Source organism: Streptomyces sp. A0958 (genome assembly GCF_004795035.1).
GTDB lineage: Bacteria > Actinomycetota > Actinomycetes > Streptomycetales > Streptomycetaceae > Streptomyces.
The window spans coordinates 1-57204 of the sequence record NZ_SSBK01000032.1; the positions used below are offsets into that span (position 1 = coordinate 1).

The window sequence follows — 57204 nt, forward strand, 5'->3', positions numbered from 1 at the left end:
AGCTCCGACAGCAGACCGTCGACATCCTCACGATCCAACGTCAGGTCATCGGCGAAATGCCGGTCACCGGTCGCGTCGGGCACGTACTTCACACAGACAACGATCCTCAAGCTCACGCCGGCTCTCCTACTGCATCGTCATTTCCGGGCTGCCTTGTTGCACGCAGCATAGGCGCCTGATGGGGCGATTTCCGGTCGGGGCGACCGACGCTCCGACCGTAATATTACTCGCCAGTACACCCAGCGGGTGCCCAATGAGCAAGCGCTTTGCACTGTGATCTGCCCAACGCACGGCGTCCGGGAACCAGCCGGGTGCCCTCAGTCTCGCAGAGCCGTGAATCTGCCCTGGTGATAGACGAGCGGGCGGCCGCCGCCCGCCGGGTCGCCTTCGACGACCTGCGCGATCACGATGCGGTGGTCTCCGGCCGGAACCCGGGCCACGACCCGGCAGACCAGCCATGCCAGCACGCCGTCGAGCAGCGGAACGCCTTCCGGGCCGCTGCGCCAAAAGGTGGACGGGCCGAAGCGGTCGGCGCCGCTGCGGGCGAAGGTGGCGGCCAGCTCCTGCTGGTGCTCGCCGAGTATGTGCACACCGACGTGCTCGGCCTCGGCGATGACCGGCCAACTGGAGGACGAGGTGGCGACGCCGAAGGAGACGAGGGGCGGCTCGGCCGCCACGGAGTTCAGCGAGGTGGCGGTGAAGCCGACGGGCCGGTCGCCGGCCGCGGTGATCACGGCGACCCCGGCGGCGTGCTGCCGGAACACCGAGCGCAGGAGATCCGGGGATGCCGTGCGGGGCTCACCGAGCCCGGGTGATGCCGTCATGGGGAGGTCCTTCTGCGCGTCAGGGGTGCGGGGCCGCGGATGTTCAGGCATCCGGACAGCACGCGCCGGCGGTACGGACGAGATCGATGTGCGCCCGGCCTTGGAGCAGGAGTTCTGACGGCATAGCGTCAGACTGACGATGCACGGTCGGCGCAGTCAAGGGCGTCCTACGAGGTGGGAGAAGCATCACGGCCCGTCACATCGCCTGCCCAAGTGCCGCGACGACATCGACGGTGCGGGGCCGGCCGACGGCCCGGCGGACGATCCGGCCCCCGGCGTCGAGGACCAGCACGGTCGGGGTGCGGCTGATGCCCAGGTCGCGTACGAGAGTGAGATGCGCCTCTGCGTCGATCTCCACATGGGCGACCCCTTCGATCATCCCCGCCACCTCGGCGAGGGTGCGGCGGGTGGCCCGGCAAGGCTGGCAGAAGGCGGTGGAGAACTGGACGAGAGTGGCCCGCTCCCCCAGTTCCGCGCCGAGTTGGGCCGCGTCCAGCCTGTCCGCATGCGCCTGCCCGTCCACCTTCGGCCTCCCATCAGAGCTCTACGCAGAGCATCAGCACCTCCGGCCGCCCGGACATTCCCCGGCCGCGCCACGTGACGAGAATCTCGCGCCCCGGACCCGCCGAGACTGGCCACCGCGTCGCGCATGGGGCACGATCGGGCCAATGCCGAAAACCTACGGCTGCGTAACTTCCGCCGGGAGAACCCTCCGCAGGCGCTGAAGAAAGGGTCTTCCCCAGATGGCAGAACTCGTCTATCGGCCGGTCATCGGCGCCGCTCGCACGTTGTTCAAGGCGCTCGACCTGAAGATCGACACTCAGGGTTCGGAGCACATCCCGAAGACCGGCGGCGCCGTTCTGGTCAGCAACCACATCAGTTATCTGGACTTCATCTTCAGCGGACTCGCGGCGCTCCCGCAGAAGCGGCTGGTCCGCTTCATGGCCAAGGAATCCGTTTTCCGGCACAAGGTCTCCGGACCGCTGATGCGCGGCATGAAGCACATTCCCGTCGACCGCAAGCAGGGCGAGGACGCGTACGCGCACGCGCTGGCCTCGCTGCGTTCCGGGGAGATCGTCGGGGTGTTCCCCGAAGCGACGATCTCGGAGTCCTTCACGCTGAAGAGCTTCAAGTCGGGCGCGGCGCGCCTGGCGCAGGAGGCGGGGGTGCCGCTGGTGCCGATGGCGCTGTGGGGCACGCAGCGGCTGTGGACCAAGGGCCGGCCGCGCAACTTCAAGCGCAACCACATCCCGGTGACCATCCGCGTGGGTGAGCCCGTGGAGGCCCCCACCGACCAGTACGCGGGCGCGATCACGCGTCGGCTGCGCGAGCGCGTGCAGGAGCTCTTGGAGGCGGCCCAGCGGGCCTATCCGGTGCGTCCGAAGGACGCGAGTGACACGTGGTGGGTGCCCTCGCACCTGGGCGGTACGGCTCCGACACCGGCCGAGGTGCGCGAGCGCGGCTGACTGCGCGGGGCCGCGGCCCCGCGCCGAAACGTCACTCCGGGGTGCGGACGGCCGTCCGCACCCCGGAGTCGCGCTCTGCCGCCCCTACGCGGCCGCCATCTCCTCCTTGAGCGCGAGGAGGAAGCCGTCGACGTCCTCCTCGGTGGTGTCGAAGGCACACATCCAGCGCACGTCACCGGCCTGCTCGTCCCAGAAGTAGAAGCGGAAGCGCTTCTGCAGCCGCTCGGTCACGGCGTGCGGCAGCCGTGCGAAGACGGCGTTGGCCTGGACCGGGTAAAGGATCTCCACGCCGTCCACCGCGCGTACGCCCTCGGCGAGCCGCCGGGCCATCGCGTTGGCGTGCCGGGCGTTGCGCAGCCACAGATCACCGGCGAGCAGCGCCTCCAGCTGTACGGAGACGAAGCGCATCTTGGAGGCGAGCTGCATCGACAGCTTGCGCAGGTGCTTCATGGCGCGGACGGCGTCGGGGTTCAGGACGACGACGGCCTCGCCGAAGATCGCCCCGTTCTTCGTGCCGCCGAAGGAGAGGACGTCGACGCCGACGGTGTTGGTGAACGTGCGCATCGGCACGTCCAGCGAGGCCGACGCGTTGGCTATGCGGGCCCCGTCGAGGTGGACCTTCATGCCGTGCCCGTGGGCGTGTTCGCAGATGGCGCGGATCTCGTCGGGTGTGTAGACCGTGCCGAGCTCGGTGTTCTGCGTGATCGAGACGACCTGCGGCATGGCCCGGTGCTCGTCGTCCCAGCCGTACGCCTGCCGGTCGATGAGCTCCGGCGTGAGCTTGCCGTCCTCGGTGGGGACGGTCAGCAGCTTGAGGCCGCCGACCCGCTCGGGCGCGCCGCCCTCGTCGACGTTGATGTGGGCGGATTCGGCGCAGATGACCGCACCCCAGCGGTCGGTCATGGCCTGGAGCGACACCACGTTGGCGCCGGTTCCGTTGAAGACCGCGAATGCCTCCGCGGTGGGGCCGAAGTGGCTGTGCATCACGCGCTGGAGGTGGCCCGTGTAGTCGTCCTCGCCGTAGGCGACCTGGTGACCGCCGTTGGCGAGGGCCAGTGCCGCCAGGATCTCCGGGTGCGTTCCCGCGTAGTTGTCACTGGCGAAACCGCGTACCCGCGGGTCGTGATGGCGACGCGCGTCGGTCTTTACGGTTGCGGGGTCAGCCACAGGCGCTTTCCGTTCACTTCCGGGGCGGGCCGGTCCCAGACGCCGGCGATGGCATCGGCCAGTTCCTTGACGTCGGTGAAGCCCGCGAACTTCGCATTCGGGCGCTCGGCGCGCATCGCGTCGTGCACCAGTGCCTTCACGACCAGGATCGCAGCCGCGCTGCGGGGACCGTCCTCGCCCCCCGCCTTGCGGAAGGCGTCGGCGAGCGCGAGGGTCCAGGCCTCGGCCGCCGCCTTGGAGGCGGCGTACGCGGCGTTGCCCGCGGTGGGCTTACCGGCCCCCGCCGCGCTGGTCAGCAGATAGCGGCCGCGGTCGCTGCGCAGCAGCCCGTCGTGGAAGGCGAGCGAGGTGTTCTGGACCGTGCGGATCAGCAGCTTCTCCAGCAGCGTCCAGTCGGCGGGGTCGGTCTCCGCGAAGCTCGCGCTGCCGCGCCAGCCGCCCACGAGGTGGACCAGCCCGTCGACCCGGCCGAACTCCTTCTCCGTCTTGGCCGCCCACTCGCGGGTGGCGGCGAGGTCCAGCAGATCCACGGTGTCGCCGGTGACGGTGGCCCCGCCGTGGGCGTAGCGGGCCGCGTCGACGGCCTCGGCGAGCTTGGTGGGGTGCGAGTCCGCGGCGACGACGACCGCGCCCGCCTCGGCGAGCCTGAGCAGTGTGGCCCGGCCGGCCGGTCCGGCCGCTCCCGCGACGGCGACCACGGCTCCTTCGAGCGCACCGCTTCCGTCGCCCCCGGTTGTTCCGTTCATGGCCACCGCCTCCTCACGACGTGCGCTCACGCGGCCGCCTTCCCTGCGTCCGCGGCGGTGATCCCCTTGGTGGAGGCGATCACGTTCTTCAGCTTCTTGGAGAGCGCCTCATAGAACATGCTCAGGGGAAACTCGTCGGGAAGCACGTCGTCGACGAGTTTCCGGGGCGGCTGGGAGAGGTCCAGCGCGTCCGGGCCCTTGGCCCAGCGGGAGCCGGGGTGCGGGGCGAGGTAGGTGGAGACGAGGTCGTAGGCGGCGAACCAGTGGACGAGCTTGGGGCGGTCGATGCCGTCCCGGTAGAGCTTCTCGATCTCGGCGCAGAGCTGGTTGGTGACCTGCGGGGCCCGCTCCCAGTCGATCTTGAGCGTGTTGTCGGTCCAGCGCACGACGTCGTGCTTGTGGAGGTAGGCGAAGAGGAGCTGGCCGCCGAGGCCGTCGTAGTTGCGTACGCGCTCGCCGGTGACCGGGAAGCGGAACATCCGGTCGAACAGCACGGCGTACTGCACGTCGCGGCCCTGGGCGAAGCCGTCGGCCTCCAGCTTCACGGCCTCCTTGAAGGCGGTGAGGTCGCAGCGCAGCTCTTCGAGGCCGTACATCCAGAACGGCTGGCGCTGCTTGATCATGAAGGGGTCGAACGGCAGGTCGCCGTGGCTGTGGGTGCGGTCGTGGACCATGTCCCAGAGCACGAAAGCCTGCTCGCAGCGCTGCTGGTCGTCGATCATGTCGCGGATGTCGTCGGGCAGCTCGACGCCGAGGAGGTCGACGGAGGCCTCGGTGACGCGGCGGAAGCGGGCGGCCTCGCGGTCGCAGAAGATGCCGCCCCAGCTGAAGCGCTCGGGGGCCTCGCGCACGGCGATGGTCTCCGGGAAGAGCACCGCGGAGTTGGTGTCGTAACCGGAGGTGAAGTCCTCGAAGGTGATGCCGCAGAACAGCGGGTTGTCGTAGCGGGTGGCCTCCAGGTCGGCGAGCCACTCGGGCCAGACCATCCGCAGCACGACCGCTTCGAGGTTGCGGTCGGGGTTGCCGTTCTGGGTGTACATGGCGAAGACGACCAGGTGCTGGAGTCCGTCGGCGCGGTCCTTGGCCGGCTGGAAGGCCAGCAGGGAGTCCAGGAAGTCGGGGACGCCGAAGCCGTCGGCCACCCAGCGGCGCAGGTCGGCGACGAGGGCGCGGTGGTAGGCGGCGTCGTGCGGGAGGAGCGGGGAAAGCTCCTCGACCGCGGCGGTCACCCGGGCCACGGCGTCCTCGGCGAGCGCCGGCGTGGGCGCGCCCTCGGCCTCGAAGTCGATGGAGCCGTCCTTCGACTGCCAGGGGCGGATCTCCTCCACGGCGTTCTTGAGCGCGGGCCAGGCCGGGTGCTCAACCACCCGCGGCGCGGCAGCTATGCCGCCGGATGCGGCTTCGTGCACAAGAATTTCCGTCATAACACTTCCTCTACGGGAGAACCTCGCGTCCGACAACCGTATCCGCGCAGGGCTCATCGGGACAAGTGGCGTCGTGGAAATCGTCCTGCCGACCCCCATGGTCACCGATGTTTTTCCTGCCGCACGGCACTACGGCAGCCTCTTCGGCGGGTGCGCGGCCCTGCGGGGACGGCCTGCGCCCCTCCCCCGTACGGCGTGCGCGGGACATTAGGCTGCCGATTGCGGTCATAGCGCCGTGCCGTGCGGGTATGAGCAGAGCGCGGGAAAAGAGCGTCGACGGAAGCGAGCGTGCCTTGTCTTTTCTCACCATCGGTCATCGCGGGGCGGCGGGTGTCGAACCGGAGAACACCCTGCGCTCGTTCGTCCGCGCCGAGGAAGCCGGCATGGACCTGATCGAGCTGGACCTGCATCTGAGCAAGGACGGCGCGCTGGCCGTCATGCACGACGCCGAGGTGGACCGGACGACTGACGGCAAGGGCCCGATCGCGGAGAAGACCCTCGCCGAGCTGCGCGCGCTGGACGCGGGCCAGGGCGAACGGGTGCCGGTCTTCGAAGAGGTCCTGGACGCCGTGCGCTCCCCGATCCAGGCGGAGATCAAGGACGTGGCCGCCGCCCGCACGCTGGCCCGGGTGATGCGGGAACGCGATCTCGTCGGCCGGGTCGAGGTGATCTCGTTCCACGACGAGGCCATCGCCGAGATCGCGCAGCTGGTCCCGGGTGTGCGGACGGCCCTCGTGGCCAGCCGGTGGGGCGACGACGTGGTGGACCGCGCGAAGGCGGTGGGGGCCACCCGGCTGGTGCTGAACATCCGGCGCATCACCCTGGAGCTGGTGGAGAAGGCCCACGCCGAGGGGCTGACGGTGGTGGGCTGGGTGGTCAACACGCAGGACCACCTGCGGCTGGCCCGCGGGCTCGGGCTCGACGGCGCGACCACCGACTACCCCGAGATCCGCCGCGCGGGCCGCTTCACCGCGTAGCGCCCCGGCCTGACACGTCAGGCCTCCCGCGGCAGGCCTCCTGCGTCAGACCTCCTGCGGCAGCTCCTTGATGAGCAGCTCGAAGACGAGGTCGTCGCGCTGCGGTATGCCGAAGCGCTCGTTGCCGTACGGGAACGGGGTCAGCTTGCCCGTGCGGCGGTAGCCGCGGCGCTCGTACCAGGCGATGAGCTCCTCGCGCACGGAGATCACCGTCATGTGCATCTCGCGCGCACCCCAGCTCTCCCGGACGGTGCGCTCGGCCTCGGCGATGATCAGCTTGCCGAGGCCGGCGCCCTGGAGCGCGGGGCGTACCGCGAACATCCCGAAGTAGGCGGCCTCACCACGGTGTTCGAGCTGACAGCAGGCGACCAGGACACCGTCGCGCTCCACCACGAGCAGCCGGCTGCCCGGGCCCTCCACCACCTCGCGCACCCCCTGCGGGTCGGTGCGCCTGCCCTGGAGGATGTCCGCCTCGGTGGTCCAGCCGGCGCGGCTGCTGTCACCGCGGTACGCCGACTCGATCAGCTCCACGAGCGCGGTGACGTCCGCTTCGGTCGCGTCGCGGAAGGTCAGCTCTCCCGATTCCCGGGGCGGGGCGGTGTCCATGGCGGGGCTTCTCCGGTTTCTCTGCGGGGGCGGTGCCGCAGAAGCGTAACTCCCGGTGCCGCGTCCGGGCTCCGGACGGTTTTACGGGGCGTGCTGCGGCGGCGCGAGGGGCGCGCGCACCAGGCGCATCGCGAAAACACTCCCGCCGCGCGCTCCCCCAGTACCCCAGTGCGCCGCGTACGGGCCACCGGCCCCGGGCATCGAGTAGTCGACGGCGATGTCGTTTCGCCCGGGGGGAGGGCCGCTGTGCACGGACCGGCGATGTCCGGATGGCTGCTGATGGCGTTGTGCGCGGTGACGGGCGCGTACTGCGCGCTGCGGACCCGTACGGGTAGTGAGGAGGAGCGCAGGACCGCGCGCGCGGAGGCTCTGATGGGCTTCGGCATGGCCGCGATGGCGATACCGGCCGCCGCGGTCGCCCCGCCCACCTGGGGATGGGCCGTGTACGCCGTGCTGTTCGGTGTCGCGGCCCTGCGCGCCCTGTGGTTCTCCCGGCGCAGCGGCCATCACCTGCACCATCTGGTCGGCTCCTCGGCGATGGTCTACATGGCCGTGGTGATGGCCCGGGCGGGCGGCTCGGGGCACGGGGCCCACGGCGCCCACGTCATGGGCTCGCACAGCATGGCCGCGGCAGGCGGCGTACCGCTGCTGACCGGCCTGCTCCTCGTCTACTACGCCGTGTACGTGCTGCGCTCGGGCGCGCGGCTCATACCGGTGGCCGCCACGGCCTCCGGGGGCGGCGGGCCCGCGCCGGCGGGGTGGGGGGCGCGGCCGGAGCTCGCGCTGGCCTGCCGGCTGACCATGGGCATAGCCATGTTCGCGATGCTGCTCACCCTGTGAGACGTGGGCCGCGGACGTCCGTGGTGTGCGTCACTTGGCGCGCACAGCCATACCCGTGTGTGGCGCACCCCTCATAGGCTGGCGCCATGTGGGTCTCCCTAGCGCTGCTGCTGCTCGGTGCACTGGCCGCCGTCGTGACCCCGCGCCTGATGGCGCGGGCCGAGTGGCCCGAGCGCGAGCCCGTGGTGGCGCTGTGGGTCTGGCAGTGCGTGGTGGCCGCGGTGCTGCTGTCGTTCGGGCTGGCCATGACGTTCAGCGCCGCCGCGGCGTGGCAGGCGGTGCGCGGCCATGTCTTCGCGCCCGCGCCGCACGCCGTCGTCGAGGCGTACGCACTCGCGGACTACGGCCCGTGGTCGGCCGTGATGGCGGTGCTGCTGGCCCTCGGCGGGGTGTGGACGGCGGCCATGCTGGCCCGGGAGATCCACCGGGCGCACCTGCGGCGCAGGCAGCGGCGGGCCGAACTCCTGGTGCGCGCCCCGCTGATGCCCGGCGAGGAGCCCGGCAGCGGGCGCCTGGTGGTCCTTGAGGGCGAGCGCCCCGATGCCTGGTGGCTGCCGGGGGCCGCGCCCCAACTCGTCATCACCACGGCGGCGCTGGGGCGGCTGAAGGGGCGGCAGCTCGACGCGGTCCTGGCCCATGAGCAGGGCCACGCGCAGGCGCGGCACGACTGGCTGCTCAACTGCTCGGGGGCGCTGGCCTCGGGGTTCCCGCAGGTTCCGGTGTTCGCGGCGTTCCGCGGCGAGATGCACCGGCTGGTCGAGCTGGCGGCCGACGATGTGGCGTCGCGGCGCTTCGGCCGGCTGACGATCGCCCTCGCCCTGGTCGAACTCAACGAGGACCGGGGCGTTTTCGGTCCCTGCCCAACCGCGGACGCGGAGCTGCCGCTGCGGGTGAACCGGCTGCTGGCCCCGGCGGGGCGGCTCACGGCCGCCCGACGGCTGCGGCTGACCGCCGCCGCGGCGCTCGTTCCCGTGGTGCCGTTGCTGGTCGCCTTCGTCCCGGGGCTCAGCGCGCTGAGCTGAGGGGGCTGCGGCGGGCTGCGACAGCGTCCCGGTGACCGGCGCCGGGTGCGGCGGCGTCCCGGTGACCGGCGCCGGGTGCGGCGGCGTCCCGGTGACCGGCGCCGGGTGCGACAGCGTCCCGGTGACCGGCGCCGGGTGCGGCGGCGTCCCGGTGACCGGCGCCGGGTCCGGTGTCCGGTGCTCCGGGTGCGTTCCCCGATGGGCTGAACCGTCTGCCGTCCGGGGCTCTGGAATGGCCGGAGGTGGTGGGCTCCGCGAGGATCGTGCCATGCACGTGTCCCCGTACTCCCCCGCGGACCGCGCCCGCGCCTCTTCGCCGCTCCCGCGCGCGGGGACCGTGTGCGCGGTGCTCGCGGGGGCGGTGACGGCCCTGGTCGCCGCCCGGTGGCAGCCGCTGACGGACCTCGACCGCTCGATCGCGCACGCGCTGCACCGGCGGGCGGTGGCCGAGCCCGGCCTCGTCCACGTCAACCGGCTGCTGACGGACTGGCTGTGGGACCCGTGGACGATGCGCGCCCTGATCGCCGTCGCGGTGGTGGCTCTGTGGTGGCGCGGCGCCCGGCCGCTCGCGGTCTGGGTCGCGGCGGCGACCGTGGTCTCCGCTCTCCTTCAGCAGGGGATCAAGGCCGCCGTCGACCGGGACCGGCCCCGGTGGCCCGATCCGGTGGACTCCGCCTCGTACGCGGCGTACCCCTCCGGGCACGCGATGACGGCGACGGTGGGCTGCGGTCTGCTGCTGTGGCTGCTGCGCCGGTCGGGCGCCCGGCGCCGGCTGTGGCGGGCCGCCCTGGGCGCGGCTGCCGTCTCGGTGGCCGGGGTCGGTCTCACCCGGCTGTATCTGGGTGTGCACTGGCCGTCCGACGTGCTGGGCGGATGGCTCCTGGGGGCGGCGCCGGCGGCCTTCGCGGCCTGCGGCTACGAGCGGTACGCGGCCCGCGGCCGGACCGGCCGGGCGGCCTGAACAGGCGCCCTTGCCCGCCCCCAGACCGTGGGCGAGGATCGGTGCCATGCCGATCAAGGGTGCGCTCTTCGACTTCTCCGGGACGCTGTTCCGGATCGAATCCGTCCGTTCCTGGCTCGCCGGAGCCCTCGAAGAGCAGGGGGTGAGCGTGGGCGAGGCGGACTTCGAGCGGTATGCGACGGAGCTGGAGGCGTTCGGCGCGCTGCCGGGCGGCCCCGGTCCGCAGCGGATGCCCGAGGAGCTGGTGGACGGCTGGGCGCACCGCGACGAGAGCGCGCAGCTGCACCGCGCGGTGTACACCGGCCTGGCCCGCCAGGTCCCCCTGCCCGACCCGGGGCTGTACGACGTCCTGTACGACCGCCATCTGTCGCCGGACGCCTGGCGTCCGTACCCGGACGCGGCGGAGGTGCTGGCCGGGCTGCGTGCGGCGGGGGTGCGAATCGGGGTCGTCAGCAACATCGGCTGGGACCTGCGGCCGGTGTTCCGGGCGCACGGCCTGGACCCGTACGTGGACGCGTACGTCCTCTCCTTCGAGCACGGCGTCCAGAAGCCGGACGCACATCTCTTCCACACGGCCTGCACACTTCTGGGGCAGCACCCGACGGATGTGGTGATGGTCGGCGACGACCGTGTGGCCGACGGCGGGGCGGCCGCGCTGGGCTGTGAAGTGCGATTCGTGCGGCACGCGCCGGTGGATGAGCGGCCGGACGGACTGCGGGAGCTCGGACTGGCCGCGATGGTTGCCTGACAGAGATGTGAGAGATGTCCCTGACGCGCAATGGGTCGGATTGTCACATCGGGGCCTTAGCCTGGTAGGTATGTCCCCGACTTCGTGCCCGTCCGACTCCGTACGCTCCGCCGCAGTGGTGAATGAAGACATTCGCGACCTGTGGCGGCGTTCGGGCGGCCACCTGTCTCCGGAGGACGAGGAGGAGTACCAGCGTCTGCTGGTCGAGTGGGCCGCCGTCACCAAGCACAACTCCAGGTCCGCCGCCTGAGGCGTGCCGGCTCCGGCGATCCCCTGCGTCGCCGGAACCGGGCACGGCACTCCGGCCGGCGCGGGCCGCGTATGGGCCCCGTGGGCCGTCCGCGGGCGGTGGCGGGCCGGGCGGGGGCTACAGCATGTCCCGTCGCGGCTGATCGGTCAATGAATTACCGGGCCGGGTGCGCGCGGAGCGCCGAGGGCGGGAACCGGCGGGCCCGGTCAGCCCTCGCCGAGGCGGCCGGCCTGGAGCGCCGCCGCTTCGAGGATGCCGGCGAGCAGCCCGGGGAACAGCGCTTCGAGGTCGTCGCGCCTGAGCCCGTTCATCTTGGCGGTGCCCCGGTAGGTCTGCCGGACGATGCCGCTCTCGCGGAGCACCCGGAAGTGGTGCGTGGTGGTGGACTTGGTGACCGGCAGGACGAAGCAGGAGCAGGTGAGCTCGTCCTCGGCCGCCGCCAGTTCCCGGACGACGGACAGCCGCACCGGGTCGGACAGGGCGTGCAGGACCGCTTCGAGCCGGATCTCCTCGCGCGCGGGGTGGGCCAGGGTGCGCGCGCCCGCTGCCGGGGCCGTGGTGCTCGCAGGGGTCACGGTGGCTCTCCGTATCGTCGCTCCGTCCGGGGCTCCCATACTACGAGGCTCATCGTAATTCGATGTATAGGACGGGAGCTGTCCTGAAGGCCGCTTAGCGTGGCGTGGTGGCCGGGCAGAGGGCCCGGTGCCGACAGGAGGCGCAGCACGATGACGGACACGGCCGACACCCCGGAGAACGCGCGGCCCTTCGCGTGCGCCGCGAGCTTCGAAGCGTGGCTGGAGGAGCACCACGCCGACCGGCCGGGCCTCTGGCTGAAGGTGGCCAAGCGGAATTCGGGCGTGCCCTCGGTGACGGCCGACGAGTACACCGACGCCGTCCTCTGCTACGGCTGGATCACCGGGCAGCGCAAGTCCTGCGACGAGGTGTACTACCTCCAGCGGATCACACCCCGCCGGCCGCGCGGTGTCTGGTCGCTGGTCAACGTGGAGAAGGTGGAGGCGCTCATCGCGGCCGGGCGCATGCGCGAGCCGGGCCTGGCCGAGGTCGAGGCGGCGCGCGCGGACGGGCGGTGGGAGGCGGCGTACCCCTCGCAGAGCCTGGCCACCGTCCCCGCCGATCTCGCCGGCGCGCTGGCGGCGGACGAGGCGGCGGGGGGCTTCTTCGAACGGCTCGGCAGGTCCGACCGCTACCTGGTGCTCCTGCGCCTCATGACGGCGTCGACGCCCGAGGTCAGGCAGGCTCGCCTGCGCAGGGCGGTGGCCGCCATGGCCGGGGGCCGCAAGGTCACCTGACGGGCCCCGCCGGGCCGGGACCGGGCGCCGGAACCGTCAGGTGCGGGAAGCGGAACTCGGTGCGGCTGCGGAACTCCTCGTCCGGGCGCAGGACCGTGCTGGGGTGGTCCGGGCGGTTGGGCGAGTCGGGCAGGTGCTGGGTCTCCAGGCAGACGGCGCTGTGCCGGTCGTGGCGGCCGCCGTCGGGGGTGGCGAGGGTGCCGTCCAGTTGGTTGGCGGTGTAGACCTGGATGCCGGGTTCGGTGGTCCACACCTCCATGACCCGTCCGGCGCCGGGGGCGGTGAGGCGGGCGGCGCGGCGCAGGCCGGCAGGGGTGTGCGGGCCGTGGAGGACCCAGCAGTGGTCGAAGCCGCCCGCCCGGTCCAGCTGCTCGTGCGGGAGCTTGACGCGTTCCGCGAGGGTCTGCGGTGCGGTCAGGTCGAACGGGGTGGCGCGGACGGGCGCGGCGGCGCCTTCGGGGATGCCGTCCTCGTCGACGGGCAGGTAGCGTTCCGCGTCCACCTGGAGGGTGTGGCCGAGGATGTCCCCCCGGTCGGCGAGGTCGAAGTAGGCGTGGTTGGTGAGGTTGACGACGGTGGTGCGGTCGGTGGTCGCCGCGTAGTCGAGCGCGAGGGTGCCGGCCGCGTCGAGGGTGTACGTGACGGTGACGTCCAGCGCGCCGGGGAACCCCATGTCGCCGTCGGGGCTGTGCAGGGTGAGCCGCAGGGTGGCGGTCTCGTCGGTGGAGTCGCCGGCGGCCTGCCAGACGCGGGTGTGGAATCCGTCGGGGCCGCCGTGCAGGGCGTGGCCCCGGTCGGTGGCGGGAACCCGGTACTCCCTGCCGTCGAGGGTGAACCTGCCGTGCGCGATGCGGTTGGCGTAGCGGCCGACGAGAGCGCCGATGAAGGGGTTCTCGCCCGTGTAGTCGTCGAGGGCGGGCAGCGAGCGCACGACCGATGCCGGGGTGCCTGCGGTGTCGGGCACGGTGAGACCGTGCAGGATGCCGCCGTAGGTGAGGATCTCGGCCCGGACTCCGGTCCCGGAGTCGAGCGTCCAGACGTCGACGTCCGTGGGCCCGTGGGCGCCGAACGGTTTGCGGTTCACGGTGGGGCGAGGCATCAAAGATCCTTGGGGCGATCGGACGGCCGGGGTGGCCGGACGGGCGGACCGGGACGTGTGCGCCGGACTCCCCAGGGGTGGCGGGGAGTCCGGGCCGTGTCTACGGTGCGGCCCGGTCGGCGGCGGGCCGGGGAACGGTGGATTCGCGGACGACGAGCCGGTAGCCGGGCCGGGGCCGCCGGGGTTCGCTCACCTGGTCACCGGATAGGCGCTCGACGAGGCTGTCGACGGCGAGCCGGGCGATGGCCTCCTTGTCGGGTGCCACGGTGGTCAGGGTGGTGGCCCCGTAGAGGCTCTCCTCGATGTCGTCGAAACCGACGACGGCGACGTCCTCGGGGATGCGCAGGCCCCGTTCGGAGAGGGTGCGCATCGCGCCGATGGCGATGAGGTCGTTGTACGCGAACACGGCGTCGGGCCGCTCCCCCCGGTCCAGGAGCGCGGCCATCGCGGAGGCACCGTCCTCGCGGCCGTATCCGTCGGTGACGACGACGAGCGACTCGTCGGGTTCGATGCCGGCGGCGGCCAGCTCCTCGCGCCAGCCGCGCAGCCGCAGGTGGGCGGGCTGGCGTTCGCGGCCGGTGCGGGAGCCGAGGAAGGCGATCCGGCGGTGGCCGAGTTCGACGAGGTGGCCTACGGCCTCGCGGGCCGCCGCGACGTTGTCGATCGCGATGTGGTCGTACGGGGCCTCGTACTCGCGCTCGCCCAGCAGGACCAGGGGCGCGGTGTCGGCGCGCGCCATCAGGTCCTCGGTCTCCAGGTGGATCGGGCTGAGGATGAGCCCGTCGATGACGTGGGACCGGAATCCCTGGCTGACCAGGAGTTCCTTCTCGCGCAGTCCGCCGGTGTGGTCGACCAGCACGGTGTAGTCGTGCCGGGCGGCGGCGTCGACGACCGCGCCGGCCAGCTCCGCGAAGTACGGGTTGCCGAACTCGGGGACGGCGAGCGCGATGATCCCGGTGCGGCCCTTGCGCAGGTGGCGGGCGGTGAGGTTCGGCCGGTAGCCGAGCTCGTCGATGGCCTGCTGCACCTTGGCCCGCATCTTCGGTGTGACGTGCTGATAGTTGTTCACCACGTTGGACACGGTCTTGATGGACACGCCCGCCCGTTGCGCAACGTCCTTGAGGCTGACGCCCACGGCACTCCCTGAATCGACTTGTCGCGCGCTGAGGCGCGGTGGCCCGGCTGGTGCCGGTTCGGCTCGAATGGCTCGAATGGTGCCGGGGCAGCGGCGGCCCCGGCACCGGTTCAGGTGGTTCTGCGGCTGCGCGCCAGATAGCGCTGGGCCACGACGACAACGATAAGGAACCCGCCACTGACGACCGACTGGTACGAGGAGTTCAGCGTGCCGATCTGGTTGATCAGGTTCTGGATGACCTGGAGCAGCAGGACGCCCCAGAGCGTGCCGCTGATCGAGCCGGCGCCGCCGATGAGGAGGGTGCCGCCGATGACGACGGCGGAGATCGCGTCGAGTTCCATGCCCACGCCGAGGATGGTGACCCCGGAGGAGAGCCGGGCCGCGTTGAGCGCACCGGCGAGTCCGGCCAGCAGTCCGCTGAGCGTGTAGACGAGCATCTTGGTACGGGCGACGGGCAGCCCCATCAGCGTGGCCGCGTCGCTGCTGCCGCCGACGGCGAAGATCGTCTGCCCGAACGAGGTGCGTTGCAGGAGGAGTCCGCCGGCGCCGAAGAGCACGAGGGCGACCAGGATCGGGTAGCCGAAGCCCCAGATGCTGCCCTGGCCCAGTTCGGCGAAGGCGGAGTCCTTGGGCACCAGGTAGGTGGTGGCGCCCTCGTCGGTGATGGCGAGGAGCAGGCCGCGCGCCCCGAGCAGGGTGGCGAGGGTGACGATGAACGGCGCCATGCCGGCGCGCGCCACGAGGAATCCGTTGAGCAGGCCGATCGCGCCGCACACCACGAGCGGGACCAGCAGGGCGGGCAGGAAGCCCCATTGGGAGGCCCAGGCGGCGAGCACCCCGCCGAGTGCGAAGACGGAACCGACGGACAGGTCGATGCCGCCGGTGATGATGACCATGGTCATCCCGAGCGCGACCACGGCCAGGAACGAGGCCTGGACGGTCACCCCGCGGGCGTTGTCCAGGGTGTGGAACGACGGGTAGATGAAGGACGCGACGACCACGACGGTGAGCAGGACGACCAGCACGCCCTGGCGTTGCAGGAGTTCGGCGATCCGCCGGCCGGTCGCGGCCGGCGCTCCGGCCGTGCCGGCGGGCTTGCCGCCGCCCGTCGCGGGGGTCTTGCGCGGTGCCGGTGCGGAGGCCACCGGGGCAGGTGAGGTTTCGTTCATCGGGACCGACGCTCCCGGGCGACGTAGACGGCGGCGATGATGATGGCCGCCTGGGCGATCTGTGCGGTGGAGTCGGGCAGGTCGTGCTTGATGAGGGTGGCGCGCAGCAGCTGCATCAGCAGGGCGCCGGCGACGGTGCCGAGGACCCGGATGGAGCCGCCGTTGAGCGGGGTGCCGCCCACCACGACCGCCGTGATGGCGGAGAGTTCCATGAGCGTGCCGAGCGAGGAGGGGTCGCTGGCGGTGAGCCTGGCGGTGGCCAGGATGCCCGCCAGGGCGGCCAGCACCCCGCAGAGCATGTACACGCCGATGAGCACCCGCCGTACGGGGAGCCCCGCCAGGGCGGCGGCGGACCGGTTGCCGCCGATGGCGACGACCTGGCGTCCGAAGGTGGTACGGGTGACGACGAAGGCCACGGCGCCGGCGAGGACGCCGGCGATGAGGACGACCAGCGGGATGCCGAGGAAGGAGCCGGTGCCCAGGGACAGCAGGTCGGGGTTGACGATCTGCTTGAGCTGGCTGTCCGCCATGACCAGGGCGAGGCCGCGGCCGCCGACGAACAGGGCGAGGGTGGCGACGATCGGCTGGAGGCCGACGAGTGAGACCAGAGTGCCGTTGACCGCTCCGACGAGGGCGCCGGCCAGCAGCGCCATGACTAGGGCGGGCACCAGCCCGTAGCCGAGGTAGAGCGGCAGCAGCGCGGCGGCCAGCGCCATGGTCGAGCCGACGGAGAGGTCGACGCCCTCGGTGCCGATGACGAGCGCCATGCCGAGGGCGACGATGACGATGGGGGCGACCTGGACGAGCTGGGTGCGGAGGTTGTCCACGGTCATGAAGTGCTCGGTGAACAGGGCGTTGAAGATCAGGACGACCGCGACGGCGAGGTAGACGCCGTACTCCTGGTACCAGGCGGGGTCGCGCAACCGGGCCAGCGGCCGGGCTGCGGGGGTGGAGACTGCTGCCTGGGTCATCGGGGGTCCTCCTTGGCGGCCGGCGCCTTGTCCGCGGGGGCCGGTGAATGGTCGGCGAGCACTTCGAGCAGATGGCTCTCGGCCACCTCGTCGCCCGCCAGTTCGCCCGCGACCCCGCCGCCGCGCAGGACGACGATGCGGTCGGCGCCCTCGATCAGTTCCTCGATGTCGGAGGAGATGAGCAGGACGGCAAGGCCCTCGCGGGCGAGGTCGTCGATGAGGCTCTGGACCTCGGCCTTGGCGCCGACGTCGATGCCGCGGGTGGGTTCGTCCAGCAGCAGGACCTTGGGTTCCAGGCAGAGCCAGCGGGCCAGCAGGACCTTCTGCTGGTTGCCGCCGGAGAGTTCGCCGACCTTCTGCTCGGGGCTCGCCGCCTTGATCCGCAGCCGCTTCATGAAGACGTCCACGATGCGGTCCTGCTTGGCGCGGGAGACGATGCCGGCGCGGGAGAGGCGGGGCATCGCGGCCAGCACGATGTTCTCGCGGACCGAGAGGCCGGGGACGATGCCTTCGGCCTTGCGGTCCTCGGGCAGCAGGCTGATGCCGGAGCGGATGGCGGCCGCGGAGGTGAGCCGGCGCAGGGTACGTCCGCCGATGCTCACCTCGCCGGAGTCCAGGCCCAGTGCGCCGGACAGGGCCTTCGCGGTCTCGCTGCGCCCCGAGCCGAGGAGTCCGCCGAGGCCCAGGACCTCACCCGCGTACAACTCCAGGGATATGTCGTGCAGTTGGTGGTCGCGGGAGAGGCCGGTGGCGGTGAGCACGGGGGTGCGGGCCACCTCGTGGCCCTCGGGGTCGAAGTGGGTGAGCCCTTCGCGGCGGACCTCGGCCATGTCTCGGCCGAGCATCATCGAGACGAGCTGCATCCGGTCGAGGTCGGCGAGGTCGCCGGTGTGGATGTGGTGGCCGTCGCGCAGGACGGTGACGCGGTCGCAGATCCGGTAGAGCTCGTCCATGCGGTGGCTGACGTAGAGCACGGCGATACCGCGTCCGCGCAGGTCCTCGATGACCCGGAAGAGGGTCTCTACCTCGCGCGGCTCCAGCGAGGAGGTGGGTTCGTCCATGATGACGACCTGGGCGTTGACGGAGACAGCACGGGCCAGCGCGACCATCTGCTGGGTGCCGATGCCCAGGGTGTGCAGGGGGCGCCTGGGGTCGACGCGGACCCCGAAGCCGTCGAGGAGTTCGGTGGTCTCGCGGTGCATCCGGGCGAAGTCGATCAGGCCGAGCCGGTTCTTGGGCTCGCGGCCGAGGAAGATGTTGCGCGCCACGCTCATCAGCGGGACGAGGTTCACCTCCTGGTAGATCGTGGAGATCCCGGCCTGCTGGGCCTCGAACGGCCGGGCGAAGGCGATCTGTTGGCCGGCCAGCCTCAGTTCGCCCTCGTCGGGCCGGTAGACGCCGGTCAGCACCTTGATGAGGGTGGACTTCCCGGCTCCGTTCTCCCCCACCAGGGCGTGGGTCTCGCCGGCGCGCAGGGAGAAGGAGACGCCGTCGAGGGCGACGACGCCCGGGAACCGCTTGCTCACCGAGCGGGCCTCCAGGACGGCCGGCGCCGGGTCGGCTTCCTGCACGGCGGCGGGCGCGCTGGTCTCCTTCACGTCGGCGGCCGGCTCCGGCGGCTGCGGTACTGCTTCGGGTGGTGCCATGGCTGGTCTTGGCCTTCCGCTCTTCCAAGGGGGTGGGCCCGGTGGCCGCCGTGACGGGTGGGAGCGTCACGGCGGCGGGTGGACCGACGGGGCCGGTACGCGGCCGGCGGGCCGGCGCCCGGTGGTGCCGGGGCCGGTACGCGGCCGGCGGGCCGGCGCCCGGTGGTGCCGGGGCGTGTCCGGGACACGCCCTTACGGGCAGGTGGGGCCGGGTCGGATCAGAACGCGCCGCCGAGCGATTCCTTGGCGTTGGCCTCGTCGTAGGCGCGGTCGGTGATGATGACGTCCTCCGGGATCTCCTCGCCGCCGTAGAACTTCTGGGCGGTCGCGAAGGCCAGCGGGCCGAAGCGCGGGTTGGACTCGATGACGGCGTTGTAGTCGCCGTTGACGATGGCCTGGACGGCGTTGCGGGTGCCGTCGACGGAGACGACCTTGACGTCCTTGCCGGGCTTCTTGCCGGCGGCCTTCAGCGCGGTGACGGCGCCGAGGCCCATCTCGTCGTTCTCCGCGTAGACGGCGGTGATGTCGGGCTTGGACTGGATGAGCTGCTCCATGACCTGCTGGCCCTTGTCGCGGGCGAACTCACCGGTCTGCTGGGCGACGATCTCCATGTCGGGGGCCTTGGCCTTGAGCTGGTCGACGAAGCCCTTGGTGCGGTCGGTGGTGACGTTGTTGCCCGACGATCCGAGGAGGATGGCGACCTTGCCCTTGCCGCCGGTCGACTTGATCATCGCGTCCGCGGCGCGCTTGCCCTGCTCCACGAAGTCGGAGCCCAGGAAGGCCACGTAGTCCTTGCAGGCGGTGGAGTTGAGCTTGCGGTCGATGGTGAGGACCGGGACCTTCTTGGCGGCGGCGGCCTTCAGCGCCGGCTCCAGACCGTCCGAGTTCAGCGGGGCGACGATGAGGAACTGCGCGCCCTGGGACAGCATGTCCTGGATGTCGCTGATCTGCTTGGACAGCTGCGACTGGGCGTTGGTGGTGAGCAGCTTCTTGACGCCGACCTTCTTGGCCTCGTCCTTGATGGACTGGGTCTCGGCGATACGGAACGGGTTGGCCTCCTTCTCCGACTGGGAGAAGCCGACCACCGCGTCCTTCAGGTCGAGCTTCGGCGCCCCGTACGCCTGCAGCGAGCAGCCGGAACCGGACGACGACTCGGGGGTCTCGGCCGCCTGGGCGCCCTGGCTGCTGTCGGCGTTCGCGGAGTCCGAGGTCTCCGACTTGGAGCAGCCGGAGGCGGCCAGCGTGGCGGTGGCGGCGAGGAGGCAGGCCACGGCGAGGGTACGGGATCGGCGCTGGATCATCATGCGCGGGAGCTCCTTGGCGGGACGGGAGGACGGCACGCCGAGGGGCGTGCGGTCGGTCATGGCTGGACGATGCATCGGCCGCTGCGCGGCGGCTGATGTCACTGCACTCACGGCCCCGCTAGGAGACGGCTCCTAGCTGCACAAACGGCGGTCGTGAGAGCCTGCGCGGCCTCTCGGCGGCTCGGTTTACAACGTTATATAGGCGGTGCGGCACGGGCGGCAAGAGCGTGGTCGATGCGTTTCCAAAATGTGTCGGAGCCACCTGGCCCGCGCGGACCACCCCGGCCCACGGGTTGCTGCCGGACCCCTGGACAGCCGCTTGGCGGCGTGCTGTCATACCGCCGGAACCCCATTTTCCAACGTTGCAGAGAAAGTGCCGCCGCGCCCTCCCCGGATCGCGACGGCGCGCTTCGTCGTGCGCGCAGCCGGTCCGGACCGCTGCGCCGTGGCGGCCCTCCTTGTCTGATGCGCCTTCCTTGAGCCGGAGCCCATGTCCGGCAGAGCAGGAGCCCTCCCCCCATGCCCCTTAACCGCAGACAGCTCATGACCGGCGCTCTGGCCACCGTCGCCGCCACCACGGCGGCCGGCCGCTGGTCCTCCACCGCGACCGCCTCCGCGCACCGGGTGCGACCGGCCCACGGCGGCCACTACTCCCCCAACGCCGCTCCCCTGCACCCGACCGCCTTCCTGAGGCTCCCGCCCGGCCGGGTCACCGCGCGCGGCTGGCTCGCCGGACAGCTGAAGCTCCAGCTCGACGGGTTGTGCGGCCGCTACGAGGAGTTCTCGCACTTCCTGGACTTCACGGCCACCGGCTGGGTCCGCCCCGAACTCGGCGGCTGGGAGGAGGTCCCGTACTGGCTGCGCGGCTACACCGACCTGGCGATCGTCACCGGCGACGCGCAGGCCCTGGCGGCGGTGCGCCGCTGGTTCGACGCGATCCTCGCCACCCAGCAGTCCGACGGGTTCTTCGGCCCGGAGTCGCTGCGTACGTCGCTGAACGGCGGCCCGGACTTCTGGCCGTTCCTGCCGCTGGTGCAGGCCCTGCGCTCCTGGCAGGAGTACTCCGGCGACACCCGGGTCATCCCCTTCCTGAGCCGGTTCTTCCGCTACATGAACACCCAGGGCCCCGGCGCCTTCAACACCAGCTGGATCGCCCTGCGCTGGGGTGACGGCCTGGACAGCGTGTTCTGGCTGTTCAACCGCACCGGCGACACCTTCCTGCTGGACCTCGCCGACAAGATCCACGCCTACGGTGCCGACTGGGGCGACAACCTGGTCAACCCGCACAACGTGAACATCGCGCAGGGCTTCCGCGAGCCCGCCCAGTACGCGCTGCGCAGCGGTTCGGCCCAGGACACCCGCGACACGTACGGGACGTACGGCAGGGCCATGGACCAGTACGGCCAGTTCCCCGGCGGCGGCTTCGCCGGGGACGAGAACGCGCGGCCCGGGCACGGCGACCCCCGACAGGGCTTCGAGACCTGCGGCATCGTCGAGTTCATGGCCAGCCACCAGCTGCTGACCCGGATCACGGGCGACCCGCTGTGGGCCGACCGCTGCGAGGAACTGGCCTTCAACTCGCTGCCCGCCTCGCTCGACCCCTCGGGCAGGGCGGTCCACTACATCACCAGCGCCAACAGCGTCGACCTGGACAACGTGCCCAAGTCGGAGCGCCAGTACCAGAACGGTTTCGCCATGCAGGCGTTCCTGCCCGGCGTCGACCAGTACCGCTGCTGCCCGCACAACTACGGCATGGGCTGGCCGTACTTCACCGAGGAGCTGTGGCTCGCCACCCCCGACGGGGGTCTCGCCACCGCGATGTACGCCGCCTGCGAGGTGACCGCGAAGGTCGCCGACAGCACCGAGGTCACCTTCACCGAGGAGACCGGCTACCCCTTCACCGACACGGTCACCCTGACCCTGAAGGCGCCGAAGCGGCTGGGCTTCCCGCTGGTGCTGCGCGTCCCCGCCTGGTGCGACGCCCCGGAGATCGTGGTGAACGGCCGGGGCGTGGACGCGCCGGCCGGCCCGGCCTTCAGCCGGATCGACCGCACGTGGGCCGACGGCGACCGGGTCACCCTGCGCTTCCCGCAGCGGACCACCGTCCGCACCTGGGAGCACAACCGCGGCTCCGTCAGCGTGGACCGCGGCCCGCTCACGTACTCCCTGCGCATCGGGGAGACGTACGAGCGCATCGGCGGCACCAATCAGTTCCCGGAGTACGCGGTCCACGCCACCGGCCCGTGGAACTACGGGCTCGTCCTGGACGCGGAGAATCCGGCCGCCTCCCTGCACCCCCGCACGTCCCGGCGCGCTGAGGGCGACAACCCCTTCACGCTCGACGGCACCCCGCTGACGATCACCGCGAAGGCCCGCCGCATCCCGGAGTGGACGGCGGACGACGAGCATGTCGTCGCCCCGCTCCAGGACTCCCCGGCGCGCAGCGGTGAGCCGGTGGAGGACATCACGCTCGTCCCGATGGGGGCGGCCCGGCTGCGCATCACCTCGTTCCCCACGGCTGCCCCGGACGCGCGGCCCTGGCTCGCCGACCGCTGGTACCGCATCCGCAACCGCCACTCCGGCAAGGTGCTGGGCGTCGACACCATGTCCACCGCCGACAGCGCCCACGTCGTCCAGTTCGGGGACACGGGCACCGACGACCACGACTGGCGGCTCGTTGCCGAGGGCGACGGCTGGTACCGCATCCGCAACCATCACTCGGGCAAGGTGCTGGGCGTGGACAACATGTCCACCGCCGACAGCGCCCACGTCGTCCAGTTCGCCGACAACGGCACCGACGACCACCTCTGGCAACTCGTCCCGGACGGCGACCGCTGGTACCGCATCCGCAACCGCCACTCCGGCAAGGTGCTGGGCGTCGACACCATGTCCACCGCCGACAGCGCCCACGTCGTCCAGTTCGCCGACAACGGCACCGACGACCACCTCTGGCAACTCGTCTGATTCCCGGTGCTCCGCGCACTCCCGTACCGCTCCCCGCCCCCGGGGGCCGAACCGAATCAAAAGGAGACGAACCTGTGAGGCGTTTACGTGTACCCGGACGAAGGCCCTGGTGGAGACGGGCGGTCGCGACGACCGGTCTGCTGGCCCTGGTGTCCACCGCGATGGCCGGGATCGGTGCGGCACCGGCCGGCGCCGCGTCCTGGTCGCCCAAGTCCCCTCCCATGACAACGCCCTGGACCAACCAGGTGCCGGTCGACAAGCCGCTGCCCGAGTACCCGCGCCCGCAGCTGACCCGGCCCGACTGGACCAACCTCAACGGCATCTGGGACTTCGCGGTGACGGGCCGGGACGCCGGGCAGCCGGCCTCGTTCCCCGACCAGATCCGGGTGCCCTTCGTCGCCGAGTCCGCGCTCTCGGGCATCCAGCGCAAGATCACCGAGAACGACAAGCTCTGGTACAAGCGGACCTTCACCGTGCCGTCGAACTGGAACGGCCGCCGGGTCGAGCTCAACTTCGGCGCCTCCGACTGGCAGACCACGGCCTGGGTCAACGGCACCCGGGTGGGCGCGCACAAGGGCGGGTACGACTCGTTCGCGTACGACATCACCCCGCAGCTGAACGGGGGCACCAACACGGTCGTCGTCTCCGTCTACGACCCGACGCAGACCGGCGGGCAGGCCGTCGGCAAGCAGCGCGTCAACGACGTGCAGCCGCACAACGGGGGCGGCATCTTCTACACCGCGGCCTCCGGCATCTGGCAGACCGTCTGGCTGGAACCGGTCGCCGCCGCCCACATCACCCGCCTGGACATGACCCCGAACCTGGGTGACAGCACCCTGCGGGTGACCGTGCAGGCCGCGTCGGCGGCCGGGCGCACGGCCAGGGTCACCGTCTCCAGCGGCGGCACCGTCGTCGGCACGGCCACCGGTACGACCGGCTCCCCGTTCTCCGTGCCGGTGCCGAACCCGCATCTGTGGACTCCGGACGACCCGTTCCTGTACGACGTGAAGGCGGAGTTGCTCGACGGGTCCGCCGTGACCGACTCGGCCGGCAGTTACACCGGCATGCGCTCGATCGCCGTCGCGAAGGTCGACAACGTCCTGCGGCCGGTGCTGAACGGGAAGTTCGTCTTCCAGACGGGCACCCTGGACCAGGGCTACTGGCCGGACGGCATCTACACCGCACCGACCGACGCCGCCCTCAAGTCGGACCTCCAGGCGCACAAGGACCTCGGCTTCAACATGGTCCGCAAGCACATCAAGGTCGAACCGCAGCGCTGGTTCTACTGGGCGGACAAGCTGGGGCTGCTGGTCTGGCAGGACATGCCGGCCATGGACACCGGCAAGAGCCCCGACGCGGCGGCCCGCACCCAGTGGGAGTCCGAGTTCCACGCGATCATCGACCAGCACCGCAGCTCGCCCTCCCTGGTGATGTGGGTCGACCAGAACGAGGGCTGGGGCCAGTACGACCAGGCCAGGATCGCCAATGAGGTGAAGGCGTACGACCCGAGCCGGCTGGTCGACAACATGAGCGGGGTCAACTGCTGCGGCTCGGTGGACGGCGGCAACGGCGACGTGGTCGACAACCACGTCTACGTCGGCCCCGGCAACACCGCACCGACCGCCACCCGGGCGGCCGTCCTCGGCGAGTTCGGCGGCCTGGGCTACCGGGTTCCCGGTCACGAGTGGTTCCCCGGCGGCGGCTTCAGCTACGAGGACCAGCCCAGCGTCTCCGCGCTGAACGACCGGTTCACGGGGCTGATCGACGGCATCCGGGTCGGCCAGCTGCCGGCGGGCCTGTCCGCCTCGGTCTACACGGAGATCACCGATGTGGAGAACGAGGCGAACGGGCTCCTCACCTACGACCGCCAGGTCGTCAAGGTGGACGCGGCCCGGGTGCGGGCCGCGAACCAGGCCCTCGTCAACGCCTCGAAGAACCCGGCCCCGCCGGTGACCCTGCCCACCGGGCAGTACAAGTCGCTGCGGGTCACCACCCCCGGGTACACCAACAAATACCTGCGCCACCAGAACGGGCTCGCCTTCACCGAGGTGGTCGACAACGGGAGCGGCGCACTGCTCAAGAACGACGCCACCTGGAAGGTCGTCCCCGGCCTGGCGAACGGCAACTGCTACTCCTTCGAGTCGCGCAACTACCCCGGCGAGTACCTGCGCCACCGGGACTTCCGGGTCCGCCGCGACGCGAACGACGGGTCCGCGCTCTACAAGGCCGACGCCACCTGGTGCGCGGTCGCCGGCAATGGAGGTGTGCGGCTGACCAGCGCGAACCTGCCGGGCAGCTATCTGCGCCACATCGACTCGGAGGTGTGGCTCGCCACCCCCGGCGGCGGGCACGCCTGGGACAACCCGGCCACGTTCACCGAGGACACGACGTGGGCGGTGGAGACGCCCTGGGCTCCCTGAGATGAAGTGAGGCGAGCGCCGGGGCCGGGCGGGTCCTCCGCCCGGCCCCGGCACCGTCACGCGTCGCCCATGACCAGGCCCTCGATGGTGTGCTTCTGGACGATGGGCGCGAGCCTGTCGACCACCGGGCAGCCGAGGTGTGCCCGGACGCGCTCGGGCAGGGCGGCCCAGAACTCCCGGGTGACCGCCATGTCGTGGTGGCCGTCGTTGCCCGCGCCGGGGGCGTCGACGCCCAGCACCAGGACCGGGCGGGGGTCGGGCGACTGGTTGGCCGTGCCCCGGTGGATGGTCAGGGCGGAGCGGGCCGAGATGTCGCCCCGCTGCGGGTACTTGCGCTCGGCCAGGGCCTCGTAGCGCGGGTAGTCCTCGCGGCGCGGGAACATGGCGTGCCCGAAACGGGCGTCGTCGTCCCACTGCGTGCCGGGCGCGATCTCGAACGGTCCCATGTCCTCCCGGGTGTCGACGGCGGTGAGGTTGAAGGCGAGCGAGGTGAGCCGGCGCTCGTTCCGCGTGGCCTCGGGCATGGGGAAGTCGCGGTGCCAGGGCTGGTTGACCGCCCCGGCCAGCGGTACGTCGAAGCCGAGCTCGACGATGCGGTAGTCGGGGCCGAGGACCGCCTCGCTGACCGCGCGCACCCAGGGGTGGTCCACTAGGTCCACGAAGCCGCGCAGCTGCTCGGGGTGTATCTCCACGTAGTACCGGTGCGGGCCGCGTCCCACGGCGCCGCCCTCCCGGCCGCGCGCCTCGGTGAAGGCGGCGTCGATGTCCTCGCGCATCCGGTCCGCCCACTGCGGGCCGAACGCCCCGCGGCACGCGGTGATCCCTGCCGTGTACAGGTCCCGCACCGCCGCGTCGGGGTGCGGAAACGGGGCGGTGGTGGTCGCGGCCTCATGCATGGCGTGGTCCTTCCGTCGGGGCGGAGCTCCATATTGCAACGTTGCAACCAACGTGGCAAGAGTCTGCACGGGCGGGCCCCGCGCCACCTGTTACGGTCACTGCGCAAGGGGCGCGGTCCGCCGTCCCCGTACGCAGAGAGCAGGAGCAACGACCGTGGCAGCGAGACTCAAGGACGTCGCCGCGCTCGCGGGCGTGTCCGTCAGGACCGTCTCCAACGTCGTGAGCAACGCGGCCGCCGTCGCCCCGGCGACCCGGGCCCGGGTGCTGGCGGCGGTGGAGGAGCTGGGGTACCGCCCCAACCTCGCCGCCCGCAACCTCCGCCAGGGCCGCACGGGGCTCATCGGCGTGGTCGTCCCGGAGATCCACTCCCCCTATTTCGGCGCGCTGACGGGGCTCCTCATCGACGCGGCACAGGAGCGCGGCTGGACGGTGCTCCTGGAGCGCACCGGGGGCCGGGCGGAGCTGGAGCGGCGGCTGCTTGACGGCTCCGAGGGACACCAGGTGGACGGGATGATCGTCAGCCCGTGGTCGACGCCCCCCGCCGAACTGGCCTCACTGGCGGGCGGCCTGCCGTTGGTCGTCCTCGGCGAGCTGGACCCGCTCGGGTCCATCGACCATGTGGCGCTGGACAACGTGGCGGCGGCCCGCGACGCCGCCCGTCACCTCGCCGCCCTGGGCCGCCGACGCGTCGCCGCCATCGGGCTGCAGTCCGCGCTGGGGCACGGCACGGCCGAGCTGCGGGCCGAGGGTTTCCGGCTGGGGCTGCGGGAGGCGGGGCTGAGCCTGCTCGCCGAGATCGAGGTGTCCGACCTGCACCGGGGCGAGGGGGCGCGGGCGCTGCGTGAGCTGCTGCTGATGCCCGAGCGCCCGGACGCGGTGTTCTGCTTCAGCGACGAACTGGCCCTCGGGGCGCTGCGGGCCGCCGCCGAACAGGGGGTGCGGGTGCCCGAGGAGCTGGCGCTGGTGGGCTTCGACGACATCGAGGACGGGCGGTTCTCCACCCCCTCGCTCACCACCATCGCCCCGGACCGGGCGCAGATCGCCGAGCGGGCGGTGCAGTGCCTGAGCGAGCGCGTGCTCGGCCGGCTGGCCGCGCTGCCCGCACGCCGGATCGTCGTCCCGCACCGGTTGCTGGTCCGGGAGAGCACCGGGGGCCCGGCCTCGGCTGTCTAGGCCCTGTCGTCAGATTCCCGTCTGCCGCGCCCGCCCTCCGGGCGAACGACGGGAATGTGACGACAGGCCTTGGGAAAGGCCGAAGCTCCCGGCGGTGCGGCTGTCGCCGCCTAGCGCCGGGAGCGGACCTGGGGCCGGGGCCCTACGGCTGTTCGCCGTCGTGCAGGGCGGTCACCTCCTGGTCGGTGAGCGCCTTGTCGTACACGCGCACCTGGTCCACGGAGCCGTTCCAGAAGTCGGTGTTGCCGCCCGACCACTTGGCGCGGCCCACGGACAGGGCGCCGCTGCTGACGTCGGCGGACCCGGCCGGCGCGGTGGCGGCGAGCTTGCCGTCCACGTACAGCTTGATCTCGTCACCGCTGCGGACGCCGACCAGGTGGTACCACCGGCCGAGCTCGGGCGTCATCTCCAGCCGGGCCCGGTGCGCGCCGGGGGTGGAGAAGGCGAACGCGCCCTGGCCGTACTGGAGGTAGAAGGGGTTCTCCTGGCGCCGGCCGTCCTGGCTGACGACGGTGGCGTAGTTGCCCGGGAGCGCGTCCAGGGACGCCCAGGCGGAGACGGTGTAGTCGCCGGTGGTGTCGACGACCGGGCCGTCGGTCTCGGCGTACTGGCCCTCGCCGTCGAACTTCAGCGCCGAGCCGTGCACGCCGGCCGTCCAGGAGGTGCCCGGGGAGAGGGTGAGGTTCTTGTGGTTCGGCCCGCTGTCGGCGGCCTTGGTGCCCTTGTTCTCGTCCAGGGACCAGGCGCCACCGCCCTTGACCGGTGTCCGCCGGCCGGCCGCGGCGCCGGCGGCGATGACCTGGCGGTTGATCTTCCGGACCTGGGCGGCGTCGACCTTGATCTCGCGGCGGTCGTACGTCCAGAGCCCGTTGAGCTCGTTCTCCAGGTCGGTCACCTGGGTGTAGATGGAGCCGGAGAGTTCGGCGCCGGCCGCCTCCAGGTAGTGGTCGCGGGTGTTCTCGACGTACTTGGCGGTCAGCGCGGCCTTGTCGGCGACACCGCTGTAGATCGCGGTGGGCGCGCCGGGCCACATGTGGCCGGGCATCCGCAGGGTGAAGCCGCCGTGCTCGCCGTCCATCGCCGCGCGGTCGGCGTCCGGGAAGGCCGGGTCGGTGTTGTTGTAGTCGTGGTGGTCGATGATGTCGCCCTTGCCGGAGTCACCCTTGGAGTTGCAGCAGTTGACACCGGAGTGGGCGTTGACGACGCGGGAGGGGTCGGCGGCCTGGACCTGCTCGGTGATCTTGCCGGTCTCGGTGCGGTCCCACTCGCCCCAGCCCTCGTTGAAGACGATCCAGGCACCGATCGAGGGGTAGTCGTGCAGCTGGGCCATCATCTCGGCGCCCTGGTCCAGGAATGCCTGGTGACCCTTGTCGCCGGTGAGGTCGCCGGAGACGAAGTCCTGCCACACCAGCAGACCGAGCTGGTCGGCGTGGTAGTACCAGCGCGCGGGCTCGACCTTGATGTGCTTGCGCACGGAGTTGAAGCCGAGGTCCTTCTGCGCCTTCAGGTCGAAGACGAGGGCCTTGTCGCTGGGCGCGGTGTTCAGGCCGTCCGGGTAGAAGCCCTGGTCGAGCTGGGCGAGGGAGAAGAACGGCTTCCCGTTGAGGACCAGCTTCTGGTAGCCGCCGACCTTGGCGATGCCGATGGAACGCATGCCGAAGTAGCTGTCGACGGTGTCCTTGGAGCTGCCGTCCTTGAGGGTGACCTCCAGGTCGTACAGGTAGGGGTCGTCCGGCGTCCACAGGTGCTGCTTGGCCACCGGCAGGCTCAGTTCGCGGTTGGCCGGGCCGGAGACCCTGCCGACGACCTTGCCCTTCTTGTCGCGGGCGACGGCGGTGATCTGGGCGGACTTCGAGGCGTCCGCGGAGTTGACCGTCAGGGCGAGCCGGCCCTTGTCGATGTCGGGCGTGGTCGTCAGGGAGTCGACGGCCGCCGGGGCGACGGGCTCCATCCAGACGGTCTGCCAGATACCGGAGGAGGCGGTGTAGAAGATGCCGCCGGGGTTGGCCGACTGCTTGCCGGTGGGCTGGTCGGCGCCGGTGGTGTCGGTGACCGCGACGACGATCTCCTGCTGGCCGCTGCCCTTGACCGCGTCGGTGATGTCGGCGCTGAAGGCGGTGTAGCCGCCGGTGTGCTCGGCGACCTTCTTGCCGTTGACCCAGACGGTCGCCTCGTAGTCGACGGCGCCGAAGTTGAGCTTCAGCCGGTTGCTCTGCCCCTTGCCGTGCTTGTCACTCTTGACGGCCCAGTTCTTCGGGACGGTGACGAGCTTGCGGTAGAACATGTGGTCCTCGTGGCGCTCCAGGCCGGAGAGCTGCGATTCGACCGGGAAGGGCACGGTGATGCGCTCACCGAGCTTCTTGCCGAAGACGGGCTTCTCGCCGGCCTTGGCCCCGGCGAACTCCCAGGGGCCGTTGAGGTTCTGCCATTTGTCGCGCACCTGCTGCGGCCGGGGGTACTCGGGCAGCGGATGGTTGCGGTCGAGCTTGTCGCCCCAGGTGGTGGTGAGGCGGTGGGTGGAGAGGTTGGTGGCCGTGCGGTTGATCTCCGGGACGGTCTCGCGGCCCGCCTTGAGACCGGCTCGGCCGTCGTACGCGACCGTGACGCGCTGGTCCTTCTGGACGGCGGCGGCGAGGGTGACGACGAGTTGCTTGGAGTTGCCGGGGGCCCGGGTGACGGACTTGACCGGCATCGGCGTGGTGTCGGCCTCGATGGTGAGGTGCTTCTTCAGGTCCGCGTATCCGCTGACCTTGTCCTCGAAGGCCAGCCGGAGCTTCAGGCCGTCGTCCGCGACGCTCAGCCCGACCGGGTAGACCTCGAAGTCGGCGGGCGGGGTGAAGGCGGATTCCGGGACGAGCTGCTTGGCGAGCTTCGCGCTGGACCAGCGCAGGAACATGTTGGCGCCGCCGGCGTCCTGGAACATCTCCAGCTTGAACGTGTGCGGCTCGCCGGCCTTGAGCGTTATCGGCTCGCTGGTCTGCTCGTTGTCCCAGTCGGGCAGCCAGTGGTCGATGACGGTCTTGCCGTCGATGAAGAGCCGGAAGCCGTTGTCGCCGGTCGCGGCGAAGGTGTAGTCGCCGTCCTCGGGCGCGGTGATGTTGCCCGTCCAGCGGGCCGTGGTGTTCTCGGTGCGGCCGGTGGTGGACTCGAACGTGCCCGTGAGACCGGGGAAGTTGATCTGCGGGTCGAGGGCGACGCCGCCGAGCTTGTCGAAGTCCCGCGCGCCGGGCGCGGACATGCTGAAGTACTCGCCCTTCAGCCCGTGGACGGTGGTGGCCGGGTCAGCGGCCTTGAAGGTGGACGCGGAGGCGGCGCCGGCGGCCGCCGCGGGCGTGGCAGCGGCGGCCGGGACCAGGGTGGCACCGAGGGGGATCAGCAGCGCGGCGGCGCAGGCCGCCGTCCTGAACAGAGCGCGGGGGCGGGGCGTTTGTCGTCTCAAGGCGTCGTCCTGTCGAGAGAGCTGAAGTGCCTCGAACCTGTGAGGCACAGCACACAATCGAACATTGAGCCACAGCACCAAACGCAAAACAACAGTCGTGCGCGGAGAATTTTCAACGATAGAAAACAACGACAGAAAACAGTGGGCGGGGCGGTTCCGCCAAGAGGTCCACGCAGACCGCCCCCTTCGCGCACCTTGGGTGCGAAGGGGGCGGAGAGGGGCGGAAGGCGCGGACGGGACCGCCGGGGCGGTGCGGTCAGATCGCGTAGCCGTACTGCTCGGGGGCGTGCGCCGTGCCGTTGAGTTCACGGGCCGCGCCCTGGGCCCACGAGGGGCTGCGCAGCAGTTCGCGTCCGAGGAGCACGGCGTCCGCGCGGCCTTCGGTGAGGATCTTCTCGGCGTGCTGCGGGTCGGTGATGAGGCCGACGGCCGCGACGGGCAGCGAGGTCTCCCGCTTCACGCGCTCGGCGAAGGGGACCTGGTAGCCGGGGCCGGTCGCGATCCGGGCGCGGGGGGCGTTGCCGCCGGTGGAGACGTCGAGCAGGTCGACGCCGTGCGCCTGGAGCTCCGTGGCCAGGCGCACGGTCTCGTCGGCGGTCCAGCCCTCGCGCTCGTCCTCGGGGTTCTCGGTGAGCCAGTCCGTGGCGGAGACGCGGAAGAAGACGGGCAGATCCTCGGGCCACACCTCGCGGACCGCGTCGACCACCTGGAGGGCGAAGCGGACGCGGTTGTCGTAGCCGCCGCCGTACTCGTCGGTGCGGTGGTTGCTGTGGGGCGAGAGGAACTGGCCGATCAGATAGCCGTGCGCACCGTGCACCTCGGCGACCTGGAAGCCCGCGTCGAGGGCGCGGCGGGCGGCCTCGCGGAAGTCGTCCACGATGCCCCGGATCTCGTCCGCCGTCAGCTCGTGCGGCACCGGGTAGCCCGTGTCGAACGGCAGCGGGCTGGGCGCGACCGGGGTCCAGCCGTGCGCGTCGGGGCCCACCGGACGGCCGCCGGTCCAGGGTGCGGCGGTGGAGGCCTTGCGGCCGGCGTGGGCGAGCTGGATGCCCACCGCGGAGCCCTGCGCCTTGACGAAGTCGGTGATCCGGCGGAACGCGGCGACCTGCGTGTCGTTCCAGATACCGAGGTCGGCCGGGCTGATCCGGCCCTCCGGGCTGACCGCCGTCGCCTCGGTGAGGATCAGTCCGGTGCCGCCGGTGGCGCGGGCCGCGAGGTGAGCGAAGTGCCAGTCGGTGGGCACACCGGTCCCCGGCCCCACCGGCTCGGCGCTGTACTGGCACATGGGTGCCATCCACACCCGGTTGGGCACGACAAGCGACCTGAGGGTGTAGGGCTCGAAGAGGGCACTCACGACGGACTCCGTTTCGCCGCTACGGAAGGATCGCTAGTACGATACATCCCGTACTACGACGGCCGTCAAATTACGACGTCCCTCGTACAAGGAGGCGCGCGGAGTGCCGGAGTGCCCCCGGCCGTCAGTGCCCCGGCCGTCAGCGCCCCGGCCGTCAGGTCAGCGGGTACGAGGTGCGGCCGGAGGCCTCGTCTATCTCGTCGTGGGCCTTGGTCAGCAGCTTCATCGCCAGTTCGTTCAGTGCGCGCGCTCCCGCGATCTCCTCCCCCACCCGGGGCTGTTCCGCGTCGGAGGGGTGGCGGCTCGCGTAGCCGTGGGCGCGTACCTCCCGACCGTCGGAGAGCCGCACCAGGGCGGCCGCGCGGGTGCGGTGGGTGTCTTCCTCGAATTCCAGCTCGATATGCCATCCGACAGCGGTTCGTGTCATGGCGCTCACCTCCGGAGGTCTCCTCTCCAGGGTGCGCCCCGTGCCCTGGTGCCGCACGACCTGGCGGGGCGGGCCTCCGGGCTCGTGCGGGCTCAGGCGCCGGGCAGGCGGCCCCGGCGGCGCAGCGGGATGCGGGCGTCCGCGTCGTACATCTGGTTCCAGCCGCGTCCGGCGCCCGAGGCCCAGGTGACGTGGGCGGTGCCCCCGTCGGTCCGGACGGCCTTCACCGTCATGGCGCGGTCGCCGTCGCGTACGTCGCCCCGGCGCAGCTCGGCCGCCCTGACGGTGACGGGGTCGGCCGGGCCGCTCTCGGCCTCGTCCGCCGCGAGACCGAGAGCGGTGGCCAGTTCCCGGGCGCGGGCCGGGGTGCAGCGCAGCGAGAGCTCTCCGGACGGGGTGGCGACCCTGATCTCGACCTCCGCTCCGGCGGGGGTGGCCGACAGGGTTCCGGCAGGAGCGCCGGTGTCCTCGTTCTCGCTCGTCATCGTTCCGCTCTCTCTTCGCGCGTCCCGCCCGCCCGACGCGCCGGGCGGGCGGGACCTGGCCCGGACCCCCGGGCTCAGCGCAGCCGGAGGCTCTCCGGCGGGCCCGGGTAGCTGGGTTCGAGGCCGCCGGTGTCGACCACCAGGTTCTGCAGCACCACCGTCGGGTCGACCATCCAGAATTTCAGCACATGCACAGCGGGGGTCGCGATGCGGTGGACGGTGGCGGGCCCGTCACCGGGGTGGGGTGGGGTCGCATGCGCGGGCGCGACGGTTTCGAAAGTTTCGGACACCTCCTCGCACATCCGGCGAAAGGGCCGGAGGCACGGGCACGGGGCGGTGCGCGAGGTGGGAGCCGGGACCGGGGCGGGGGCGCGGTGCGGGCCGTACGGCCCCCGCCCGGTGGCGCGAGGGGCGGTCAGCCCCGTACGGGGGCGGTCGCCGTCACGGGTTCGACCAGGGCGTCGCACACCAGCCGGCGCCGGTGGTCGAGCGTGCGCTCGGGACCGGTGAGGCGCAGGTGCGCGGTGTGCCGGACGCCCCCGGCGCCGCTGGAGGAGGCGAGCCGCAGCTCCAGCGCCCCGGGCTCGACCACCCGCCGGCCGCCGATGCCGGTGAAGGACACCAGATCGGCGTGGAACCGGAAGCGCACGCGCGCCTCCTGGCCCGCGTCCAGCGGAACCCGCGCGTAGCCGATGAGCCGGACGTCGGGGCGGGTGGTCTGGGCGACCGGGTCGTGCACGTACAGCTGGACGACCTCCGCCCCCGCCCTGTCACCGGTGTTGCGGACGGTCAGCTCGATGTCCGCACCGCCGTCCGTGGGGATCTCCTCGGGCACCGGGGCGCCGGGCTCCCAGGCGAAGGAGGTGTACGAGAGGCCGTGGCCGAAGGGGTACAGCGGCGTCGGGTCCAGGTTGCTGACCCCGTTGGCGAGGCCGAGCGGCGGCTGGAGGTACGTCCAGGGCTGGCCGCCCGGGTGGCGCGGGACGCCGACCGGGAGCCTGCCGGAGGGGTTGACCCGGCCGGAGAGCACGGCGGCGAGGGCCGGGCCGCCCTCCTCGCCGGGGAAGAACGCCTGCACCACGGCGGCGGTGCGGTCCGCCCAGCGGCCGAGCGCGTACGGGCGGCCGGTCAGCAGCACCAGGACGACCGGGGTGCCGCTGTCCAGCAGCGCGTCCAGCAGTTCGCCCTGGACGCCCGGCAGCGAGAGGTCGTCGGCGTCGCAGCCCTCCCCCGAGGTGCCGCGCCCGAACAGTCCGGCCCGGTCCCCGAGGACGGCGACGCACACGTCCGCATCCCGGGCCAGGTCCACCGCGGCGGCGATGCCCGAGGTGTCCGTCCCGTCCACCTCGCAGCCGGGCGCGCCGGTGACCTCGGCGCCGGGGAACTCGCCGCGCAGCGAGTCGAGGACGGTCGGGACGTCGATGCCCATCGCGACCTCGGGGTGCAGGACGCCGACGTGGCTGGGGAAGGAGTAGCAGCCGAGCATGGCCAGCGCGTCGTCGGCGCGCGGCCCGACCACCGCGATCCGTCCCGTACCGCTCAGCGGCAGGGCGCCCCCGGGGTTGGCGAGCAGCACCACGGCCTGTTCGGCCAGTTCGCGGGCGAGGGCCCGGTTGCGCGGCGGGTCCAGGTCGATGGTCTCGCGCGCCTGCTCCGGGCCGGCGTCCCGCAGGCGTGCGGGCAGCGGGGTCCAGTCGGGGTCGAGCAGCCCCAGTTCGCACTTCTGCAGGAGTACGCGGCGCAGCGCGCGGTCGACGAGTTCCTCGGGGACCGCGCCGGCCCGCACGGCGGCGACGAGTTCGTCGCCGTAGCTGCGGACGGTGGGCAGCTCCACGTCGACTCCGGCGCGGAGCGCGAGGCGGGCGGCGTCGGCGCGGTCCTCGGCGACCTTGTGCAGCGTCTCCAGGAAGCCGATGGCGAAGTAGTCGCCGACGACCGTGCCCTCGAAGCCCCAGGTGTCCCGGAGCAGTCCGGTCAGCAGGGACGGGTCGGCCGCCGAGGGCACCCCGTCGATCTCGGCGTAGGACTGCATGACGGAGCGTGCGCCGCCCTCGATGAGCGCCATCTCGAACGGCGGCAGGATGACGTCGGCCAGCTCCCTCGCCCCGGCCCTGACCGGTGAGTGGTTGCGGGCGCCGGCCGAGGCCGCGTACCCGGCGAAGTGCTTGAGGGTGGCGACGATGCCGGCGGACTCCAGGCCCCGCACGTAGGCGGTGCCGATGGTGGCGACCAGGTAGGGGTCCTCGCCGATGGTCTCCTCGACGCGCCCCCACCGCAGGTCGCGTACCACGTCCAGGACGGGGGCGAGCCCCTGGTGGATGCCCACCGATCGCATGTCGCTGCCGATCCGGTGGGCCATCTCGGTGACCAGGTCCGGGTTCCAGGCCGCGCCCCAGGACAGCGGGACCGGGTAGGCGGTGGCGCCCCAGGCGGTGAATCCGGCGAGGCACTCCTCGTGGGCGAGCGCCGGGATACCGAACCGTCCGGCGCCAGCGATGGCCGTCTGGGCCCGGGCCAGGGAGATCGCGCCGACGGCGGGGTCCACGGGTGCGGTGCCGAAGGGGCGGGTCAGCTGGCCCAGGCCGCGCGGGATCAGCACGTCCCAGTCGATCGCGTCGACCATCTCGTTCTGGTGCGGGGCGACCCCGTCCCCGTCGGCGTCGGCGCCCACCCAGATTCCGTACAGCTGGGCGGTCTTCTCCTGGAGGGTCATCCGGGGGACGAGATCGGCCACACGCTCCTCGGGGCCGAGCGCGGGGTCTTGCCAGGGGCCTTCGACGGCGGTGGCCGCTTCGGTCGTGTGGGCGTGTGGAACAGGGGGGTTTGCCATGGCGGCGGGGATTCCTCTCAAGAGTGCGGTGGTACGTGGCGGCAGGGGCGCTACTTGCCGCCCACCCCCATCAGTCCGTTGACCAGCGCCTTGCGTGCCACGAGGTACACGGCGAAGATCGGCACGACGGAGAGCACGATCGCGGCCAGCACGGCCGGGATGTTCACCCCGAACTGGGACATGAAGTTGAAGAGACCGAGGGTCAGCACGCGGTTCTCCTCCGACTGGGTCAGGATCAGCGGGAACAGGAAGCCGTTCCACGCCTGGAGGGCCGTGTAGATGGCCACCGTGCTGATGCCCGCCTTGGACATCGGGATCGCCAGCTGCCAGAGCATCCGCAGGGGCGACGCGCCGTCGAGCGCCATCGCCTCGTACATCTCCTCGGAGACGTCGCGCATGGTGCCGCTGAGGATGAGCACCGCCACCGGCATCGCGAACGCCGCGGTCGGCAGGATGATCGCCGGCAGGCTGTCGTACAGGCCCATCTTGCTGATGAGCAGGTAGAGCGGCACGATCACGGCCTGCGCGGGGATGGCCACGCCGAGCAGGAAGGTGCGGAAGGCGAGGCCGGAGAGCCGGCTGCGGGTGCGTACCGCGACGTACGCGACGGGCACCGAGAGCACCAGCACGATCGCCACCGTGGCCACGGCGACGATCGCCGTGTTGGTGAGCATCGTGGAGAAGCCGCTGTCCAGCACCGTGCGGTAGTTGTCGAGCGTGGGGTTGGTCGGGACGGCCAGCGGATCGCCGTTCAGCGCCTCGTCCTGGTGCATGAGCGAGGAGGAGACGAGCGTGTAGAGCGGGACGATCACGAGCACGAGCCAGACCAGCGAGCCGAGGCCGGCCAGCGGGTTGCCCCACTTCCGGCGGCGCCGGGCGGTGGCGGGGCGGGTGCGGGTCAGGGGCTGTGCGGGGCGCGCGTCGGGGCGGGTGTCGATCGACATCTCGTCACATACCTTCCCGGGTGGAGCGCATGTTCCCGAAGCCGCTGAAGCGGACCAGGATCAGCGAGAGGGCGGTGGCCACGACGACCAGGGCCGTCGCGATCGCGGCGGCGTACCCGAGGTCGTAGGTCTGGAAACCGGTGCGGTACATCAGGTACGGGAGCACGGTGGTGTCGGTGCCGGGGCCGCCCTTGGTCATGATGAGCACGGTGTCGAAGTAGGTCAGCGAGCCGACGATCATCAGGACCGACGAGGTGGTGATGGTGTTGCGCAGCTGCGGCAGGGTGATGTGGAAGAACTGCCGGAACATGCCGGCGCCGTCGATCTCCGCGGCCTGGTAGAGGACCTGCGGGATCTGCCGGGTGCCGCCCTGGTAGATCAGGGTGTGGAAGGGCATGAACTGCCAGCCGCCGACGAAGGCCACGGTGAGCAGGGCGCCGGTGGAGGAGCCCATGATGTTCGGGTCGATGCCGAGCCAGGGCCCGATCTCCTTGATCACCCCGAAGTTGGGGTCGAGCAGCGCGTGGAAGAGCATCGCGATGGCCGTGGTGGAGAGCAGCAGCGGGATGAAGAAGACGGCCGAGAGCACGGCGCGGCTGCGCTGCCGGCCGGCGGCCCAGACGCCGAGCAGCAGGGCCACCGGGGTCTGGAAGGCCCAGCTGATCGAGGTGAGGAGCAGGCTGAGCCAGGCGGCCTGGCGGAACTCCGGGTCCTTGAAGAGCCGGGTCCAGTTGGCCGTGCCGACGGAGGTCGGGGAGTTCAGCCCGTCCCAGTGGCAGAAGGAGAGGTAGACGGCGATCCCCAGCGGGACGATCGCGAAGAGGGCGAAGAAGACGATGCCGGGCAGGGCCCAGGCGACCGGGGGGCGGCCGACGTTGCCGACGGCCGCCTTCCTTCCTCCACGCACCTTTGTGTACGAAGAGAGGTGGGACATCGTTACTTGACGGCCTTCATCGCGGCGACGAACTGCTCGGGCGTGGACTTGCCGGCGAACAGCTTGCTGATCTCGGTGAGCAGCGGGGTGGCGTACCGGGACTCCAGCGCCTGGTCCCACGAGAGGGTGAAGCTCGGGGCGTTCTGGACCATCTCGTACTGGTCGGTGGCGAACTTCGGGTTGGGCGAGCCGCTGAGCATGGAGGCGGCGTTGGACGTGGTGGGCACGTCACCGTTGTCGACCAGGGCCTGGGCGTAGGACTTGGAGGCCATGGTCTTCAGGAAGGCTATGGCCGCGTCCTTGTGCTTGGTGCGGGAGTTGATCGACCAGTAGTTGGTGGGGTTGCCCACCACGTCGGCCGGGTCGCCGACGCCGCCGGCCACGGTCGGGAAGCCGGCCCAGCCGAGTTCTTCCTCGGCGAACTTCGGCGCCTTGCCGAGCTGGGTCGAGTACTCCCACGAACCCATCAGGTGCATGGCCGCCTTGCCCTTGTTGAGCAGGGTGGGGGCACCGCCGTTGCCGTAGTCGACGGAGTTGAAGTTCTTGCCGAAGGCCCCGTCGTCCACGAGCTGCTTGACGGTCCGGGCCGCCTTGAGGACGGCCGGGTCGCCCCAGGCCGAGCTGTCACCGTTCTGGATCTTCCGGAAGACGTCGGGGCCGCCGATCCGGTCGAGCAGGTACTCCATCCACATCAGCTCGGGCCACTTGTCGGAGCCGCCGAGGGCGAAGGGGGTGATGCCCTTGCTCTTGAAGGTCGTGATGGCCTTCTGCAGGTCCTCCCACGTCTTGGGGACCTCGACCTTGTTCTCGGCGAAGAGGGTCTTGTTGTAGAAGAGCATCACGGGCTGCATGCCGCGCATCGGCACCCCGTAGATCTTTCCGTCGAGGCTGCCCGCCTCGACGATGGACGGGAGGAAGCCGTCCTTGAGGGTGGCGTCGTTCTTGACGGCCGAGGTGAGGTCGACCAGCTGGCCAGCGTCGAGGTACGGCTTGATGGAGCCGCCGCCCCAGTTGTAGAAGATGTCCGGGGCACTGGGCGAGCCCATGGCGCTGCGGAGCTTGTTGACGTACTCGGTGCCCGGCACCGGGACCAGCTTGACCTTGACCTTCGAGGTCTTGTTGAACTCCTCGACCGCCGCTTCCTGGATCTTGACGGCGTCGTCGCCGTAGACGTACGCGGTGAGGGTGCCCCCGCCACCACCGCTGTCGCCGTCCGATCCGCAGCCCGCCAGGACCCCTGCCATGACCATGGCCGCACCGGCCGCGGTCCATCTCGCCGTGCGCCTGCCCTGAGTGAAAAATCCCGACCGCATGACCGCACCTCTGTCGAATGTTTCGGAATTGCTTGCGAATGTTGCCGGAACCGTACGGTCGGGTTTCGGGCCAGTCAAGAGGTCGCGGGGCGCGAATTCTCCGCAGGGGCTTCCCCCTCCGTTCGCCCGCCAGGCGGTTACGCTTCGCTGTATGAGCCCCGCAAACGTCCAGTCACATCAGGAGAATGCGCCTGCCGGAGCGTCGTCGAACGGCGCTGCCACGCTGGCGGAAATCGCCCGAGCGGCCGGAGTCTCGGCTCCGACAGTTTCGAAGGTGCTGAACGGGCGTGCCGATGTCGCGCCCAGCACGCGCACCAAGGTGGAGGAGTTGCTGCTGCTGCACGGCTACCGCCGCAGACGCGGCTCCACCACGCAGTCGCAACTGATCGACCTGGTCTTCCACGAGCTGGACAGCTCATGGGCGATGGAGGTCGTGCGCGGTGTCGAGAACGTCGCGCGCGAGGAGGGCCTGAGCCTCGTCCTCTCGGAGAGCGCGGGCCGCCTCAGCCCCGGGCAGACCTGGGTGGACGGGGTGCTGGCCCGCCGGCCGGTCGGGGCGATCCTGGTCCTGTCGGACCTCACCGCCGCCCAGCGCGCCCAGCTCACCAGCCGCAGCATCCCGTACGCGGTGGTCGACCCGGCCGGCGATCCCGGCGACGACATCCCCTCGGTCGGGACGACGAACTGGCAGGGCGGTCTCGCCGCCACCCGTCACCTCACCGGGCTCGGGCACCGCAGGATCGGCGTCGTCAGCGGCCCGTCCCGGATGATGTGCAGCCGGGCCCGGGTGGACGGTTACCGCGCCGCCCTGGAGACGGCGGGTCTGCCGATCGACCCGGCGCTGATCCGCGAGGGCGAGTTCCAGCACGAGGCGGGCTACGCGGCGGGCATGGAGCTGCTGCGCTCGGCGGACCGGCCGACCGCGGTCTTCGCCGGCAACGACCTCCAGGCGCTCGGCGTGTACGAGGCGGCGCGCGAGCTGGGGCTGCGCATCCCGGAGGACCTGAGCGTGGTCGGTTTCGACGACCTGCCGCTCACCCGGTGGATCGGGCCGCCGCTGACCACGGTGCGCCAGCCGCTGATCGAGATGGCCGAGACCGCGGCCCGCCTGGTGCTCGACCTCGGCCGGGGCCGGCAGCCCGCGACGACGCGCGTCGACCTGGCCACCAACCTGGTGGTCCGCAGCAGCACGGCCCCGCCCCGCCGCTGACAACAGGGGTGTTCAGGACCACCTGCGGCGGTGGGACCCGGGCCCCGGCCGACAAGGGCGCCGGCCCGCCTGAGAGCGCGCACTACGGCACGGTGCTGTGCGACGTGCTGCGCGGGAGGGCGGGCGGCAGCGGTCGACGTGTGATGCCCGCCGCCGGGCGCCCGCCGCCCATCGCCCGGCTCAGGGAAGGCGCCAGTCCACCGGCTGTGCGCCCTGGCCCACGAGGAGTTCGTTGACGCGGCTGAACGGCCTGGACCCGAAGAACCCGCGGTCGGCGGACATCGGGGAGGGATGGGCGGACTCGATGGCCGGCAGGTCGCCGAGCAGCGGCCGCAGATTGCGCGCGTCGCGGCCCCACAGCACCGACACCAGCGGCTTGCCCCGGGCGACCAGGGCGCGGATGGCCTGTTCGGTCACTTCCTCCCAGCCCTTGCCGCGGTGGGCGCCGGGCGAGCGGGGCGCGGTGGTCAGCGCCCTGTTCAGCAGCAGCACGCCCTGGCGCGTCCACGGCGTCAGGTCGCCGTTCGACGGCCGGGGCAGCCCCAGGTCGGTGTTCAGCTCGCGGTAGATGTTCTCCAGGCTGCCGGGGAGCCTGCGGACCTCGGGGGCGACCGCGAAGCTCAGCCCGATGGCCATGCCCGGTGTGGGATAGGGGTCCTGACCGACGATCAGCACCCGTACCTCGTCGAAGGGCTGCTGGAACGCGCGCAGCACGTTCGTCCCGGACGGGAGATAGGTGCGGCCCGCCGCGACCTCCGCGCGCAGGAAATCGCCCATCGCGGCGATGCGCCCCGCCACAGGGGCCAGGGCGTCGGCCCAGCCGGGCTCGACAACTTCGTTCAACGGTCGTGCTGTCACGGAAGATCACCCTACCGGCGCAACGCGGGGCCCCGGCGATAGGGTGCTGCCGTTCTTCCCCTTCGTCCCCCTGGAGCCGGTCCATGACGTCGCACGGGCACGTGGCCGGGGAACCCGGCGGGTACGTCCTCGGGGTGGACTCGGGCGGCTCCGGGCTCAGGGTGGCGCTGGGCGCCCCGGAGACGGACGTCCCCCTGGACACCGTCGTGTGCGACGAGCCGGTGCGCACCGGCGCCCACGGCATCGAGGCCGCCCATCTGCTGGAGCAGGTGCTGCCCGCCGCCCGCGCCCTGCTCGCCCGGCAGGGTGACGGCGGGCGGATCACCGCAGCGGCGGTGGGCGCCGCGGGCATGGCCACGCTGGGCGGCCAGTTGCGCGCCGAGCTGCCGGCCGCCCTGGCGGACGCGCTGGGGGTGCGCCGGATCGCGCTCGCGGCCGACGCGGTGACCGCGTACGCCGGAGCGGTCGGGCAGCGGCCGGGCGCGGTGGTGGCCGCAGGGACCGGGCTGATCGCGCTGGGCACGGACCTGACGCGGTGGCGGCGGGCCGACGGCTGGGGGCACCTGCTGGGCGACAGCGGGGGCGGTGCCTGGATCGGGCGGGCCGGGCTGGACGCGGCGATGCGCGCCCACGACGGGCGGCGCGGTGGCTCGGCGGCGCTGCTGGCCCGGCTGGAGGCGGTGTTCGGCCCGCCGCAGGAACTGCCCGGCCTGCTCTACCCGCGCACCGACCGGCCCGCCGTGCTGGCCTCGTTCGCCCCGGAGGTGGCCGCGTGCGCGGCCGAGGACCCGGTCGCCGAGGGCATCCTGCGGGCCGCCGGGGCGCACATCGCGGAGGCGGCCGCGGCGGTGTGCCCGGAGGCCGGAGCGGACGGGGAGGGGTACGAAGTCGCGCTGGCGGGCGGGCTGTTCCGGATGGGCGAGCCGTTGCTCGCACCCCTGCGCGCGGGATTGGCGCGGCTGCTGCCGGGGGCACGGGCGGTCCCCGGTTCGGGTGATCCCCTGATCGGTGCGCTGCGCATCGCCCAGGCCCTGGCCACCGGCGGTCTGAGGCTGCCGCACCATCCGACGTTGCTCTGCCTGCCGGGGCCCGCGCCGGTGACCTCGGGAAACGGAGAAACGAACGCTGACGACAGATCAGGGCAGTTGCCCGGTAAGCCGCCGATCGGATAAATGCGGACAGAGGCCGCTCGACCGGACCCTCCCCGCGCAGGGGCGCATCCAAAACCAGTAGCATGCGGCGCCATGAGCACCCCCACTGGGCCCGCTTCCGGCCTGCCTGTACGAATGCCGCGACCTCGCCAGTCCGGACGGCACCGCCGCCCGGAGCCCGTGGTCGCACCCGAGGGCGCTGCCGCGCTCGTTCTCGCCGTTCCCGGTACCCCTTCTTCGGACAGCCGTAGCTTGGCCGAAGAGGTCATCAGCATCGCCCGTTCCGAGCTGCCCGGTCTCAACGCCCTGATCGGTTATGTCGACGGCGACGACGCCGAGTACCCGGCTCTCGCCTCCGTGATCGCGCATTCCGCCGCCGAGCGCACCGCGCGCTACGAGCAGGCGCTGGCCATGGGCCGTGAGGTCGCCGAGCCCGAGGGCCCGGCCGCCGTGGTGGTCCCGCTGCTCGCGGGTCCGGACAGCGCCCTGGTGCAGCGGATACGTCAGGCGATCGCCGACAGCGAGGCCCCGGCCGAGCTGACCGACGTGCTCGGTCCGCATCCGCTGCTGGCCGAGGCGCTGCACGTACGTCTGTCCGAGGCCGGGCTCGCCCGTGCGGACCGGGCCAGGCTGTTCACGGTGGCGACGGCCGCCGACGGGATCGTGCTCGCCACGGTGGGCGGCGAGGAGGCCGTACAGGCCGCGGGGATCACGGGCATGCTGCTGGCGGCGCGACTCGCGGTGCCGGTGATGGCCGCCGCGCTCGACGTGGAGGGTTCGGTCGCCTCGATCGCCGACCAGCTGAAGGGCTCCGGCTCGCTGCAGCTGGCGGTTGCGCCGTACCTGGTGGGGCCGGAGCTGGCGGAGGGCCTGCTGGACGCCGCGGCGAAGGAGGCCGGCTGCGCGAGCGCCGAGCCGCTGGGCGCGTACCCGGCGATCGGCAAGCTGGTGCTGTCGATGTACACCTCGGCCCTGGGGATCGCTCCCCCGGTGGCACAGGGGGCGCAGGCCCGCTGAACCTCTGAGCGTACGAGGCCCCGGTACGGACGGCAGTCCGTACCGGGGCCTCACGCGTGGGCGCGTCCCGCGGATCAGGCGAAGATCACGCAGGAGGCCGCCGGGGCGTCCAGGGAGCCGTCATGGCGCGGGACACCGGTCTGCGGGTCCACGGTGAACCAGCTGACGTTCCCGCTGCGCTCATTGGCCGCGTACAGCCGACGCCCGGTGGGATCGAGCGCGAGGTCGCGCGGCCAGTGCCCGCCGCAGCCCACGGTCGTGACCAGGGACGGGTGCTCACCGGCCGCGTCGAGTGCGAGTACGGAGATGCTGTCGTGGCCGCGGTTGGCCGCCCACAGGAACCGGCCGTCGTGCGCGACGACGACCTCGGACGGGTAGCTCGCGCCGGTCACGTCGTCGGGGAGGACGGGTGTCTCGCCGACCGGTTCCAGGACGCCGGTGGTGGCGTCCCAGCGGCACACGGTGAGGGTGGGCTCCAGCTCGTTCAGCACGTAGGCGTGGCGGCCCGAGGGGTGGAAGGCCAGGTGGCGGGGGCCGGTGCCGGGGCGCAGCGCCGTCTCCCCGTGCGGGCGCAGCTCCCCGGTGGCCGGGTCGAGCGCGCAGACGCGTACCGAGTCGGTGCCGAGGTCGACGCTGAGCACCCAGTCCCCGGACGGGTCGGGCAGGACCTGGTGGGCGTGCGGGCCCTGCTGGCGGTCCGTGACCGGTCCGCTGCCCTCGTGGGCGAGGACGGCCGCGACGGGGCCGAGCGCGCCGTCGTCGGTGACGGGCAGCACGCTGACGCTGCCCGAGCCGTAGTTGGCGGTGACCAGGTGGCCTGCCGCGAGGGCGAGGTGGGTGGGGCCGTCGCCGTCCACCGGCCGGGTTCCGCCGAGGGGGCGCGGGTCGTCCCCGGTGATGTCGAGGGCGGCGGCCGCGCCGGGTTCGGTCTCGCTGACCGCGTAGAGGACCGTGCCGCCGGGGGCCCCGCCCCGGCCGAGCGCCAGGTAGGAGGGGTCGGGTACGGCGTCCGTCGCGCCGATGACCGTGAGCGCTCCGGTCTCCTGGTCCACGGCGGCGACGGTGATGCCCCGCCCGCCCGCCGAGGTGAAAGACCCGATGAATGCCCGGCCCGAACCATTGCTGCTGTCCACCGCACTGCTCCTCTCCGCCGACTGATCACGGCGGCCGCGGCCGTCGTGATCTTCCGCCGCGACGGTAGCAGTGCCCCCCTGCGGTCTGGACCAAGGGTTCTGGATCAGGCGGTGAGCAGGGGTGCGCCCGGCGGGCTGTGCAGCGGGGCGGCGAGTTCGGCGAGTGCGCGTTCCAGGCTGTGCAGATGGGCGAGGGCGGGCTCGGTCACGGCGGGGTGCGCCGGGAGGGCGGCGACCGCTGCGGGGGTGCGCCGCTCGGATGCGGTCAGCGCCTCCACGGCGTTCTCGACGCGCCAGCAGGCGGCGGCGAGCCGGGCGTCGTGGGAGGCCTCCGGGTCGGCGGCCACCGAGGCCAGTCCCCGCACCTCGCGCGCGCACTCGTCCAGCAGGGCCAGCACGTGTCGCGCCCGCCGCCTGCGGGCCCGCATCGGGTTGAGCGGATGCACCAGCGGGGCGAGCGACTGGCGTACCCTGCCGAGGATCGCCTCCAGTTCGGCAACGCTCCGGGGCGGGTCGGCTTCCTGGCTTCCCGCAAGCCGGGCGGCGGCCTCCGCCGTGCACGTGTGCACGCACCGCAGCGCCCGCTCCACCCAGGCCTCGGTCACCGAGTGCGTGGTCACCGGAAGCACGAACATCACCGCCAGCAGGGCGCCGACCGCCCCGACCGCCGTCTCCGTCACCCGCAGCACGAGCAGATCCGCGTCGAGCACACCGAGCAGCCCGTACAGCATGCTCGCCATCACGGTCACGGCCAGCATCATCCAGGTGTAGGAGACCGCGGCGGTGTAGAAGATGCCGAACACGCTCAGCGCCACGACCAGCGCGGCCACGACGGGCTCGTGGTGCAGCGGCACCGCCACGGCGAAGCCCAGGCCGATCCCGAGGACCGTCCCCAGGAATCGCCGGAACCCGCGCACGATGGTCTCGCCCCGCGAGGTCGTGGCCACGAACACCCACCAGGTGGCTCCGACCGCCCAGTACCAGCGCTGGTCGGAGAGCACCTGCCCCGCCATGAGCGCAAACGCCGCCCCCGACGTCGCCTGCACGGCCTGCCGCGTCGTGACCCGCCCGAGCCCCGCTCCCTGGGCGGGAGGGGAGACGACCACGGGCGCCGCAAGCCGCCGCTCGTAGCACCACACGCCGAACCGCACCACCGACGACCCGGCCAGCGACAGCAGCACGGCCGCGTACAGCTCCGGCAGCCGGCCGGGCACGGTGTGCAGGAACTGGGCCGAGAAGTAGGACATGAAGCCGAACACTCCCAGCGAGTGCCCGCGAGGCCCCCACCGCCGCGCGTACACACCCGCCCCCACGACCGCGAGGAACGCCAGGTCGCGCGCGACGGGCAGGTCGTGCAGTACGGCGGCGAGCGCGAGCACCGGGAAACCCACGACGGGGAGAAGCGCGGTCGTCGTCGCCTGCCCGCGCACCGTCGGGTCGGTCACCGTGAACAGCGCGAGCAGCGCGGCCAGGCCACCGGCGACGGCCGCCACCAGCGAGTGCCCGGCCGCCCCGCACAGCGCGACGGCGAGCCCGATGCCGAGTACGGCCCGGGACGCGAACCGAAGCCGGATACGTCCCGGATCATCCGGTGCGACGAACGCCCTCTTCAGCAAGTTGCCCCGCCCCTCTTCGCACATGGACCAGTCCGCACATGAGAAAGGCGCCGCATGGGTCCTTGGGGGACCTGCAGCGCCATTGACTGATATATCTCAGCATCTGAAGGGCGAATGGTTCAAACGAGGCTCAATTCGATGGGCCAATGGCCCAGGCTCTTGTCGTCCGTCTCAGCCGCAGCAGAGCCAACGGACCAACCTCGCACGACACCCGCGCGAACGGCCGCCACAGCGGCGGGGGCCCCGGCCGCGGTCCTCAGGCGGCGCCGAGCGGGATCTCGACCACCACGGCGTGGGGGTTGGGTCCGGCAGGGACGTCCAGGACGACGTCGTGACCGTTTCCGGTGACGCGCACCGTGCTGGGGACCGCCGTGCCGTCCGGGTACAGCCCGATGGCGTGCACCACCCCCGGGCTTCCGGCGGGTGAGGTGAGGTGCCACTCCAGGGTGCCGGAAGCCGTCAGACCGGGATCGGCCGGCCGCGATCCGTAGACCGCGTGGCCGATCGTGCCGAGGAGTTCTCCGAGCTCGCCCATCCGCTCGACGACATGGCGGGAGATGCGGCCGGTGGCGTCGGGGCCGACACCGATCAGGTAGTTGCCGCCGCGGGCGACGATCCGTACCAGGGTGGCGGCGATCTCCCCGATCGGCTTCGCCGGATCGTCCAGCCCCTCCGAACACCAGGTCCGGGTCATGGTGATGCAGGACTCCCACGGGTGGTCGAGCCGCCGGTCGGGCAGTTCCTGCTCGGGCGTCCGGTAGTTCTCGTTCGGGCCGTGCACCTCCCGGTCGACCACCAGGATGTCCGGCTGCAGTTCACGGGCGCGCTCGGCGAGCGCGTCGATCCTGATCGGCTCCTCGGGGGCGCGGACCCAGCCCGCGTCCAGCCAGAGCACGTTGACACGCCCGTAGCGGGTGAGGAGTTCCTCGACCTGCCGGTGGGTGTACTCGACGAACGAGTCCCACTTCTCCGGCCGCTCGGCGATGTCGTAGTTGTGGAACCTGTCACGGATCGGACGGGCCCGGTCCCAGTAGCCGGGATGGTTCCAGTCAGCCTTGGAGAAGTAGACGCCGGTCTCCATGCCTTGCGCACGGAACGCCTTGAACGTCTCCGCGACGATGTCACGGCGCAGACCGCTGTCCTCGGCCGTGGACTTGAACTGGGAGTGATCGGTGTCGTACATGGCGAAGCCGTCGTGGTGCTTCGTCGTGAACACCAGATAGCGCAGGCCGGCTTCCGCACACATCCGGGCCCACTCGGTGGCGTCGTAGTCCTCGCCGCGAAAGGTATGAGCCTGCCGGCCGTACCAGGTGTGGTACTCCTCGTCGGTGCCGGACCAGTCGGCGGGCGGATCGGTGAACTCGCCCAGGCGCTCGCGGTGCAGGGACCACGAGCCGCCCTGGCCGATCGCGCTGTAGACGCCCCAGTGGATGATCACGCCGACCTTGAGGTCGCGCCAGTGCTCCAGTGCCGCGCGGGTGCGCGGATCGTCCGGCCACTGGTATCCGGGGTCGGGAGCGGCCGACAGGGCACCTGCCGCCTCAAGCGCGTCCGCGGCGAAGTCGTACTGCTCGCGGGGCTCGGTGGGCCTTCGGGTCATCAGAACTTCATTCCTCCCTCTTCGATGCCCCGGAAGAAGTACTTCTGGGCGACGAAGAAGACGATGAGCAGGGGCAGGAAGGCAACGATGGCACCGGCCAGCACCACCCGGTAGTCGAAGCCGAAGGCGCTCTGCAGCTGCGTGATGGAGAGCATCAGCGTGAACTTGCTGTCGTCGCGGAGCACGACCACCGGCCAGAGGTAGTCCTCCCACGCGAAGATGAACGAGGTCAGTCCCACGATGACCAGGGCGCCGCGGGCCTGCGGGAGGAAGATGTGCCAGAACCTCTGCCACTCGTTCGCGCCGTCGAGCAGGGCCGCGTTCTCCATGTCGTCGGGGACGGCGAGAAACGCGGCGCGCATGAGGAGGATGTGGAAGGCCTCCAGCATGAGCGGAAGCCACACGCCGACAAGGCTGTTGTAGTAACCCAGGTCCCGGACCTGGGCGAAGAGCGAGACCATGATCGCTTCGAAGGGGAAGATCAGGGCCGACAGCACGACCAGAGTGATCACGCCACGGCCCTTCCAGCCGCGCCGCGACAGCATGTATCCGCCCATCGTCGACAGGACGAGGCGACTGGCCACGATGAGCGTGCAGACGAACAGCGAGTTGCCGAACGCCCGCAGTACGTCCGTCTGCTTCATCAGGTCACGGAACGCGCCGAAGCCCGGATCGTGGGGCAGCACCGAGGCGTCCGGCCCGAACATCGCCTCGTCGGGCCCCTTGAACGCTCCGAGCAGCGGCACGACCAGCGGTCCGAGCAGGAAGACCAGCACCACGACGAGGCCGACGTAGCGCCACAGCACCACACGGGCGTGCCGTCGGTTGCGCCGGACGCCTCCGGGGAGCTGCGGCACCGTCGGTGCCTGGGCCGCCTCCGGCGCCCCGGACGCCGCGGATGTCGTCGTGGTACTCACTGCTCCTCCGTCTGGCGGTTGATGCGCCGGCTCAGCAGGACCAGCCCGACCGTCAGCACGAAGAGCACCACCGACGCGGCGCTGCCGAGTCCGAGCGACCCGTAGGTGCTGTCGGCGATGCCGACACTGCGTATGTACATGGTCAGCGTGGACGACTCCCCGCCGATGCCGCCGGTGCCGTTGGTGAGCAGGAAGACCTCGCTGAACACCTTCATCGACCCGATCATCACCAGGACGGCGACGAGGTTCATCATCAGCCGCACACCGGGCAGCGTGATGTGGAAGAACCTCCGGACGGGCCCGGCGCCGTCCATCTCCGCCGCCTCGTACAGCGAACGGTCCACATTGGCCAGCGCGGCCAGGTAGAGGATCATGTAGTAGGGCAGGCCCTTCCAGACGGTGATGAGCATCGACGACACGAGCACCCACCAGCGGCCCGTGAGGAACGGTACGGAGGTCTGCACCAGCCCGGTGTCCTGGAGGAACGCGTTGATCAGACCGTCGTCCTTGAGCAGGTAGGACCAGGAGAGTGCCACGACGACGACCGACGCGACCGCCGGCAGGTAGTACAGGGAGCGGAAGATACCGATCCCCGGGATTCGGTCCCTGACCAGGAGGGCGAGCAGGAGCGGCAGGAACGTCAGGACGGGAACGACGCACACCGCGTAGACGACCGAGTTGAGCAGGGCCGAGTAGAACGCCTCGTCGTGCAGCAGGTCGCGGTAGTTGTCCAGACCGACGAAGGCGCCGGCGCCACCGAGTGGTCGTGCGTCCGTGAAGCTCAGCAGAACAGTGTTGAAGAACGGGTAGACGTAGAAAGCGACGACCGCCGCGACCGGGGGCAGGCACCATAGGTACGGCACCCACCAGGCGCGAAAACGGGCGGCTCCACCGAGAGAGGAAACGGTGCGTGCCATGACCGTGACTGCCATTCGTGAGTGAGCCGCCGAAAGCGGCTCAAGAGGATTTCAGGTGGGTGGGCCGGCGGGGCGCAGGGCCCCGCCGGCAGTCTCAACCCAGCCTCTTCAGCAGGGCGTTGGATTCGCTCTGGGCATCCGCCAGGGCCTTCTTCGGGTCCTTCTGACCGGAGATCGCCTTCTGGATGTTCTCGGTGATCACGCTGTTGATCTTGCCCGTGACGTAGAACTGCCCCACGACGACCTTGCCCTCCTTGGCCGCCTCGGCGGCCGCGCCCCGGGCGCGCTGGAAGGGGTCGGACCCCTCGGGGACGTCGAAGAACTCGTCGTTGAGCGCGGTGGTGGACGAGGGGAAGATGACGACGTTGGGGTCCTTGGCCCAGGCGAGCTGATTCTCCGCGTTGGTCACGTACTGCGCGAACTCCATGGCCAGCGGAGCGTTCTTCGTCGTGGTGGACACCCCGATGTACTGGCCGGCGAAGAGCACGGAGCCGCCCGTCGACTTCAGGTGCGGTCCCACACCGGTCTTCGGGTAGAGGGCGCTCGCGTTCTGCTTGACGTTGCGGAGGAAGGAGGCGTTGGGGCTGCCGAAGGCGAGAGTGCCCGCGCTGTAGGCCTGGCTCGGGTCCGGCTGGCCGGTCACCGAGTCCTTGGGGATGGCACCCGCCTTGTACAGGTCCGCCATGTCCGTCAGCCACTTCTGGGCCTTCGCGTCGTCGGCGAAGGTGAACTGCTTGTCGTCCGGGCTCATCAGCTGTACCCCGAGACCGGCCCACTCGTCGACGAAGGTCCACTCGGTGTTGCCCCACACGGCCTGGTACTTGCCGTTGGACGCCTCGGCGATCTTCTTGCTGCTCGCGACGTACTCGTCCCAGTCCTTCGGCGGCTTCTCCGGGTCGAGACCGGCCTTGGTGAACAGGTCCTTGTTGTACGTCGTGATCAACGGGCCCCAGTACCAGGGATACACGGTGTGGTGGCCCTGGGCGCCGAAGCCGAGCTTGCCCCACACGTCGGGCAGGAAGTCCTTCCCGGAACCGGGCGCCTTGACGTCCAGGTCCATGAGCATGTTGGCCTTGGTCAGCGCCATGACCGTTGAGCTGGCGACGTTGACCACGTCGGCCATGACGCACGTCTGGGCGTCGTTGACCATCCGGGCGTCGACGTCGTCGGCGGTCGGGGTGTCCTCCCATTTGACCTTGACGCCGGGGTGCTCCTTCTCGAACTTCTCGATCAGCGGGTTGAAGAACCCGCCGAAGTCCTTCTTCAGCGAGCTGGTCGCGAACCGGATCTCACCGGAGAGCTTCGCCTTGTCGACCGGCTTGTCGTCGACGTTCTGATCGGGCACGTCGCAGTCGACCTGCGGCTTGGGGATCGCCCCGTCCCGCGAGGCCTCGGTGCCCGAGCCGCCGAGGCCGCACCCTGCCGTCAGGACGGCGCTGCCGAGCAGGCTCACGGCCATCAGCAGGGGCCGGCGTTGTCTGGTGACGCTGTTCATCGGATGTGCCTCCGGGATTCTGACGCCTCGCGGACGACCACGGATTCCCTCCGTGCTTCCCGAGGACCTGACCCGCCAACTCACGATCGATTCAGACGTGTGCGGGGTACTTGGCTGGTATTAGACCTTCAGCTATCACGAGTTTGCAAGGGGGTCATCGGATGTTTTCGAGGAACGGGACGACATCGATGACCGCACGCAGCGGGCGCGGACGCAGCGCGTACTCCGGCCGCACGTCGGGGCCGCAGGAGCGGCTGCCCAGCCCATGCTGACCGAGGTCGAGGTACAGATGCGTCGCCGTCGGAGCGGGGAGCTCGAACGGGTGCGCCACGCCGGTCAGTTCATGGGCGCTCCACGGGCGTAGCGAGAAGCCCACGGGCCCCTCCACCACGCGTATGCCGAGCCCGGGGCGTCCGTCGCCGGGGTCGAGCCGCAGACTGCGCAGCTCCGACCGGTGCCCGCCCTCCTGCGGGCGCACCTGCGGCTCCACGAAGGTGTCCAGGTCCGCTGCATGGGCGCCGACCGTCACGCCGCCTCTCAGGTCGGGGTAGGACTCGCCGGGCCCGAGGCCGAACCAGCTCGCGCGCCACGGCCCGGCCGGCAGGGCGAGGTGGATGCCCGCGCGGGGCCAGGTCCCGCGCCACGGCCCCTCCGGATCGAGGGTGACGACGCAGCGGGCCCCCACCTCACCCGCCGACCACTCGAACCGCGCCCTCACCCCCCAGGGCAGTGCCGCGGGCGCCCACCGGGAGCCGACGACGAGCCCGTCCGATGACGGCGTCACCTCGATGGTGCGGCGCTCCAGCCGGTCCAGCCCGCGCTCACGCCACCGGTCACTCGCGCTGGGCCCGCGGACACCGGCGCCCGCGCCCCCGGTCGTCACGGGGTCGTGGTGCTCGTAGTCCAGTGGGCCGCGCCCGAGATCGTTGTCGGTGGGGGCGCGCCAGAGTTCGACCCCGAACCCGAGCAGGGGAAGGTGTCCGACGCGTACGGGGTCCCCGGTCAGCGGATCGAAGACGACATCGCCGACGTGCGGGAGAGCGCCCCGCGAGTCGGCCGGCGGCAGGGGCGCCGGTCCCGGCACGGGAGCGGAAGGAGCGACGGACTCCGGGGCGGCCGGCAGGGTCGCCGCACCGGTCCCGGGTGGGGAAGCCACGCCACCGGGCCGGTCTCCGAAGGGCCGCCCCTGCCAGCGGTACGTCACGTGCCCGGCGTCGCACCAGTTGGTCGCCGCGGCCGTCCGGACGGTAAGGGTGAGCCAGAGCTCGGGTTCAGCGGTACCGGCCGCTGCCAGGGCCGTACGCAACCGGTCCGGGGAGCCCAGCACGCGGCGGCGGCCGGGCGGAACGTCCCCGCAGGGCAGTACGCCCTCGGCGATGAGCCGGCCGCCCGACTCCAGCCGCCAGCCCACCGCGAGGTCCCCGGTGCTGGTGAACCGCCGGCGCGAGTCGACGACGATCTCCTGCTCGGGTCCCCACTCGACCCGCACGGGCGCGACCGACCGGGCCCAGTCGAGCAGCCCGGAGGTCGGTGTCCCGTCCGCCCGGACCATGCCGTCTGCGAGGAACGTCCCGTCGTGCAGACGCTCACCGAAGTCACCGCCGTAGGCCTGGTAGCGGTGCCCGACCGGGGAGACGGCGTCCAGGGTGTGGTCGCGCCACTCCCAGACGAACCCGCCCGCGATCCGAGGGGTGGAGTCGGTCAGCTCCGCGTAGTCGTGCGCGCCACCGGGCCCGGTGCCCATCGCGTGCAGGTACTCGACGAGCATGTACGGCAGGGAGCGGGCGCGCGCGGCCTGCTCGGGGGTTACCGAGGCCGCCGGATGGTGCGGCACCGCGATCGGTCCTTCGGGGGCGAGAAAGGCCCGTATCTCCTCGATCGCCGGGTACATGCGGGCGTAGATCTGCGTGTACTCCGCCGTGTGGTCCCCCTCGTAGTGCACCGGCCGGGAGGGGTCCCGCTCCTTGATCCAGCGGGCCATGGCGGCGAGGTTCCGGCCGGTTCCGCACTCGTTGCCCAGGGACCAGCAGATGATGCTCGGGTGGTTCTTGTCCCGTTCCACCATGCGGCGCGCCCGGTCGAGCAGGTTGTCCCGCCAGTCCGGGTCGTCGCACGGATTGCGCCGCCACTCGTCGATCTCGAAGCCGTGGGTCTCCAGGTCGCACTCCAGCATCACCCAGAAGCCCAACTCGTCGGCCAGGTCGAGGAGCCGGGGGTGGGGCGGGTAGTGGGCGGTGCGGATGGCGTCGACGTTGTGCCGTTTCATCAGCCGCAGGTCGGCCCTGGCGCGGGCCTCGTCGAAGACGCGTCCGTGCTCCCGGTCGATCTCGTGCCGGTTCATGCCGCGCAGCTTGATCGCCCGTCCGTTGACCCGGAGCACCCCGCCGGTGGTCTCGACGGTACGGAATCCGGTGCGCAGCCGGACCGTCTCCCCGCGTGCGGCCACCTCGACGTCGTAGAGCACCGGGTCCTCCGCGGACCACGAACGCACCACCCCGGCGTCCACCGGTGCGACGTCGGCCGGCGAGGACCAGGTGAGGTCCACTCCCAGCTCGGGAACCCGCAGCCGCACCGGCCAAGCCGCGGCCGACGCCCGGAGTTCGACGTCTATGCGCCCGTGTCCGCCGAGGTGGTCGTACTCCGCCCGCACCCAGACGTCGTCGACGCAGCCGACGGGCCGCCGCACCAGCGTCACCTCCCGGAAGACACCGGGGAGCCACCACTGGTCCTGGTCCTCGACATAGCTGCCGGCTGACCACTGGTGCACGCGGATCGAGATCAGGTTCCGCCCGGGGACCAGGAGACCGGTCACGTCGAAGTCCTGCACGAGCCGCGATCCGGTGCGCACCCCGGCCTCGTGCCCGTTGACCCAGATACGGGCCAGCGACTCGATCCCGTCGGTGCGCAGCAACACGCGCCCGCCGTCGAGCCAGTCGGCGGGCACGTCGGTCCAGCGCCGGTGGTCCCCGGTCGGGTTGGCGTCCGGGACGTGCGGCGGGTCCAGCGGGAACGGGTACACCACGTTCGTGTAACTCGGCAGGCTGTACCGCCCGTCGGGTGGCAGCACCCAGTGCCCCGGCAGGGTGATCTCGTCCCAGTCCCCGTCGTCCAGCGCCGGGTCCTCGACGGCATGCGGGCTCGCCGCGACGGGCGAGAAGCGGAACTTCCACGGGCCGCCGAGGTCGATGCGCCCGGCGTCCCCGAGCACCTGGGCGACCGGGGGAGCCAGCGCCCCGTAGCCGGGCGCGGTGGAGGTGAGGTAGGCGAGCGGGCCGGGTTCGTCCAACGGCCCCGCAGCTTTCCCGGGCGGCACTCGTCTCTGCATCAGAATCCTCCAACGGCGGGTCCGGCGGCGGGGCCCCGCTCCCGCCGGAACCGGGATCACTCGCGGCGGTCGCGACGGGGCGAGGGTGGGATGCGGCGCAACCTATCACGAGTTAGCACCGAGGTTTGCGTCGTCGGCAGGCACCTTCCACCGTGCGGCCGGCCCCTTCCGCTGTGCCAGACTTGGACCATGGCCCGCGCATCCCGCAGTGACGTAGCCCGCCTCGCCGGGGTGGCACCGACCACCGTCTCCAACGTCCTCAACGGCCGGGCGGAGGCGCTCAGGATCTCCCCCGCGACGGTGGAGCGAATCCGTGCAGCGGCCCAGGAGCTGAGTTACGTCCCGCAGGCGTCGGCACGGGCACTGCGGGGCAGCCCCTCCCGCACGCTCGGCCTGCTGCTCGCCGCCCTGCCGCCCTCGCCGTACGTCCCGGTCGTCTACGACGTGCTCACCGCGGCGATCGTCCAGGCGCAGCTCCGCGAGCACCTGCTGTTCCCGGTGGTCCAGCCGGAACACGGGGAGGACACCGCCTACGTCGACCAGATGCTGGCCGACGTGGACCTTGCGGGTGTGGTGTGCGAGTACTCACCGCGCAACGCCCTCGCCGGTCAGCGGCTCGTCGACATGGACGTGCCCGTCGTCTGGATGTCGCTCGACTCACCGTCCGAGCAGCGGCCCGGCATCGCGCACGTCCACGCCGACGAGCGGCCCGGCGTGCGGGACGTCCTGTCGCGCCTGGCGATCGGCGAGGACCAACGGCTGGGGGTGCTCGTGGGACCGGTGTACCGCACGGAACGTCTCCGCGTGGCCGATGAACTCTTCCCCGGCCGGGTCGAGTTGATCGAGGCGGAGTCCTGGCTGCCGGACGGCGGGATGGCCGCCACCCGCAGGGCGCTGACAGACCACCGCGACCTCGGCGCGCTGTTCTGCGCCGACGACCTGCTCGCCGTCGGGGCGCTGCACGCCTGCGCCGACCTCGGACTCACCGTGCCCGACGACATGTCCGTGGTCGGATTCGGCGGCTACAACCTCAGCGGGTACGGACACAGCGAACTGACCACGGTTCACTGGCCGTTGCGGGACCTCGCCGCTACGGCGATCGACACCCTCGTCAGCCGTCTCGCCTCGCCCCGCTCCCTGCCCTCCGCAGCCGCCGCCCCGGTCACCTCGGTGCTGCCTTCCACGGCGGTGGTGCGCGGTTCGGCGCGGCTCGCGCCGAATCCCCTGCGCGGCACCGAGGCCGCACCGCGTTAGACGCCTGCGACTGGACAGCGCCCTCCCCCGAGGGGCGCGTGCCTGCGGAATGCGCACCACGGGCACGCGCGTACCCCGCAAGCCATCCGATGACTCCCGCAAGTTGAAAGTGCGCCTGCTGCCACATTGCTGACACCACCCGGCATAAGACGTCTCTCCTCCGAGGTATTGACCGGAAGTCACCCGATGACTAATCATCGGCGATCAACGCGCTCCGTGCGAGGCGCCCCGTCTCCGTCCTGCCGCCGATCTCACGACCTGCGCCACGCGGAGACGTCGGCGATCACGTCTCCAGCTGCCCACTTCGTCCTCGACGTACGGGCATCTCCTGCCGCCTCGCGCCGCTGAACCTCCAGTTCCCAACCATCCGGAAGGACTTCCCGTGCGGGATCACAGCCGATCCATGGTGAGCCGACGTTCCATCCTCCGAGCGGCCGGTCTGGGCGCCGCCGCGACCGCGGGCCTCGGCCTGAGCGGCGCCCTGCCGTCCTCCGCCGCCGCGGCCACCACCGCCTCCCAGCTGTCCAGGGTGGACGCCGCCTTCATCCGGCGCGGCCTGGTGCACTGCGCATGGGTGCCCCAGGCGAACGACAACCGCTGGCAGCCCAGCCCTCAGCGTTTCAAGGACAGCGGCTTCACCACACCCACCTTCTACGACCCGCCGCTGTGGGACACCGCCCTGTTGGCCGGACTGCCCGGCTACACCTGGGCCGCCGCCAAGGGGCCGGCCGGCTATCACCTGTCCCCGGGCACACCGCCGGATCTCTCCGCGCCGGTGCTCTCGGCGGACCAGCGCACCCGGGCCGACGATCTGATCACCATGTGCTTCGGTGACGAGGACCCGTACAACCAGCAGCAGTTGGACTGGCTCGTCCAGCTCACCGCCAAGCTGCGCCAGGAGGCGCCCCGGGCGCTGATGCACACCAACCAGTACGCGGGCCAGTGGAACGACGCCCAGCTGAAGAACTACATGGCGGTGGTCAAGCCCGACCTGCTGACCTTCGACGAGTACAACTTCTCGATGCGCTCGAACCACGTGGGCGGCAGCGTCACCGGCCTGTACAACAACACCGCCCGGTACCGCTGGCTGGCGATGGGCGGCAACGACCAGACCTTCACGAGCCCCATCGCCTTCGGGCAGTACACGATGGGCTTCTGCTCGGGCGACGCCCCCTCGCAGGAGGGCGGCCGGTACATCGTCTCCGAGTCCGAGCAGTCCCTCGTCAGCTACGTCACCTGGGCGCTGGGCGGGAAGTGGCTCAACCTGTTCCGCTGGGAGAAGGACGCGCATCCGACCTCTTTGCTGGTGCACAAGGACGCGAACAGCACGCCGACGGTGCAGGCGCAGCGGTACGCAACGCTCAACCAGCGGATGAAGGCGTTCTCGCCCTACCTGACCCGGCTCCACAGCAAGCAGGCGTTCATCGCCCTGGGCCGCAACCCCGGCGGATACAACAGCCAGCCCTGGCTCGATGTCTTCAGCCCCTCCCTTGACCCCGGAACCCGGCTTTCCGCGATCGCTGCCGCGAATGCCGGGGGCGCGAACGACGGGCTGCCGGGCGATGTCGTCGTCGGCACCTTCCGGCCGATTCCGAACATGTCGGCCCAGGAGTCGGCCGGCCTCTTCACCGACCCCGACACCCCCGTGTTCATGGTCGTCAACGCACTCGCCGTGCCCAACACCGACAAGACCGACGAACACGCCACCGGCGGCTCCCTCACCGATACCGCGCAGAACGTCACCCTGACATTCGACCTCTCGGACGGTTCGGTCCGGCCGGATCAGCTGCGGATGCTCAACGCCGCCACGAACCAGGTCACCACCCCGGCCCTGACTTCCCTGGGCAACGGCCGCTACTCGTTGCG

General features: G+C 71.5%; 47 protein-coding genes and 1 pseudogene (1 of these 48 only partly in view). 16 read left to right on the plus strand and 32 right to left on the minus strand.

The genetic code is table 11. From position 1 onward, the window contains the following. The 3 genes and pseudogenes from E6P78_RS25525 to E6P78_RS25535 all read right to left on the minus strand — a co-directional run. A pseudogene (locus tag E6P78_RS25525) lies at positions 1-116 on the minus strand (electron transfer flavoprotein subunit beta); the annotation flags it as partial. A gap of 201 nt (positions 117-317) precedes the next feature. After that, complete coding sequence (locus E6P78_RS25530) at positions 318-824, minus strand: flavin reductase family protein (RefSeq protein WP_136205990.1); 507 nt, start codon at positions 822-824, stop codon at positions 318-320. Positions 825-1020: 196 nt separating this feature from the next. Continuing rightward, the gene (locus tag E6P78_RS25535; RefSeq protein WP_136205991.1) at positions 1021-1347 is read right to left on the minus strand and encodes a thioredoxin family protein; all 327 of its coding nucleotides are present in this window, start codon (positions 1345-1347) and stop codon (positions 1021-1023) included. A gap of 220 nt (positions 1348-1567) precedes the next feature. On the opposite strand from E6P78_RS25535, the gene E6P78_RS25540 reads away from it, so the two are divergent. Continuing rightward, complete coding sequence (locus tag E6P78_RS25540; RefSeq protein ID WP_136205992.1) at positions 1568-2290, plus strand: lysophospholipid acyltransferase family protein; 723 nt, start codon at positions 1568-1570, stop codon at positions 2288-2290. Between the two features lie 84 nt (positions 2291-2374). On the opposite strand, the gene E6P78_RS25545 is transcribed toward E6P78_RS25540, so the two are convergent. Genes E6P78_RS25545 through E6P78_RS25555 form a run of 3 tightly spaced genes read right to left on the minus strand, consistent with a single transcriptional unit; the run spans position 2375 to position 5627 of the window. Then, positions 2375-3457, minus strand: coding sequence for a low specificity L-threonine aldolase (locus E6P78_RS25545; RefSeq protein ID WP_136205993.1), 1083 nt, complete (start codon positions 3455-3457; stop codon positions 2375-2377). Further along, positions 3436-4203, minus strand: a complete 768-nt coding sequence (locus tag E6P78_RS25550; RefSeq protein WP_136206040.1) for an SDR family NAD(P)-dependent oxidoreductase — start codon at positions 4201-4203, stop codon at positions 3436-3438. The genes E6P78_RS25545 and E6P78_RS25550 overlap by 22 nt, the downstream gene beginning before the upstream one ends. A gap of 26 nt (positions 4204-4229) precedes the next feature. After that, a complete protein-coding gene (locus E6P78_RS25555) occupies positions 4230-5627 on the minus strand; it encodes a DUF6421 family protein (protein ID WP_136205994.1) in 1398 nt (465 codons plus the stop codon). Between the two features lie 293 nt (positions 5628-5920). On the opposite strand from E6P78_RS25555, the gene E6P78_RS25560 reads away from it, so the two are divergent. Then, a complete protein-coding gene (locus E6P78_RS25560; RefSeq protein WP_136205995.1) occupies positions 5921-6604 on the plus strand; it encodes a glycerophosphodiester phosphodiesterase family protein in 684 nt (227 codons plus the stop codon). A 45-nt stretch (positions 6605-6649) separates the two neighbouring features. Here E6P78_RS25560 and E6P78_RS25565 read toward each other — a convergent pair whose 3' ends face one another. Then, positions 6650-7210 (minus strand): GNAT family N-acetyltransferase, encoded by a 561-nt coding sequence (locus E6P78_RS25565; protein ID WP_136205996.1) that lies wholly within the window; start codon positions 7208-7210, stop codon positions 6650-6652. Between the two features lie 246 nt (positions 7211-7456). Between E6P78_RS25565 and E6P78_RS25570 the strand changes: the two genes are divergently transcribed. The 5 genes from E6P78_RS25570 (at position 7457) to E6P78_RS32915 (ending at position 11031) form a co-directional block, all read left to right on the plus strand. Continuing rightward, positions 7457-8050, plus strand: a complete 594-nt coding sequence (locus E6P78_RS25570; RefSeq protein WP_136205997.1) for a DUF5134 domain-containing protein — start codon at positions 7457-7459, stop codon at positions 8048-8050. Between the two features lie 86 nt (positions 8051-8136). After that, entirely contained in the window at positions 8137-9072 is a 936-nt protein-coding gene (locus E6P78_RS25575; protein WP_136205998.1) for a M56 family metallopeptidase, read from the plus strand. Between the two features lie 268 nt (positions 9073-9340). Further along, the gene (locus E6P78_RS25580; RefSeq protein ID WP_136205999.1) at positions 9341-10033 is read left to right on the plus strand and encodes a phosphatase PAP2 family protein; all 693 of its coding nucleotides are present in this window, start codon (positions 9341-9343) and stop codon (positions 10031-10033) included. A gap of 46 nt (positions 10034-10079) precedes the next feature. Further along, positions 10080-10781, plus strand: coding sequence for an HAD-IA family hydrolase (locus E6P78_RS25585; protein WP_136206000.1), 702 nt, complete (start codon positions 10080-10082; stop codon positions 10779-10781). Positions 10782-10851: 70 nt separating this feature from the next. Beyond that, positions 10852-11031 carry a hypothetical protein gene (locus E6P78_RS32915; RefSeq protein ID WP_168712696.1) on the plus strand — a complete coding sequence of 60 codons (180 nt, stop codon included), beginning with the start codon at positions 10852-10854 and terminating at the stop codon, positions 11029-11031. A 206-nt stretch (positions 11032-11237) separates the two neighbouring features. Here the strand turns inward: E6P78_RS32915 and E6P78_RS25590 are convergent, their stop codons facing one another. Beyond that, positions 11238-11606 (minus strand): helix-turn-helix domain-containing protein, encoded by a 369-nt coding sequence (locus E6P78_RS25590; RefSeq protein WP_136206001.1) that lies wholly within the window; start codon positions 11604-11606, stop codon positions 11238-11240. Positions 11607-11756: 150 nt separating this feature from the next. Between E6P78_RS25590 and E6P78_RS25595 the strand changes: the two genes are divergently transcribed. Beyond that, positions 11757-12341, plus strand: a complete 585-nt coding sequence (locus tag E6P78_RS25595) for a YdeI/OmpD-associated family protein (RefSeq protein WP_136206002.1) — start codon at positions 11757-11759, stop codon at positions 12339-12341. Here the strand turns inward: E6P78_RS25595 and E6P78_RS25600 are convergent. From E6P78_RS25600 to E6P78_RS25625, 6 genes are all read right to left on the minus strand, one after another. Continuing rightward, the gene (locus E6P78_RS25600) at positions 12334-13440 is read right to left on the minus strand and encodes an aldose epimerase family protein (RefSeq protein ID WP_136206003.1); all 1107 of its coding nucleotides are present in this window, start codon (positions 13438-13440) and stop codon (positions 12334-12336) included. The genes E6P78_RS25595 and E6P78_RS25600 overlap by 8 nt on opposite strands. A 100-nt stretch (positions 13441-13540) precedes the next feature. After that, a complete protein-coding gene (locus E6P78_RS25605; RefSeq protein WP_136206004.1) occupies positions 13541-14575 on the minus strand; it encodes a LacI family DNA-binding transcriptional regulator in 1035 nt (344 codons plus the stop codon). A 110-nt stretch (positions 14576-14685) separates the two neighbouring features. Next, positions 14686-15744 (minus strand): ABC transporter permease, encoded by a 1059-nt coding sequence (locus E6P78_RS25610; protein ID WP_136206005.1) that lies wholly within the window; start codon positions 15742-15744, stop codon positions 14686-14688. After that, positions 15741-16715, minus strand: a complete 975-nt coding sequence (locus E6P78_RS25615; protein ID WP_136206006.1) for an ABC transporter permease — start codon at positions 16713-16715, stop codon at positions 15741-15743. Before E6P78_RS25615 ends, E6P78_RS25610 begins: the two co-directional genes overlap by 4 nt. Beyond that, positions 16712-18361 (minus strand): sugar ABC transporter ATP-binding protein, encoded by a 1650-nt coding sequence (locus tag E6P78_RS25620; RefSeq protein ID WP_136206007.1) that lies wholly within the window; start codon positions 18359-18361, stop codon positions 16712-16714. Before E6P78_RS25620 ends, E6P78_RS25615 begins: the two co-directional genes overlap by 4 nt. Positions 18362-18579: 218 nt before the next feature. Continuing rightward, positions 18580-19665 carry an ABC transporter substrate-binding protein gene (locus tag E6P78_RS25625; protein ID WP_136206041.1) on the minus strand — a complete coding sequence of 362 codons (1086 nt, stop codon included), beginning with the start codon at positions 19663-19665 and terminating at the stop codon, positions 18580-18582. Positions 19666-20184: 519 nt separating this feature from the next. On the opposite strand from E6P78_RS25625, the gene E6P78_RS25630 reads away from it, so the two are divergent. Next, positions 20185-22629, plus strand: a complete 2445-nt coding sequence (locus E6P78_RS25630) for an RICIN domain-containing protein (protein WP_136206008.1) — start codon at positions 20185-20187, stop codon at positions 22627-22629. Between the two features lie 161 nt (positions 22630-22790). Then, complete coding sequence (locus E6P78_RS25635; protein WP_240799375.1) at positions 22791-25049, plus strand: AbfB domain-containing protein; 2259 nt, start codon at positions 22791-22793, stop codon at positions 25047-25049. 56 nt (positions 25050-25105) lie between these two features. On the opposite strand, the gene E6P78_RS25640 is transcribed toward E6P78_RS25635, so the two are convergent. Further along, positions 25106-25945, minus strand: a complete 840-nt coding sequence (locus tag E6P78_RS25640; protein ID WP_136206009.1) for a phytanoyl-CoA dioxygenase family protein — start codon at positions 25943-25945, stop codon at positions 25106-25108. A gap of 154 nt (positions 25946-26099) precedes the next feature. On the opposite strand from E6P78_RS25640, the gene E6P78_RS25645 reads away from it, so the two are divergent. Next, positions 26100-27119 (plus strand): LacI family DNA-binding transcriptional regulator, encoded by a 1020-nt coding sequence (locus E6P78_RS25645; protein WP_136206010.1) that lies wholly within the window; start codon positions 26100-26102, stop codon positions 27117-27119. Positions 27120-27261: 142 nt separating this feature from the next. Here the strand turns inward: E6P78_RS25645 and E6P78_RS25650 are convergent, their stop codons facing one another. From E6P78_RS25650 to E6P78_RS25690, 9 genes are all read right to left on the minus strand, one after another. Beyond that, positions 27262-30558 carry a LamG-like jellyroll fold domain-containing protein gene (locus E6P78_RS25650; protein ID WP_136206011.1) on the minus strand — a complete coding sequence of 1099 codons (3297 nt, stop codon included), beginning with the start codon at positions 30556-30558 and terminating at the stop codon, positions 27262-27264. 256 nt (positions 30559-30814) lie between these two features. Next, the gene (locus tag E6P78_RS25655; protein ID WP_136206012.1) at positions 30815-31912 is read right to left on the minus strand and encodes an NADH:flavin oxidoreductase/NADH oxidase; all 1098 of its coding nucleotides are present in this window, start codon (positions 31910-31912) and stop codon (positions 30815-30817) included. A gap of 154 nt (positions 31913-32066) precedes the next feature. Further along, positions 32067-32339: a DUF1876 domain-containing protein gene (locus E6P78_RS25660; protein WP_136206013.1), complete on the minus strand. Its 273-nt coding sequence runs from the start codon at positions 32337-32339 to the stop codon at positions 32067-32069. Between the two features lie 92 nt (positions 32340-32431). Beyond that, positions 32432-32824, minus strand: a complete 393-nt coding sequence (locus E6P78_RS25665) for a hypothetical protein (protein WP_136206014.1) — start codon at positions 32822-32824, stop codon at positions 32432-32434. 74 nt (positions 32825-32898) lie between these two features. Continuing rightward, positions 32899-33114, minus strand: a complete 216-nt coding sequence (locus tag E6P78_RS25670) for a hypothetical protein (protein ID WP_136206015.1) — start codon at positions 33112-33114, stop codon at positions 32899-32901. A 125-nt stretch (positions 33115-33239) separates the two neighbouring features. Further along, the gene (locus tag E6P78_RS25675) at positions 33240-35654 is read right to left on the minus strand and encodes a glycoside hydrolase family 3 N-terminal domain-containing protein (protein ID WP_136206016.1); all 2415 of its coding nucleotides are present in this window, start codon (positions 35652-35654) and stop codon (positions 33240-33242) included. A gap of 50 nt (positions 35655-35704) precedes the next feature. Then, the gene (locus E6P78_RS25680; protein WP_136206017.1) at positions 35705-36598 is read right to left on the minus strand and encodes a carbohydrate ABC transporter permease; all 894 of its coding nucleotides are present in this window, start codon (positions 36596-36598) and stop codon (positions 35705-35707) included. A 4-nt stretch (positions 36599-36602) separates the two neighbouring features. Then, a complete protein-coding gene (locus E6P78_RS25685; RefSeq protein WP_136206018.1) occupies positions 36603-37532 on the minus strand; it encodes a sugar ABC transporter permease in 930 nt (309 codons plus the stop codon). A gap of 2 nt (positions 37533-37534) precedes the next feature. Next, a complete protein-coding gene (locus E6P78_RS25690) occupies positions 37535-38782 on the minus strand; it encodes an extracellular solute-binding protein (RefSeq protein WP_136206043.1) in 1248 nt (415 codons plus the stop codon). Positions 38783-38996: 214 nt separating this feature from the next. On the opposite strand from E6P78_RS25690, the gene E6P78_RS25695 reads away from it, so the two are divergent. Next, a complete protein-coding gene (locus E6P78_RS25695; protein WP_240799373.1) occupies positions 38997-40055 on the plus strand; it encodes a LacI family DNA-binding transcriptional regulator in 1059 nt (352 codons plus the stop codon). Positions 40056-40235: 180 nt separating this feature from the next. Here E6P78_RS25695 and E6P78_RS25700 read toward each other — a convergent pair whose 3' ends face one another. Next, on the minus strand, positions 40236-40913 hold the full coding sequence (locus tag E6P78_RS25700; protein WP_136206019.1) for a uracil-DNA glycosylase: 678 nt from the start codon (positions 40911-40913) through the stop codon (positions 40236-40238). Positions 40914-40996: 83 nt separating this feature from the next. On the opposite strand from E6P78_RS25700, the gene E6P78_RS25705 reads away from it, so the two are divergent. Together E6P78_RS25705 and E6P78_RS25710 are read left to right on the plus strand one after the other, a co-directional pair. Next, entirely contained in the window at positions 40997-42085 is a 1089-nt protein-coding gene (locus tag E6P78_RS25705; RefSeq protein ID WP_136206020.1) for a BadF/BadG/BcrA/BcrD ATPase family protein, read from the plus strand. 72 nt (positions 42086-42157) lie between these two features. Further along, entirely contained in the window at positions 42158-43081 is a 924-nt protein-coding gene (locus tag E6P78_RS25710; RefSeq protein ID WP_206307909.1) for a hypothetical protein, read from the plus strand. A 74-nt stretch (positions 43082-43155) separates the two neighbouring features. Here E6P78_RS25710 and E6P78_RS25715 read toward each other — a convergent pair whose 3' ends face one another. The 7 genes from E6P78_RS25715 to E6P78_RS25745 form a co-directional block, all read right to left on the minus strand. Then, positions 43156-44214, minus strand: a complete 1059-nt coding sequence (locus tag E6P78_RS25715) for a lactonase family protein (protein WP_136206022.1) — start codon at positions 44212-44214, stop codon at positions 43156-43158. A 104-nt stretch (positions 44215-44318) separates the two neighbouring features. Next, positions 44319-45830 (minus strand): FUSC family protein, encoded by a 1512-nt coding sequence (locus tag E6P78_RS25720; protein WP_136206023.1) that lies wholly within the window; start codon positions 45828-45830, stop codon positions 44319-44321. A 256-nt stretch (positions 45831-46086) separates the two neighbouring features. Then, a complete protein-coding gene (locus tag E6P78_RS25725) occupies positions 46087-47430 on the minus strand; it encodes an alpha-L-fucosidase (RefSeq protein ID WP_136206024.1) in 1344 nt (447 codons plus the stop codon). After that, on the minus strand, positions 47430-48347 hold the full coding sequence (locus tag E6P78_RS25730; protein ID WP_136206025.1) for a carbohydrate ABC transporter permease: 918 nt from the start codon (positions 48345-48347) through the stop codon (positions 47430-47432). Before E6P78_RS25730 ends, E6P78_RS25725 begins: the two co-directional genes overlap by 1 nt. Next, on the minus strand, positions 48344-49264 hold the full coding sequence (locus E6P78_RS25735; protein WP_136206026.1) for a sugar ABC transporter permease: 921 nt from the start codon (positions 49262-49264) through the stop codon (positions 48344-48346). Before E6P78_RS25735 ends, E6P78_RS25730 begins: the two co-directional genes overlap by 4 nt. Positions 49265-49358: 94 nt before the next feature. Further along, positions 49359-50759, minus strand: a complete 1401-nt coding sequence (locus E6P78_RS25740) for a sugar ABC transporter substrate-binding protein (protein ID WP_206307910.1) — start codon at positions 50757-50759, stop codon at positions 49359-49361. Positions 50760-50913: 154 nt separating this feature from the next. Continuing rightward, positions 50914-54045, minus strand: a complete 3132-nt coding sequence (locus E6P78_RS25745) for a glycoside hydrolase family 2 TIM barrel-domain containing protein (protein WP_240799374.1) — start codon at positions 54043-54045, stop codon at positions 50914-50916. Between the two features lie 228 nt (positions 54046-54273). Between E6P78_RS25745 and E6P78_RS25750 the strand changes: the two genes are divergently transcribed. Both E6P78_RS25750 and E6P78_RS25755 read left to right on the plus strand, forming a co-directional pair. Continuing rightward, a complete protein-coding gene (locus E6P78_RS25750) occupies positions 54274-55338 on the plus strand; it encodes a LacI family DNA-binding transcriptional regulator (RefSeq protein ID WP_168712699.1) in 1065 nt (354 codons plus the stop codon). A gap of 403 nt (positions 55339-55741) precedes the next feature. After that, positions 55742-57204, plus strand: the 5' portion of a protein-coding gene (locus tag E6P78_RS25755) for a hypothetical protein (protein ID WP_136206029.1). The gene runs 52 nt beyond the window's last position; 1463 of the gene's 1515 nt are visible here — the first part of the coding sequence; its start codon is at positions 55742-55744; the stop codon falls past the right edge of the window.

Coding starts and splice junctions, on each gene's coding strand:
- E6P78_RS25600 (WP_136206003.1), bottom strand. CDS start 13,440: ATGCCTCGCCCCACCGTGAACCGCAAACCGTTCGGCGCCCACGGGCCC.
- E6P78_RS25690 (WP_136206043.1), bottom strand. CDS start 38,782: ATGGTCATGGCAGGGGTCCTGGCGGGCTGCGGATCGGACGGCGACAGC.
- E6P78_RS25665 (WP_136206014.1), bottom strand. CDS start 32,824: ATGACGAGCGAGAACGAGGACACCGGCGCTCCTGCCGGAACCCTGTCG.
- E6P78_RS25625 (WP_136206041.1), bottom strand. CDS start 19,665: ATGATGATCCAGCGCCGATCCCGTACCCTCGCCGTGGCCTGCCTCCTC.
- E6P78_RS25630 (WP_136206008.1), top strand. CDS start 20,185: ATGCCCCTTAACCGCAGACAGCTCATGACCGGCGCTCTGGCCACCGTC.
- E6P78_RS25575 (WP_136205998.1), top strand. CDS start 8,137: ATGTGGGTCTCCCTAGCGCTGCTGCTGCTCGGTGCACTGGCCGCCGTC.
- E6P78_RS25615 (WP_136206006.1), bottom strand. CDS start 16,715: ATGACCCAGGCAGCAGTCTCCACCCCCGCAGCCCGGCCGCTGGCCCGG.
- E6P78_RS25740 (WP_206307910.1), bottom strand. CDS start 50,759: ATGAACAGCGTCACCAGACAACGCCGGCCCCTGCTGATGGCCGTGAGC.
- E6P78_RS25685 (WP_136206018.1), bottom strand. CDS start 37,532: ATGTCCCACCTCTCTTCGTACACAAAGGTGCGTGGAGGAAGGAAGGCG.
- E6P78_RS25565 (WP_136205996.1), bottom strand. CDS start 7,210: ATGGACACCGCCCCGCCCCGGGAATCGGGAGAGCTGACCTTCCGCGAC.
- E6P78_RS25660 (WP_136206013.1), bottom strand. CDS start 32,339: ATGACACGAACCGCTGTCGGATGGCATATCGAGCTGGAATTCGAGGAA.
- E6P78_RS25550 (WP_136206040.1), bottom strand. CDS start 4,203: ATGAACGGAACAACCGGGGGCGACGGAAGCGGTGCGCTCGAAGGAGCC.
- E6P78_RS25680 (WP_136206017.1), bottom strand. CDS start 36,598: ATGTCGATCGACACCCGCCCCGACGCGCGCCCCGCACAGCCCCTGACC.
- E6P78_RS32915 (WP_168712696.1), top strand. CDS start 10,852: ATGTCCCCGACTTCGTGCCCGTCCGACTCCGTACGCTCCGCCGCAGTG.
- E6P78_RS25595 (WP_136206002.1), top strand. CDS start 11,757: ATGACGGACACGGCCGACACCCCGGAGAACGCGCGGCCCTTCGCGTGC.
- E6P78_RS25540 (WP_136205992.1), top strand. CDS start 1,568: ATGGCAGAACTCGTCTATCGGCCGGTCATCGGCGCCGCTCGCACGTTG.
- E6P78_RS25695 (WP_240799373.1), top strand. CDS start 38,997: ATGAGCCCCGCAAACGTCCAGTCACATCAGGAGAATGCGCCTGCCGGA.
- E6P78_RS25530 (WP_136205990.1), bottom strand. CDS start 824: ATGACGGCATCACCCGGGCTCGGTGAGCCCCGCACGGCATCCCCGGAT.
- E6P78_RS25555 (WP_136205994.1), bottom strand. CDS start 5,627: ATGACGGAAATTCTTGTGCACGAAGCCGCATCCGGCGGCATAGCTGCC.
- E6P78_RS25635 (WP_240799375.1), top strand. CDS start 22,791: ATGGCCGGGATCGGTGCGGCACCGGCCGGCGCCGCGTCCTGGTCGCCC.
- E6P78_RS25675 (WP_136206016.1), bottom strand. CDS start 35,654: ATGGCAAACCCCCCTGTTCCACACGCCCACACGACCGAAGCGGCCACC.
- E6P78_RS25750 (WP_168712699.1), top strand. CDS start 54,274: ATGGCCCGCGCATCCCGCAGTGACGTAGCCCGCCTCGCCGGGGTGGCA.
- E6P78_RS25580 (WP_136205999.1), top strand. CDS start 9,341: ATGCACGTGTCCCCGTACTCCCCCGCGGACCGCGCCCGCGCCTCTTCG.
- E6P78_RS25610 (WP_136206005.1), bottom strand. CDS start 15,744: ATGAACGAAACCTCACCTGCCCCGGTGGCCTCCGCACCGGCACCGCGC.
- E6P78_RS25705 (WP_136206020.1), top strand. CDS start 40,997: ATGACGTCGCACGGGCACGTGGCCGGGGAACCCGGCGGGTACGTCCTC.
- E6P78_RS25710 (WP_206307909.1), top strand. CDS start 42,158: ATGAGCACCCCCACTGGGCCCGCTTCCGGCCTGCCTGTACGAATGCCG.
- E6P78_RS25620 (WP_136206007.1), bottom strand. CDS start 18,361: ATGGCACCACCCGAAGCAGTACCGCAGCCGCCGGAGCCGGCCGCCGAC.
- E6P78_RS25640 (WP_136206009.1), bottom strand. CDS start 25,945: ATGCATGAGGCCGCGACCACCACCGCCCCGTTTCCGCACCCCGACGCG.
- E6P78_RS25725 (WP_136206024.1), bottom strand. CDS start 47,430: ATGACCCGAAGGCCCACCGAGCCCCGCGAGCAGTACGACTTCGCCGCG.
- E6P78_RS25735 (WP_136206026.1), bottom strand. CDS start 49,264: ATGGCACGCACCGTTTCCTCTCTCGGTGGAGCCGCCCGTTTTCGCGCC.
- E6P78_RS25585 (WP_136206000.1), top strand. CDS start 10,080: ATGCCGATCAAGGGTGCGCTCTTCGACTTCTCCGGGACGCTGTTCCGG.